Here is a 57,671-nt window from a genome sequence, read left to right on the forward strand (position 1 = left end):
CCGCTCCGCTCCCCTGTGGACAACGCGTAGCCGGCTGCTCGCTTACCATGTGCGGCAGCGACGTAGCGGCGAGTGATCGGCGGGAGGGGCGGTGACCGCGACCAGCACCGCCGAGCGGCACCGCCCGGGTCGGCCCGGCGTCGGCCGCGGATTCGCGCGGCTGTCGGCGTGGTCCAGCGCCTCGCTGCGGGTCCGGGCCGGTCAGGTCGTCGCCGCGCAGGTGGCGACGGCCCTGCTGGTCGCCGCCCTCGGCCGGGGCGCCGGGCCGCTGGCGGGCGCCCTGCTCGCCGCCGCGCTGCTGCTGCCGCTGGCCTGGCTGCGGATCCGGGACCGTTGGCTCTTCGAGTGGGCCGCGACGGGCCTCGGTCACCTGACCCGCCGCAGAGCACTACCGGCGCAGGCGGGCCCGGCGGCGCTGCTCGACCTCGTCGATCCGGGCGCCACCGTCCGCCCCGTGGAGCTGGTCGGCCGGCCCGCCGCAGTGCTGGACGACCCGGCCGGCATGGTGGCCCTGCTGGAGTTCGGCGATCCGGGCGAGCTGCTCGGCGCCGGCCCGCAGCCGCTACCCGCGCCGGCAACGCTGCTGCCGCCCGCCACGTCGGACGCCCCACCGCTGCGGATCCAACTGGTGCTCTCGACCACCCAGGCACCGGCGGTGGACGGCGCGGCGGGCACGTCGTACCGGCAGCTGACCGACGGGCGGTTGGCCGGGCGCGAGCGGGCGGTCATCGCCGTACGGGTGCTGCGTGTCGACGGCTGGTCGGCGGAGGAGCTGCGGGTCGCCCTCGCCGGCGCGGTACGGCGGATCGTCCGTCGACTACGGCCACTGGACGCGCGCCCGCTCGGCGTGGCCGCGACGCTGGAGACGCTCGCCGAACTCGCCAACCTCGACGGCGGGCCGGTGCGGGAACGCTGGACGGCGCTACGCACGGGCCGGCTGCACCAGGCCACCTTCCGGCTGGACCGGTGGCCGGAGCTGGACGGCGACGCCGCCGGACGGCTGGCCTCCCGGCTGTCGACGCTGCCGGCCACCGTCACGACCGTCGCGCTCTGCGCCGGCCCGGGCGACGCCGTAGGCGCGGTGAACGCCGCCCCGGCCGTACGCCTCGCCGCGACCTCGCCCGGGGCGCTCGCCCTCGCCGCACAGGCCCTGCACCGGCTGCTGACCGACCTGGGTGGGCAGCTCCACCGGCTCGACGGCGCACACGCGGGCGGGCTGGCCGGCACGCTGCCGTTGGCGCTGGCCGGGCCGTCCCGCACCGGGCCGGCGTCGCACCTGCCGGAGCTGACCCTCGGCGACGCCGGGCTGATGCTCGGCACCAACCGGCAGGGGCGGTCGGTGACCGTCCGGCTCTTCCGGCCGGAGAACACCCGGGTGCTGCTGGTCGGCGGGGTACGCGCGACCCAGCTCGTGCTGCTGCGCGCCCTGGCGCTCGGCGCGCAGGCGGTGGTGCAGACCAGCCGCCCACGGCTGTGGGAGCCGTTCGTCCGGGGCGTCGGCACGGCCGACACGACCGTCCCGCTGCTCCCACCCGGCGCGCCGCTCCCCGCCGGGGCGGGCACCCCACTGCGCCCGTTGCTGCTGGTGCTCGACGTCGGCCCGGTGCCGGCCGACCCGCAACCCGGTCCGCCGTGGCGGTCCACACTGGTCGTACGCGAAGAGCTGACCCCGGCGGACGTGGACCTGCTGGGCCGCGCCGACCTGGTGGTGCTGCAACCCCTCGACGCGGAGGAGGCGGCCCTGGCCGGCGCGACGCTGGGGCTCGGAGACTCCGCGCAGTGGCTGACCCACATGCGCGACGACATGGTCGCGGTCATCAACCGGCGCGCGTTGCGCTGGGCGCTGCTCTCCCTCACCCCCGTCGAGGCGCAGCTCGTCGGTCGCCCGTCCCGCCGCGAGGGCCACCGCCCGGGTCACGTCGACGGGCGGCATGCCGGCTCGCCGGAGGCACTCCGGTAACCGAAATCCGGACCGGCACGGGTTCCGCCGCTGGTCGGCGCGTGGCACCATCGCCGCCATGGATTTTCTGAAGGGGCTGCTGATCCGGCTGGTCACCACGGCGTTCGCCTTCTGGCTGGCCACCCTGTTCATCCCCGGCATCACCCTCGACTCGGACTCCGCCGTCACCACGGTCACCACGCTGGTCCTGGTGGCGGCGATCTTCGGCGTGGTCAACGCGGTGCTCCAGCCGGTCATCAAGACCGTCGGCTGCGGCTTCTACCTGCTGACCCTCGGGCTGATCGCGCTGGTGGTGAACGGCCTGCTCTTCCTCCTGACCAGTTGGATCGCCGGTGAGGCCGGGCTGCCGTTCCACGTGGACGGATTCTGGCCCTCGGCGGTGCTGGGCGCGCTGCTCGTCAGCGTCGTGACCTGGGTGCTGGGCGCCATCCTCGACCGCGACTGATCGGGCCGCCCGGCGGCGGGCCGGACAGTGACGCGCCGGACGGTGACGGGCCGGACGGTGACGGGCCGGACGGTGACGGGCCGGACGCGGCGGGCCGGACGGTGACGGGCCGGGTGGCCAGGGCGCGGGAATTGGCTGGCGCGGCGGGTGGGCGACGGGGTTAGCGTCGCAGGCGTGTTCACGCTGACTCGCGACGACGGTTACCTGCTCAGCACCGATCCCGGCCGGCTCGACCTGGACCTGGTGCACCACTGGCTCAGCACCGACGCGTACTGGGCGCTGGGCCGCGACCGCGAGACCGTGGGGCGCGCCTTCGCCGGCTCGCTGCCGTTCGGCGTCTACCGCCCGGGCGACGGCCGACAGGTGGCCGTGGCCCGGGTGGTCACCGACCGGGCCACCTTCGCGTGGCTCTGCGACGTCTACGTGGATCCCGGCGAGCGGGGGCGCGGGCTGGGCAGCTGGCTGGCCGGGGCGGTACGGGACCACCTCGACGAGATCGGCGTGCGGCGGATCCTGCTGGCCACGCTGGACGCGCACGGGGTGTACGCGAAGGTCGGCTTCACACCGGTCGACCCGACCCACTTCATGCAGCTCGACCGACGCGCCGAAGAGGCGACGCCGGACGGCGAAACGGCGGCGCGGGACGGCGACCGGGCGGCGACGCAGGACGACGGATCGGCGGCGGCCACGGGCGACGAGGCGGCGGCGACGCCGGTCGGCGAGGCTCGGGTGACCCAGGCCACTCGAAAGGAACCCGAGGGTCGACCACCCCTTACGGTTGACGCGTGACACCGCTGCGACTGGGATACCTCTACGGCTTCGGCGCGTACCTGCTCTGGGGTTTCTTCCCGCTCTACCTGAAGCTGCTGCGGCCGGCTGGGCCGCTGGAGATCCTGGCCCACCGGATCGTCTGGTCGGTGGCGTTCGTGGCGCTGCTGCTCGCCGCGCAGCGCAACATCGCCTTCCTGCGGGCGCTCGCCCGCCGCCCGCGCGTACTCGCGGGGATCACCGTCGCGGCGGCGCTGATCGCGGTGAACTGGGGTACCTACATCTACGGCGTGAACTCCGACCGGGTGGTGGAGACGGCGCTCGGATACTTCATCAATCCGCTGGTGGTCGTGCTGCTCGGGGTGACCGTGCTACGCGAGCGGCTCCGCCGGGCACAGTGGGTGGCGCTCGGCGTCGGCGGACTGGCCGTGGCGGTGTTGACCGTCGACTACGGCCACGTGCCGTACCTGGCGCTCACCCTCGCGCTCAGCTTCGGCGGGTACAGCCTGGTCAAGAAGCGGCTCGGGCTGCCGGCGGCGGAGGGGCTCTTCGTCGAGTCGGCGGTGCTGGCCCTGCCCGCGCTCGGCTACCTCGGCTGGCTCGCCTCGTCCGGCGGCGTGCAGTTCGGTCACGTCTCCGCGACGCACACCACGCTGCTGGTGCTCGCCGGCGCGGCCACCGCCGTCCCGCTGCTGCTCTTCGCGGGCGCGGCCAACCGGCTGCCGCTCACCAACCTCGGCATGATCCAGTACCTCGCGCCGATCCTCCAGCTCGCCTGCGGGGTGCTGATCTTCCACGAGCCGATGCCGCCCGCCCGGCTCGCCGGCTTCGCGCTGGTCTGGCTCGCGCTGATCGTCTTCACGGCCGACGCGGTACGCACCGCCCGGCGCACCCGGATCGCCGCGCGTACCAACGCCCCGACGCCCGCCACCACCGCCGCCCGCTGAGCGGGTGGCGGCCCGCACCGCTCGGTCAGCGGACGTCGTAGCCGAGCACCGGGGTGCCGTCGGCGCGCAGCAGCTCCAGGCGCACCAGCTCCGCGCCGGTGAACCGGGTGACCCCGGTGAACTGCACGTCGTCGCCGGGCGCGGCCAGCCAGGAGCCGACCTGCTCGGTCGCGCCGTCCGGGCCGTGCGCCACCAGCCGGAAGGTGTACGCCCTCGTCGTTCCGGGACGCGAGTCGTACCCGCAGCGCATGGTCACCTCGGTGCCCCACTCGGTGCCGGCCAACGCGATCTCGGCGTGCACCGGCACGCTGGTGGCCACCGGCTGCATCGCCACCAGCTGCGGCTGCTCGACGATCGGGGCGCTCTGCCGGGGCAGCACGAGGGCCGTGCCGACGCCGACCACCAGGGCCAGCGCCGCCGCGACGAGACCGGTCAACGCGTACCGCCGGCGGCCGGCCGCCCGTTCGCGGCGCCGCTGGTTCCGCGCCTCGTCGAGCAGCGCCGGCAGCGACGGGCCGGACCTGGGCTGCAGGAACTGCTCGAGTCCGGCCGGGTCGAGCCGGCCGAGCAGGCCGGGCAGCACGGCGATCTCGGCGACCGCCTCCCGGCACTCGGCGCACCCGCCCAGGTGCCGTTCGTACGCGGCCCGCTCGGCCGGGGCGAGAGCGCCCAGCACGTACGCGCCGTCGTCCTGCGTGAACTCGCAGCGGCTCATTCGGTCACCCCCATCTCGGCCAGGACCAACCGCAGTGAGCGCAGCGCGTAATGGGTCCGTGACTTCACCGTGCCCGGTGGCACCCCGAGCCGCGACGCCGCCTCCGCCACCGACCGTCCCTGGTAGAAGCACTCCACCAGCACCTCGCGATGGGTCGGGCTGAGCCGGTTCAACGCCTCGGCGACGGTCCACGCCTCCACCGCACGCTCGGTCTCGTCGACCGCCTCCGGCGGCTCGGGCAGCTCGTCGGTGAAGACCTCACCGACCCGGGTGGACCGTCGCCGCCAGGCGTCGATGGCCAGGTTGCGGGCGGTGGTGAAGAGCCAGGCCCGGACCGAACCGCGATGCGGGTCGAGCGCCTCGGGATGGCGCCAGGCCCGCAGCAGGGTCTCCTGCACCAGGTCCTCGGCGCGCTGCCGATCGCCGTTGACGAGCCGTAGCGCGTGCGCGTACAGCGCCTCGGCGTGCTCGTCGTGCAGCGCGCGAAGCAGTTGGGCGTCGTGGTCGCTGATGGCGGCCTCCTCGCTCTCGACGCGAGCCCGGCGATGCGTTCGCCCCGGAATACGTACGGTGACCCGGATCGGTTCAGCCCGAGGTCAGGCGGACCTCCCACCGATCGCTCCGATCGATGTGTTCACGTCTGGTTCATGTTCAGGCCGACGCTCGCTCACCACGTCCTCCTAGCGTCCGGCGCGTAGGCGCGCGCTGGACCGCCGGTCCCGCGAGCCACCATCCCCCATTCAGGAGGCCTCCCCCCATGAGCGACCGTCCTCGGCTGCTCCCGCTGCTGGGCGCCACCCGCCACGGCAGCCGTGATGCCATGACCTGTCTCTACCGCTGCGGCAACGCCTGTGACCACCCGGTCCCGAACACGTCGGAGAACGAGTACTTCGGAGACGTGGTGAACGCCGAGATCTCCCGCCGCGGCGTCGTCCGGGCCGGTGCGGTCGGTGCGCTGGTCCTCGGCTTCGGTGGCGCGGCTGCCGGCGCGCTGGCCGGCGCCGCCCCGGCCGCGGCCGCCGCCGCCACCGCTTCCCCCGCGGCGGCCGGCTTCGGCCGTCCCCGCCCCGGGGTCGGCAACGGCGCGCTGACCTTCAAGGCCATCCCGCCGAACAAGCTCGACACGCTGGTGGTGCCGAACGGGTACGACCACTCCGTGGTCATCAAGTGGGGCGACGAGGTCGTCCCGGACGCCCCGGAGTTCAACCTGCACCGGCAGACCGCCGCCGCCCAGTCGAAGCAGTTCGGCTACAACAACGACTTCGTCGGCGTGCTGCCCCTGGACAAGCAGGGCCGGCGGGCGCTGCTCGTGGTCAACCACGAGTACACCAACGAGGACCTCATGTTCCCCGGCTTCCCCGGGCTGGACAACCTGTCGGTGGAGCAGATCCGGGTCGCCATGGCCGCGCACGGCATGTCCGTGGTGGAGCTGGAGCGGGTCGACGATACCGGCCAGTGGCGGCCGGTGAAGAAGGGCCGCCGCCAGTACAACCGGCGGGTCACGGCGCTCGCCACCAAGTTCGACCTGACCGGCCCCGCCGCCGGCTCGGCGTGGCTGAAGACCGCGGCCGACCCGAAGGGCCGTACGGTCATCGGCACGCTGAACAACTGCGCCGGTGGGGTGACCCCGTGGGGCACGGTGCTCTCCGGTGAGGAGAACTTCAACCAGTACTTCGTCGGTGCCGACGGAGCCCCGGCCGAGCTGAAGCCGAAGCTGGAGCGGTACGGCATCCCCACCACCACCCGCTACCCGAGCGGCAGCCGCAAGTGGGAGCGCGCGGACGAGCGCTTCGACCTGGCCAAGCACCCCAACGAGGCGCACCGGTTCGGGTGGGTCGTCGAGATCGACCCGCTGGACCCGGAGGCCCGGCCGCGCAAGCACACCGCGCTGGGCCGGTTCAAGCACGAGGGCGCGAACGTCATCATCGCCAAGAGCGGCCACGCCGTGGCGTACATGGGCGACGACGAGCGCTTCGACTACCTCTACAAGTTCGTCTCGGACAAGAAGTTCATGAAGGGCGACTCCTGGACCGCCCGCAACCACAACCTCAGCCTCCTGGAGTCCGGCACGCTCTTCGTGGCGAAGCTGGAGCAGACCAGCGCCGGTGAGATCGACGGCTCGGGCAAGCTCCCGTCGGACGGCGCCTTCAACGGCCGGGGTCGCTGGATCAAGCTGGTCAGCGGCAACCGTTCGTTCGTCGCAGGGATGACCGCCGCCGACGTGCTCACCTTCACCCGGCTCGCCGGTGACAAGGTCGGCGCGACCAAGATGGACCGGCCGGAGGACGTCGAGCCGAGCCAGCTCACCGGCAAGGTGTACGTGGCGTTGACCAACAACACCAACCGGGGTGTGGGCGCCAACCCGAAGGCGGACGAGGCGAACCCGCGCAACGCCAACAAGCACGGGCAGATCCTGGAGCTGGTCGAGGACCGTGGCGACAGCAGCGCGGAGACGTTCGCCTGGTCGCTGCCGATCATCTGCGGCGACCCGACCGACGCGTCGACCTACTTCGCCGGGTACGACAAGACGAAGGTCTCCCCGATCTCCTGCCCGGACAACGTCGCCTTCGACGCCACCGGCAACCTCTGGATCTCCACCGACGGCAACGCGCTGGGCAGCAACGACGGCCTCTTCGCCACCGCTCTGGAGGGGCCGGAGCGGGGGCACCTCAAGCAGTTCCTGACCGTGCCGCTCGGCGCGGAGACCTGCGGGCCGTTCATCACGGACGACAACCGGTCGGTCTTCGTGGCGGTGCAGCACCCGGGTGAGATCACCGGTGCCTCGGTCGAGCAGCCCGCCTCCACCTGGCCGGACGGCGACTTCGCCAAGCCGGGCGTCGTGGTGACCTGGCGCCTCGACGGCGGCCCGATCGGCAGCTGATCTTCCTTCCGCGGTCCGCCGCCGGATCGCACCACACGGGGCCCTCTCCCAGCCGGGGAGAGGGCCCCGTCGCGTCGGCGGCGGGCAGACGTCAGTGCTGTTCGGCCGCGATGCCGTCGGCGACGGAGCGGGCGGTGGCGAGCATCTTCGCCCGGACCATCCGGGCGGAGGTCATCATCTCGTTCGCCGGCAGCGCGCAGGCGAGGACGACTCGACGTTCCATGTCCTTGTCGGGGCTGACCAGGACCGCGGCGCACGCCACCCCCTGGCGGAACTGCCCGAGCTCCAGCTGCATGCCGCGCCGGTCGCCGGCGGCCAGGTCGGCCTCGAACGTCTCCGAGCTGGTCAGGGTGGCGCTGGTGAACGGGCGCATGCCGTACTCGCGCAGGTAGCGGAACCGCTGCTCGGCGGTGAGCGTGGCGAGCAGGGACTTGCCGAGCGCGGTGGCGTGCGCCCCCTCGTCGAAGCCGGGAACCAGATCCTCCAGGTACGGGGAGCGCGGCCCCTCGGCGACCGCGGTGACCGCCACCTGGCCGCCGACGAACCGGCCGAGGTAGTGGCTGTAGCCGGTCTCCGAGGCGGCGCGGCGCAGGGTCTCACCGACGGCCGGCGGCCCGCGGAACGCCGCCACCAGCTCCCGGTAGCGGTCGGCGACCTCGAGCCCCACGATGTACGTGCCGTCCTCGCGACGGATGACGTACCCCTCGTAGGCCAGGGTGCGGACCAGGTGGTACGTGGTGGCGACGGTCAACTCGCACCGCCGGGCGATCTGCTTGACGGTCAGCCCTCTGGGGGCACGGCCGACCGATTCCAGCACTCGTAGCGCGCGGGAGACGCTACGGATCAGGTCCGAAGGTTCCGCCAGGGGGTCGCGCACAACCACCTCCGCCGCCGGGGACTTACACCATATGAAATTCGGAGCCGGTGCGAAACGACTGTTCGGGTCGAGGATGCCAGATCGTCATCAACGGAGTGTGTACTGGTGGCCACGATCCGTGGTTCACGGGCAGCTGGCGTAGGTTTGCCGGACGATGACCGAGATCGCCACCTCCCCCCTCACCGGCACCGCCCCCACCCGCCCCGTCCGGGCCAGCGCGAGTGCCATCGTCGTCACCATCGCCTGCGTCCTACCGGTCTTCCTGGTCGGCGGTCTCGCCGTACAGCTGGGCGAGGATCTGAGCTTCTCCCCGGCCGGGCTCGGTCTCGTGGTCTCCGTCTACTTCGGGGTGGGCGCGCTCGCGTCGGTGCCGTCCGGTGCCCTCGCCGAGCGGTACGGACCGGCGGTGGTGGCTCGCGCCGGCATCCTGCTCTCGACCGCCTGCCTGCTCGCCGTGGCGACGCTGGCCCGCTCGTACCCGGTCCTGCTCGGCCTGATGGCGGTCGGTGGTGTCGCCAACGCTCTCGGTCAGCTCGCCAGCAACGCCGCGCTCGCCCGGCACGTTCCGCCGCACCGGCAGGGGCTCTCGTTCGGGGTCAAGCAGGCGGCCATCCCGGTCTCCACGCTGCTGGCCGGGGCGGCCGTGCCGACGATCGCACTGACCGTCGGCTGGCGGTGGGCGTTCGTCGCCGCCGGCGGTGCCGCGCTGGCCACGTTGCTGGCCGTACCGGGGCGGGAGGGCCGCGGTTCGCGGCGGGCGGGCCGTACCCCTGCCGGTCGGGGCACCGGGGCCCTCGTGGTCATCGGGGTCGCCGCGACGCTCGCCGCGGGCGCGGCGAACGCGCTGGGCACCTTCGTGGTCGACTCCGCGGCCGGGCGCGGGCTGGCGCCGGCGCTGGCCGGGCTGACACTGACGCTCGGCAGCGCGGTCTGCGTCGTCGCTCGGATCGGCTCCGGGTGGCTGGCCGACCGCCGGTCCGGGGGGCACGTCGCCGTCATCGCGGCCATGTTGCTGGTGGGCGCGGGCGGGCTCGGTCTGCTCGCGGTGGGCGGTGTCGCGCCGCTGGTGGTGGGCGTGGTGCTCGGCTTCGGGCTCGGCTGGGCGTGGCCCGGGCTGCTGAACTTCGCGGTGGTCCGGCTGCACCCGCAGGCCCCGGCCGCCGCCACCTCGATCACCCAGACCGGGGTGTACGCGGGCGGCTGTCTCGGTCCGCTCGGCCTCGGTGCGATGGCCGCCCGGCTCGGCTACCCCGCGATGTGGGGCACGGCCGCCCTGTCGATGCTCGTCGCCGCCGCCCTCATGCTCACCGGCAGCCGCCTCCTGACCCGCCCCTGACCCGGCCGCCTCGAGAATCGTTGATCAAGAGGATCGCGTCATCGTCGGCCCGATCCCTGACGCAAATCTCTTGATCACCGTGACGAACCGGGGGGGTTAGCTGGTGCGGTCGGCTACGAAGTCGCAGAGGGATTCGAGAGCGCGGCGGGCCGGGTTCTCGGGCAGGGGCGCGAGCTTCGCGCGGGCGTCCTCCGCGTAGCTGCGTACCGTCTCCCGGGCCCGCTTCATCGCCGGGCTCTCCCGAAGCAGACCGAGCGCCTCGGCGTGCAGGTCGTCGTCGGTCACCGCGCCGGCGCCGAGGATCTCCCGCAGCCGGACGGAGGCGGCGTCGGAGTCGTCCCCCGCGCGGGCGTAGAGCACCGGCAGGGTCGGTACGCCCTCCCGCAGGTCGGTGCCGGGAGTCTTGCCGGACTGGACCGACTCGGACGCGATGTCGAGCAGGTCGTCGGAGAGCTGGAAGGCGACGCCGATCGTCTCGCCGTAGCCGGCCAGCGCCTCGGTGTGCTCAGGGGACGCACCGCCGAAGAGGCCGCCGAAGCGGGTCGAGGTGGCGATCAGCGAACCCGTCTTCCCGGCGATCACCTCGAGGTAGTGCGCCACCGGGTCCTCACCGGGGCGGGGCCCGACGGTCTCGGCGATCTGCCCGTGCACCAACTGCGAGAAGGTGCGCGCCTGCAGGCGTACCGCCTCGGTGCCCAGGTCGGCGGCGACGTCGGCGGCCCGCGCGAAGAGGTAGTCGCCGACCAGGATCGCCACCGAGTTGGTCCACCGGGAGTTGGCGCTCTGCGCGCCCCGGCGCACGGCCGCCTCGTCCATCACGTCGTCGTGGTAGAGCGTCGCCAGGTGGGTGAGTTCCATCACCACCGCCGCCGGTACGACCGGCGCGGCGGCCGGGTCACCGAACTGGGCCCCGAGCGCCACCAGCAGCGGCCGGAACCGTTTGCCGCCGGCCTCGACCAGATGCCGGGCGGCCTCCGTGACGAACGGGTCGGCGCTGGCGACGGTCGACCGCAGCTCGGTCTCGACGGCCTCCAGCACAGCCAGCACGGACTCCTCGAGGCGGGGATCGGCAAGGTAGAGGCCGAGTTCCCCGAACTGACCCGCGCCACGCCGGTTCCGGCGGACGCCGGAGCCGGTGGCACCTGTACCCTCGCCAGCCGGTTTCACCACGGTTCAACCATGCCACACGCGTTCGACCAGCCCCGGGCCGGGGATGCATGCGCCGAGGAGCAGCGACCAGGCCCGTCCAGCGGTGGGCACGGATGCACGAAGGCCGGTACGTCGTGGCGTACCGGCCTTCGGGTGGAGCTTTTCGTCATCTGACGAATTCGGCGGCTCCGGTGGCCAGGTCGAGCAGCGGCGCCGGGGCGACACCGAGGACCAGAGTGGCCACCACGCCGATCATCAGCGCCGCCGCGGTGAGCCCACCCGGCACCGCGACCGTCGGGGTGGACTCGCCGGGCTCGGAGAGCCACATCATCACCACGACCCGCAGGTACGGGAACGCCAGCACCATGCTGGTCAGCACACCGGCGATCACCAGCCAGGCCCGCCCCTCGGCCAGCGCCGGCCCGAAGATCGCGAACTTGCTGGTGAAGCCGCTCGTCAACGGGATGCCGGCGAAGGCGAGCAGGATGAACGTGAACACGCTCGCGAAGAACGGTGAGCGTCGTCCCAGCCCGGCCCAGCGGGACAGGTGGGTGGCCTCCCCGTCGCCGTCGCGAACCAGGGTCACCACGGCGAACGCGGCGAGCACCGAGAAGCCGTACGCGACGAGGTAGAACATCGTGCCGGAGAGCCCGTCCTTCGACGGCGCGAGCACGCCCACCAGCAGGTAGCCGGCGTTGGCGATGGAGGAGTACGCGAGCAGCCGCTTGATGTCGGTCTGGGTCACGGCGAGCACCGCGCCGACCAGCATGGTCAGCACCGCCACGACGCCGAGAACCGGGGCGAAGTCCCAGCTGGCGCTGGCGAACGCCACCTGGAAGACCCGGAGCAGGGCACCGAAGGCGGCGACCTTGGTGCAGGCGGCCATGAACCCGGTGACCGGGGTCGGCGCGCCCTGGTAGACGTCCGGCGTCCAGACGTGGAACGGCGCCGCGGCCGCCTTGAAGAGCAGCCCGATGGCGAGCAGCGCCATTCCGGCGAAGAGCAGCACCCGGCTGGCCGGCGACTCGTTCACCGCCGCGTTGATGGTGGCGAAGTCGACCCCGGCCGACCGGCCCGGGATGCCGGAGGTGAAGCCGTAGATCAGCGCGACGCCGAAGAGGAAGAACGCCGAGGCGTACGCGCCGAGCATGAAGTACTTCAGCGCCGCTTCCTGGCTGAGCAGCCGGCGGCGTCGGGCCAGCGCGCAGAGCAGGTAGAGCGGCAGCGAGAAGACCTCGAGGGCGATGAACATGGTGAGCAGGTCGTTCGCCGCCACGAAGATCAGCATGCCGCCGATGGCGAACGTGACGAGCGGGTACACCTCGGTGGCGCCGTCGGCGCCCTCGGCCTGCCGCCGGTCCTCGGGCGACTCGGCGGTGACCGCCGCGTGCGCCACGAAGGCGCCGCCGCGCTCCACCACCCGCTCACCGATGAGCAGCAGCGCCATCGCGGCGAGCACCAGGATCCCGCCCTGGAGGAAGAGCGCCGGCCCGTCCACGGCGATCGCCGAGCCGGCCGTGATCAGCCGGTCGTCGCTGTTGAGCACCACCATGGTCAGCGCGGCGAGCACCGCGAGCAGGGCCAGCGACAGCTGCACCAGGTGCCGCCTGTGCCGGGGCACGAACGCCTCGACCAGGACACCGAGCAGCGCGGCCCCCAACATGATCAGGATCGGGGCGAGCGCCGCGTAGTCGATCGACGGCAGCTTCAGTTCACTCACCGGGCCAACCTTCCGTTCGCGACTGGGTCGCCGTCTGCTCGCGCCTGCGGGGCTCGCACCGCCCGCGCCTCGCGCCCGTGCCTGGGCTCGCTCACGATCGCTCGTTCAGCCTTCCCGCTCACCGGCCGGCCTCCTGGACGGTGGTGACCACCGACGGGGCGGGGTCGGTCTTGCCGATGTCGTCCATGGTCGCCTGGACGGCGGGGTTGATCACGTCGGTGACCGGCTTCGGGTAGAAGCCCAGCACCACGATCAGCGCGATCAGTGGCGCGATCACCACCTTCTCGCGCAGGTTGAGGTCACGCCGCATCCCGTCGATCTGGGTCAGTGCCGGGTTGAGCGTGCCCTGCGTGGTGCGCTGCACCATCCACAGCACGTACGCCGCCGCCAGGATGATGCCGAGGGTGGCGATCACCGCGACCGGCTTGTTCACCGTGAACGAGCCGACCAGCACCAGGAACTCGGAGACGAAGGGCGCGGTGCCGGGCAGCGCCAGCGACGCCAGACCGGCGAAGAAGAGCACCCCGGCGAGCACCGGGACCAGCTTGCCGGCCCCACCGAAGTCGCTGATCAGCGACGAGCCCCGGCGCGCGATCAGCATGCCCACCACCAGGAAGAGCAGGCCGGTGGCGAGGCCGTGGTTGACCATGTAGAGCACCGCGCCGGTGCCGGCCTGGGTGGTGAAGGCGAAGATGCCCACGCCGATGAAGCCGAAGTGCGCGATCGAGGTGTACGACACCAACCGCTTCAGGTCGTTCTGCCCGACCGCGAGGAGCGCGGCGTAGATGATGCCGATCAGCGCCAACGCGAGCGCCCACGGCGCGAACCACTTGGCCGCGTCGGGGAAGAGCGGCAGGCAGTACCGCAGGATGCCGAAGGTGCCGACCTTGTCGAGCACGCCGACCAGCAGCGCCGCCGCGCCGGCCGGCGCTGCGCCACCGGCGTCCGGCAGCCAGGTGTGGAACGGGAAGAACGGCGCCTTGATCGCGAACGCGACGAAGAAGCCGAGGAAGAGCCAGCGCTCGGTGCCGGTGGAGATGTCCACCTGCGACAGCGCCTGCCAGTCGAAGGTCTTGCCGCCGACCACCCAGAGGCCGATCACCGCGGCGAGCATGAAGAGGCCGCCGACCAGCGAGTAGAGGAAGAACTTCACCGCCGCGTACTGCCGCTGGTGGCCGCCGTAGCTGCCGATGAGGAAGTACATCGGCACCAGCATGACCTCGAAGAACACGTAGAAGAGGAAGACGTCGGCGGCGGCGAAGACGCCGATCATCGTGCACTCGAGGACGAGCAGCAGCGCGAAGTAGGTGGGCACCGAGCGCTTCGACGACTCAGCGTCGTGCCAGGACGCGAGGATCACCAGCGGCACCAGCACCGCGATCAGCATCAGCATGACCAGCGCGATGCCGTCGGCGGCGAAGGTGAAGTGGACGCCCCAGTTCGGGATCCACGGGTACGACTCGCGGAACTGGAAGCGGTCACCGTCGACCTGGAAGGCGATCCACATCAGCACCGAGAGCACCAGCACCAGCAGCGACCAGCCGAACGCCACCTGCTTGGCCAGGTCCGGCCGCCGGCGTGGCAGCAGGGCGACCACGAGGGCACCCACCAGCGGCGCCACGGTCAGCACCGAGAGGAACGGGAAGTTGGACATTATGCGGCCTTACCTCCGTCGTCACTGCGTGGTCCGCCGGCGGGGGCGGCCGGGAAGAGGTCGATCACGCCAGCCACCCCGCCTGTACGGCCAGGAACGCCGCCACCACGAGCAGCGCGCCGGTCAGGATCGAGGTCGCGTACGACCGGACGAAGCCGGTCTGCAGCCGCCGGAGCCGGCCGGAACCACCGCCGACCGCGGCGGCGAGGCCGTTGACCAGCCCGTCCACGCCCCGGTTGTCCAGGAAGACCAGCGCCCGGGTGAGGAAGATGCCCGGCTTCTCGAAGACCGTCTCGTTGAAGGCGTCCGTGTAGAGGTTGCGGCGGGCGGCGGTGACCAGCACCCCGGCCGGCTGCGGTGCGGTGGCCGTACCGCGCCGGAAGAGGAACCAGGCCAGCCCGGCGCCGAGCACGGTCACCAGCAGCGAGAGGGTGGTGATCACGAGGTGCGGCAGGACCGTCTCGTGCTCCGCGTGCTCCCCGCCGAGGCCCGCGGTCGCGGTCAGCCAGTCCGGCACCGAGGTGGAGAGCAGGAAGCCCGCCCCGATCGAGCCGATCGCCAGCAGGATCAGCGGGACGGTCATCAGCTTCGGGGACTCGTGCGGGTGCTCGATCTCCTCGGTCCAGCGCTTGGGCCCGTGGAAGGTGAGCACGAAGAGCCGGGTCATGTAGAACGCGGTCAGCCCCGCGCCGAGCAGCGCGGCCCCACCGAAGAGCCAGGCCGTCCAGTCCTCCCGACCGAACGCGGCCGCGATGATCGGCTCCTTCGAGAAGTAGCCCGACAGCGGCGGGATGCCGATGATGGCCAGCCAGCCCATCATGAACGTGATCCAGGTGATCCTCATGTGCTTGGCGAGCCCGCCGAAGCGGCGGATGTCCACCTGGTCCTTCATCCCGTGCATGACCGAACCGGCGCCGAGGAACATGTTGGCCTTGAAGAAGCCGTGCGCCAGCAGGTGGATGATGGCCAGCGCGTACGCCCCACCGCCGAGGCCGACGCCGAGGAACATGTAGCCGATCTGGCTCACCGTCGACCAGGCGAGCACCCGCTTGATGTCGTCCTTGGCCGCGCCGATGATGCAGCCCATCAGCAGGGTCAGCGCGCCGACGCTCACCACCACGAGCTGGAGCGTCGTGTTCGCCGAGAAGACCGGGTTGGAGCGGGCGATCAGGTAGACGCCCGCGGTGACCATGGTGGCCGCGTGGATGAGCGCCGACACCGGGGTCGGGCCCTCCATCGCGTCCGGCAGCCACGCCTGGAGCGGGAACTGGCCGGACTTGCCGGCCGCGCCGAGCAGGAGCAGCAGGCCGAGCACGAGCACGGTGCCGCCGGTCAGCGCGCCGACGTTCGAGAAGACCTCGTCGTACTGGGTGGTGCCGAGGGTGGCGAACATGATGAAGATCGCGATGGCCAGACCGGCGTCACCGACCCGGTTCATCAGGAACGCCTTCTTGCCGGCGGTGGCCGCGCTCGGCCGGTCCTGCCAGAAGGAGATCAGCAGGTACGACGCCAGACCGACGCCCTCCCAGCCGACGTAGAGCATCACGTAGTTGTTGCCGAGCACCAGCAGCAGCATGGCGGCGACGAACAGGTTGAAGTAGCCGAAGAACCGCCGCCGGCCCCCGTCGTGCGACATGTACTCGACCGCGTAGAGGTGGATCAGGAAACCCACCCCGGTGATCAGCAGGACGAAGAGCGCGGAGAGCGGGTCGAAGAGCAGACCGAAGTCCACCCGGAGGTCGCCGACCGTGATGAAGTCCCAGAGGCTCAGCTCGACGGACTTGTTCTCCAGGCCGCGCAGCTGGAAGAACGACGCGAGGCCGAGCACGAACGACACACCGATCGCGCTCACCCCGAGCCAGTGCCCCCAGCGGTCGGCGCGCCGGCCGAGCAGCAGCAGGACCGCCGCGCTGACCAGCGGGATCGCCACCAGCAGCCAGACGCTGGTGAGCAGGCCGTCCGCCGTCGCGTACGTGACGGCCCCCGCCGGCTCCGCCGGGGCGTTCGTCAGTATCTCTCCCACCGCAGGCCCCTCTAGTACTTGAGCAGGTTGGCGTCGTCGACGCTCGCCGAGCGCCGGGTTCGGAAGATCGCCATGATGATCGCGAGGCCGACCACGACCTCGGCCGCGGCCACCACCATCACGAAGAACGCCATGATCTGGCCGTTGAGGTCACCGTTGATCCGGCTGAAGGTGACCAGCGTCAGGTTCGCCGCGTTGAGCATCAGCTCGACGCACATGAACAACACGATCGCGTTGCGGCGGATGAGCACCCCGGCCGCGCCGATGGTGAAGAGGATCGCCGCGAGCACGAGGTAGTAGTCGGGAGTCACTTTTCGGTGCCCTTCAGCGAGGTCTCCTGGGCGGTCAGCTCACGGACCGGCAGGATGTCCGGCGTGCTCCGCTCGCTGAGCCGGCCGTCCGGCAGCCGGGCCGGCGTGGCGACCGAGCTGCTGGTGGCGAAGACGCCCGGGCCGGGCTTCGGGCCGGGGTAGTTGCCGGGCCGGAAGCGCGCCTTCATGGTGGCGATCTGGTCCATCTTGTCCTGCTTGCGTCGCTCGACGTGCGCCAGCACCATCGCGCCGACGGCCGCCGTGATCAGCAGCGCCGAGGTCAGCTCGAAGGCGAAGACGTACTTGGTGAAGAGCAGCCGGGCGATGCCCTGGACGTTCCCCTCGGCGTTGGCCTGCGTCAGGCCGGCCGCCGTGGTGCCCTCCATCGCCCGGTAGACGCCGCCGCCGACCAGCCCGGCGAAGCCCAGGCCGAGCAGGATCGCTGCGGCCCGCTGCCCGCGCAGCGTCTCGATCAGCGAGTCGGACGCGTCCCGCCCGACCAGCATCAGCACGAAGAGGAAGAGCATCATGATCGCGCCGGTGTAGACGATGATCTGCACCATGCCGATGAACGGCCCGGCCTGGAGCACGTAGAAGACGCCCAGGCAGAGCATGGTCAGCACCAGCCAGAGCGCGGAGTGCACCGCGTTGCGGGCGGCCACCATCCCGATCGCGCCGATCAGCGCGAGCGGGGCGAGGATCCAGAAGGTGACCTGCTCGCCGCCGGACACCCCGCCCGCGGCGGCGAGCACCGTCTGCGTGGTCATGCCTTGTCCCCCTTGCCCGCGGCGGCCCGCTGGGCGTGCTGCTCCGCGCCAGGGAAGGTCACCCCGGGGTGCTCCTCCACCTGGTACCGGCCCGGGCTGTTGGCGGCGCGCTCCGCGCCGGCCGAGGTGCCCGGGTTGGTCAGGCTGCCGACGTAGTAGTCCTTCTCGCTCTCGCCGAGCCGCATCGCGTGCGGCGGCTGCTCCATGCCCGGCAGCAGCGGCGCGAGCAGCTGCTCCTTCGTGAAGATCAGATCCTGCCGGCTGTCCCGGGCCAGCTCGTACTCGTTGCTCATGGTCAACGAGCGGGTCGGGCAGGCCTCGATGCAGAGTCCGCAGAAGATGCACCGCGCGTAGTTGATCTGGTAGATGCTGGCGTACCGCTCACCCGGGGAGAAGCGCTGCTCCTCGGTGTTGTCGCCACCCTCCACGTAGATCGCGTCGGCCGGGCAGGCCCAGGCGCACAGCTCGCACCCGATGCACTTCTCCAACCCGTCCGGGTGCCGGTTCAGAATGTGCCGCCCGTGGTAGCGCGGCGCCGAGACCGGCGGCTTGAACGGGTAGTCGGTGGTGACCACCTTCCTGAACATGTGCGAGAAGGTGACCCCGAAGCCCTTGAACGTTCCGGTGATCGCGCCCACGTCACACCTCCCCTGACTCCGAGCCGGCGGTGACGTTCGCCGGCTCCCGCTCGGCGACCACGCGCCTGGTGCGCGGGCTCGGTGGGATCTGAAGGTCCAGCGGCGGCAGCGGGAAGCTGCCGTGCGGACGGTTGTTGACCTGCTCCTGGACGCTAACCTTCGGCCGCGGCTTCCGGCCGGGCCAGAGCAGCGTGACGAGCAGCAGTACGCCGGCCGGAATGCCGACCGCGATCAGCTTGCCCCGGGTGTCCCAGTCCTCGATCGACCGCAGGCCGCTGAGGACCAGGATCCAGACCAGGTTGATCGGCAGCAGCACCTTCCAGCCGAAGCGCATGAACTGGTCGTAGCGCAGCCGGGGCAGCGTGCCGCGGAGCCAGACGAAGACGAAGACCAGCGCGATGACCTTGCCGAAGAACCAGAGCATCGGCCACCAACCGGAGTTGGCGCCCTCCCAGAGCGTGATCGGCCAGGGTGCCCGCCAGCCGCCGAGGAAGAGCGTCGTGGTGACCGCGGACATGGTCACCATCGAGACGTACTCGGAGAGCATGAAGAGCGCGAACTTCAGCGAGCTGTACTCGGTCATGAAGCCCGCCACCAGCTCGGACTCCGCCTCGGGCAGGTCGAACGGTGCGCGGTTGGTCTCGCCGACGGTGGCGATGAAGAAGATGACGAAGCTCGGCAGCAGCAGGATCGCGTACCAGCCCGGCGCGGGGATGTCGGTGCCGAACAGGGTCAGCTGCGTGGCGTCGCCCTGCGCGGCGACGATCCCGCTGGTGCTCATGGTGCCGGCCGTCATGAAGACCGCCACGATGCTCAGCCCCATCGCGACCTCGTACGAGATCATCTGGGCGCTGGAGCGCAGACCGCCGAGCAGCGGGTAGGTGGATCCGGAGGCCCAGCCGCCAAGCACGATGCCGTAGATGCCCATGGACGAGCAGGCCAGCAGCACCAGCACCGCCACCGAGACGTCGGTGACCTGCAGCGGCGTCCAGTGGCCGAAGATGCTCACCATCGGGCCGAACGGCACCACCGAGAGCGCGGTGACCGCGCAGATCACCGAGATCGTCGGGGCGAAGAAGAAGACGACCTTGTCGGCGGCGCGCGGGAGGATGTCCTCCTTGAAGGCCATCTTCAGGCCGTCGGCCAGGGTCTGCAGCAGGCCGAGCGGGCCGACCTGGTTGGGGCCGGGCCGCACCTGCATGTAGCCGACCACGCGCCGCTCGAACCAGACGCCGAGCAGGGTGGCCAGCACCGCGAAGACGAAGGCGAAGACGATCTTGATGAGGACCAGCCACCACGGATCCCGGCCGAAGTCGGCCAGGGTCGGGTCCTGGGCCAGGTAGACCGCGTTCATCGTGCCCACCTTTCGTTCGCGACTGCGGGGCTCACTCGCGCGCTCCTCGCGCTCACTGGGCACCCCCGGAGTTGAGCAGCGGGCCCGGGACGCCGGCCTCGTCCGCCGCCGACCGGCCGGCCGGCACGGCCGCCGTCGGGGCCGGAACGGAGATCCGGACCACCCGGCCGGAGAGCGCGCCGAGGCTGCGCCGGACGGTCGCGCCGGGCGAGTTCGTGGGCACCCAGACCACCCCGTCCGGCATCTCGGTGATGGCGGCCGGCAGCGTCACCGCGCCCCGGTCCGTCCCGACCGTCACCGCGTCGCCGTCCGCGACCCCCAGCGCCTCGGCGGTGCCCTTGCCCAGCCGCACCAGCGGCGGGCGGGCGGTGCCGACGAGGTGCTCGTCGCCGTCGAGGAGGCTGCCCAGGTCGATCAGCTGGTGCCAGGTGGCGAGCACCGCCTCGCCGGCGCCCGGCTGCGGCACGGCCGCCGGCTCCACCGACGGGGCGGCGGGGCGGGCCGTCCGGGTGGGCGGCAGCGAGCCCAGCTCGCGGCGGATGCTGAGCACGTCTCCGGTGCCGAGCCGCACGTCGAGCTGCGCGGCGAGCGCATCCAGCACCCGGCCATCGGTCATCGCGGCGGTCTGCAGCACCGCCTCGAAGGTGCGCAGCCGCCCCTCCCAGTCGACGAAGCTGCCCGCCTTCTCATCCACCGGGGCGACCGGGAAGACCACGTCGGCCCGGCGGGTCACCGCGCTGCCGCGCAGCTCCAGGCTCACCAGGAACGGCACCTGCTCCAGGGCCTGCTCGGCGAGGCGCGGATCGGCCAGGTCGGCCGGGTCGACCCCGGCGACCACCAGGGCGCCGAGCCGACCGTTCGCGGCCGCCGTGAGGATGCCGTCGGTGTCCCGACCGGCCTGGCTCGGGATGACCCCGGCCGCGATGTCCCACGCCTCACCCAGCTCGGCACGGGCCGCCGGCTCGGTGACCAGGCGACCACCGGGGAGCAGGTTCGGCAGGCAGCCGGCGTCGACCGCGCCGCGGTCACCCGCGCGCCGCGGCACCCAGGCCAGCTTGGCACCCGTACGCCGGGCGACGTCCGCGGCGGCGGAGAGGCCGCCCGGCACCTCGGCGAGCCGCTCACCCACGATCAGGATCGCGCCCTCGGCGCTCAGCGCCTCGGCGACAGTGGCGTGCTCGGCGAGCACGCTCGCCTCCTCGCCCGGCACCACCCGGGCCAGCTTGGCGCCGAGCTTCTCCAGGCCGCGGGTGGCGAACGGGGCGATCGCGTACACCCGGAGGCCGCCCTTGGTGTAGGCCTTGCGCAGCCGCAGGAAGAGAACCGGGCACTCCTCCTCCGGCTCGATGCCGACCAGCACCACCGCCGGCGCCTTCTCCACGTCGGCGTAGGTCACGTCGGTGACCCCGGCGACCGAGCTGGCCAGGAAGTCGGCCTCCTCGCGGGAGACCGGCCGGGCCCGGAAGTCGACGTCGTTGGTGTTGAGCGCGACCCGGGCGAACTTCGCGTACGCGTAGGCGTCCTCGACGGTCAACCGGCCGCCGGTGAGCACCGCGGCGCCCTGCCCGGAGTCCCGGGCGGCCCGCAGCCCCTCGGCGGCGACGGTGAGCGCCTCGCTCCAGGACGCCTCGCGCAGCTCACCGGTACGTGCGTCGCGGACCAGCGGCGTGCTGAGCCGGTCGTGCGCCCGGGTGTACTGGAAGCCCCACCGGCCCTTGTCGCAGTTCCACTCCTCGTTCACCGCCGGGTCGTCGCCGGCCAGCCGGCGCAGCACCTTGCCCCGCCGCCAGTCGGTGCGCTGGGCGCACCCGGCCGAGCAGTGCTCGCAGACGCTCGGGCTGGAGACCAGGTCGAACGGGCGGGCCCGGAACCGGTACTGGGCGCCGGTCAGCGCGCCGACCGGGCAGATCTGCACGGTGTTGCCGGAGAAGTAGGAGTTGAAGGGGACGTCACCGGCGTCGCCCTCCTCGCCGTACGCCTCGTCCCGGTAGATGTTGATCTCCTCGGCGGAGGACCGGTTCATCAGGTCGATGAACTTGTCCCCGGCGATCTCCTCGGAGAAGCGGGTGCACCGCTGGCAGAGCACGCAGCGCTCCCGGTCGAGCAGCACCTGGCTGCTGATCGGCAGCGGCTTCGGGTACTCCCGCTTGTGCTCGTGGAACCGGGAGTCGCTCCGCCCGGTGGACATCGCCTGGTTCTGCAGGGGGCACTCGCCGCCCTTGTCGCACATCGGGCAGTCGAGCGGGTGGTTGAGCAGCAGCAGCTCCATGACCCCCTCCTGCGCCTTCTTGGCGACCGGGGAGCTGAGCTGGGTGCGGACCACCATGCCGTCGGCGACGGTCTGGGTGCAGGAGGCGACCGGCTTGCGCTGCCCCTCCACCTCCACCAGGCACTGCCGGCACGCGCCGGCCGGGGCCAGCAGCGGGTGGTCGCAGAACCGGGGGATCTCGGTGCCCATCTGCTCGGCGACCCGGATCAGCAGCGCTCCCTTCGGAGCGGTGACCTCGACGCCGTCGATGGTGAGCGTGACGGTTTCCGGGGCCTTGACGACGTCAGTCATGTGCCGGCCTTTCACTCGCGACTGCGGGGCTCGCTCCGCTCGCTCCTCGCGCTCGCATCAGTGGGCTCCCACTAGCTGCTTGTCGGACAGCTTCGGCGCGGTGCGCCCCTCGATGTAGTCGAGGTAGTCCTGCTTGAAGTACTGCAGCGAGGAGGTCACCGAGCTGGTCGCGCCGTCACCCAGGCCGCAGAACGACCGGCCGAGGATGTTGTCGCAGGTGTCGAGCAGGGTGTCCAGGTCCTCGTGGGTGCCCTGGCCGGAGAGGATCCGCCGGTACACCCGGACCATCCAGTAGTTGCCCTCCCGGCACGGGGTGCACTTGCCGCACGACTCGTGGTGGTAGAACTCCAGCCACCGGTACGTCGCGTAGACCGGGCAGTCCTGGTCCGAGAAGATCTGGGTGGCCGTGGTGCCGAGGATCGAGCCCGCCGCCGCCACCGACTCGAAGTCCAGCGGCACGTCCAGGTGCTCGGCGGTGAGCAGCGGGGTCGAGGACCCGCCCGGGGTCCAGAACCTCAGATTGTGGCCGGGCTGCATCCCGCCGGCGAGTTCGAGCAGCTCCCGCAGCGTGACGCCCAACGAGCACTCGAACTGGCCCGGGTTGGCGACCCGGCCGGAGAGCGAGTAGATCATCGGGCCGGCGGACTTCTCCGTGCCCATCGTCTTCCACCAGGCGGCACCGCCCAGCACGATGTAGGGCACGCTCGCGATGGTGCCGACGTTGTTGACGACGGTCGGGCTCGCGTACAGGCCGTGGGTCGCCGGGAACGGCGGGCGGAGCCGAGGCTGGCCGCGGAAGCCCTCCAGCGAGTCCAGCAACGCGGTCTCCTCACCGCAGATGTACGCCCCGGCGCCCGAGTGCACCACCAACTCCAGGTCGAATCCGGAGCCGAGGATGTTCCGGCCGAGGTAGCCCTTGGCCTGTGCCTCCCGCACCGCGTTGCGCAGTCGCCGGGCGGCGTGCACCGCCTCACCCCGGATGTAGATGTACGCGCGGTTGGCCCGGATCGCGTACGAGGCGATGATGACGCCCTCGACCAGCGAGTGCGGATCGTGCGTCATCAACGGCAGGTCCTTGCAGGTGCCCGGCTCACCCTCGTCGGCGTTGACCACGAGGTAGTGCGGCTTGCCGTCCCCCTGCGGGATGAAGCCCCACTTGAGACCCGTGGGGAACCCGGCCCCGCCGCGACCCCGCAGCCCGGAGTCCTTGACCAACTGGATCAGGTCGTCCGGGTGGGACTTGAGCGCCTTGCGCAGCGCCGCGTAGCCGTCCAGCTTCTCGTAGGTGCCGATCCGCCAGGCGTCCGGCGAGAGCCAGCGCTTGGTCAGGACCGGGGTGAGCTTGGCCAGCGTCTCCGGCCGAGGAGTGGTCACTTCTGGACCCCCGTTTCGCTCGCGACCGCCGGGTCCGCGCCGTTCCCGCCGGCCCCGGCCTCCGCTTCCTTGAGATTGCGCTCCTGCGCCCCGGCGTCGTCGCCGGCGGGCTTGCCGTCACTGGCCGGCGGGTTGGCCGCCACCCCGGCAACCTCCGCCTCCTGCGCGTCACGCGGTGCCGGCGGCACCGAGTCGGCGGGCACCTTGGTGCCGGGCGCGTCCGGCACGGCCGTGGCCGCGTCGGGCTGCCGCGTCTCGGCGGTACGCACCTGCGGCGACTTGTCGTCCGGCGCTTTCACGTCCGGCGTGGTGCTGCCGGTCGCCCGCTCCGGCTGCGCCGGCTCGACCCCGGTGGGGGCCGAGGCGCCGTCGCCGCCCTTGACCGGGGCGTCGGGGGCCGACTTCGCGGCCGCGTCGGCCTTGGCCTTCTCCGCCGCCTCCGCCTTGGCCTTCGCCTCCGCGGCGACCCGGTCGGCTTCGGCCTTGCTCCGGATCGGCGTGTTCGGGTCGAAGCCCGGAGCCGAGATGCCGTGCTGCTGGGCGAGGCGGAGCCCGCGCAGGCTCGACTCGCCCGGGCCGCCGTCGGCGACCGCGCCCTCCCGCTCGTCGGCGAACCCGGCGAGCTGGACGGCCATCTCCTTGAGCGTGCAGAGCCGGGCGCCCCGCGTCGGCATCGGCCGGCCGCCGGCCCGCAGCTCGTCCACCACACCGACCGCGCCCCGCGGGTCGACGTTGTCGAAGAAGTCGTAGTTGACCGTCATGACCGGGCCGTAGTCGCAGGCCGCCAGGCACTCGGCGTGCTCCAGGGTGATCTTCCCGTCGGCGGTGGTCTCGTCGTGCCCGACGCCGAGGTGCTCGGCGAGGGTGTCGTAGACGTCCTGGCCGCCGAGCACGTTGCACATCGTGTTGGTGCAGACGCTGACCAGGTAGTCACCGGTCGGCTTGCGCTTGTACATCGTGTAGAAGGTGGCCACCGCGCCGACCTGGGCCTTGTTGAGGCCCAGCACCTCGGCGCAGAACTCCACGCCGGCCGGGGAGACGTAACCCTCCTCGGCCTGCACCAGATGCAGCAGCGGCAGCAGCGCCGAGCGGGACCGGTCAGCCGGATAGCGGGAGACGATCTCCCTCGCCCGCTCGCGGGTCTGTTCGGTGAAGACAGTCATCAGCGCCGCCCTTCGTTCGCGACTGCGTGATCCTCTGCCCGCGACTGCGGGGCTCGCTCCGCTCGCTCCTCGCGCGGGCGGCTGGGGCTCGCAAGCTCACTCCTCGCGCTCACCGGTCACAACCTCCCATTACCGGGTCCAGCGAGGCGCCACCGGCGATCACGTCGGCGATCAGGCCGCCCTCGGCCATCGCCGGGAGCGCCTGGAGGTTGACGAAGCTCGGCTCCCGGTAGTGCACCCGGTAGGGCCGGGTCCCACCGTCGGAGACCGCGTGCACGCCCAGCTCGCCGCGGGGTGACTCGATGCCCACGTACACCTGGCCGGGCGGGACGCGGAAGCCCTCGGTGACCAGCTTGAAGTGGTGGATCAGCGACTCCATCGACTGACCCATGATCTTCGCGACGTGCTCGAGCGAGTTGCCCATCCCGTCGACGCCGATGGCCAGCTGGGCCGGCCAGGCGATCTTCCGGTCGGCGACCATCACCGGTCCCGGCTTGGCCAGCCGGTCCACCGCCTGCTCGACGATCTTCATCGACTCGCGGATCTCGGCGAGGCGCACCTGGTAGCGGCCCCACACGTCGCCGCCGGTGTGCGTCGGGACGTCGAACTCGTACGTCTCGTAGCCGCAGTACGGCATGGTCTTGCGCAGGTCCCAGGCGAGACCGGCGGAGCGCAGCACCGGGCCGGTCACGCCGAGCGCCAGGCAGGCGGTCACGTCGAGCACCGCCACGTTCTTCGTACGCTCGGTCCAGATCGGCTGGCCGGAGAGGAGGTCCTCGTACTCCTTGAGCCGCTTGGGCAGCAGTGCGAGAAGCTCGCGGATCTTGATGATCGCGTCGTCCGGCACGTCCTGCGCCACGCCGCCGGGGCGGACGTACGCGTGGTTCATCCGCAGGCCGGTGATGAGCTCGAAGATCTCGAGGATGTACTCCCGCTCGCGGAAGCCGTACAGCATGATCGAGATGGCGCCGAGCTCCATGCCCGTGGTGGCCAGCCAGACCAGGTGCGAGGAGATCCGGTTGAGCTCCATCATGAGCACGCGGATGGTGTTGGCCCGCTCGGTGATGTCGTCCGTGATGCCGAGCAGCTTCTCCACCGCGAGCGAGTACGCCGTCTCGTTGAACAGCGGCGCGAGGTAGTCCATCCGGGTCACGAAGGTGCTGCCCTGGACCCACGTGCGGTACTCGAGGTTCTTCTCGATCCCGGTGTGCAGGTAGCCGATGACGGAACGGGCCTCCCGGACCGTCTCGCCCTCCAGCTCCAGGACCAGCCGCAGCACGCCGTGCGTGGACGGGTGCTGCGGACCCATGTTGACGACGATCCGCTCGTCGTTGATCGGGTCGGTGCCGGAGACTACCGAGTCCCAGTCTCCACCGGTGACGGTGAAGACCTTGCCCTCGGTGGTCTCCCGCTCGGTCGCGTAGTTGGAAGTGGTCACTGGTACGACCTCCACTTGTCCGGGCCGCTGGCGGTACTGCGAATCTCGGCGCCCGTCACTGGTACGACCTCCGCTTGTCCGGCGGTGGAATCTCGGCGCCCTTGTACTCGACCGGCACACCGCCGAGCGGGTAGTCCTTGCGCTGCGGGTGCCCCTCCCAGTCGTCCGGCATGAGGATCCGGGTCAGGTTGGGGTGACCGTCGAAGACGATCCCGAACATGTCGTAGGCCTCGCGCTCCTGCCAGTCCGCCGTCGGGTAGGTCGCGGTGACGCTGGGCAGGTGCGGGTTCTCGGCGGGTACGGCGGCCTCCAGCCGGACCCGGCGGCGGTACGTCATCGAGGTGAGCTGGTAGACCACGTGCAGCCGGCGCTCGTCCGCGCCGAGGTAGTCCACGCCCGACACCGAGGAGCAGAGCTCGAAGCGGAGCGCCAGGTCGTCGCGCATCACCTGGCAGACCTCGGCGATCCGCTCGGGGCGGACGTGCAGGGTCAGCTCGCCCCGGTCGACCACGACCTTCTCGATCGCGTCGGCGAAGCCCGGGTACGCCTCCTCCAGCGCGTCGTGGACCTCGTCGAAGTAGCTCCCGAACGGCCGCGACGCGCCCGTGATCGGCTGGCGCGGGCGGACCAGGCCGCCGAAGCCGGAGACGTCGCCGGAGCCCTGGTTGCCGAACATGCCGCGCCCGGCCGGGCTGGACGGCGGGTGCTCGGCGGGGGCGCCGCTGGTGGCCCCGGCGGGGGTCACCGGCACGGGCACACCGCCGCCGTTCGGCTTGTCGTGAGGTGAGGTCACTTCTTCATGCCCCCGTACTGCTGAAGATGGTTCTGGGTCTGCATCCAGTTCTCGATCCGCAGCTGCTCCTCGCGGCCCTCACGGACGGCCTTCGTCCACTCGGCACGGCGGGTCTTGTCGCTGCGGTACGACGACGGCATCGAGCCGTAGGGGACGACCGGGACGTCGCCGCGCTCCTTGCGCGCCTCGAGCATCCGGCGGCCGTTCGGACCCAGCGGCTCGTGCATGATCTTCTCGCGGAGCTTGAGGATCGCGTCGATGAGCATCTCCGGCCGAGGCGGGCAGCCGGGAAGGTACATGTCCACCGGCACCACGTGGTCGACGCCCTGCACGATCGCGTAGTTGTTGAACATGCCGCCGCTGCTGGCGCAGACGCCCATGGAGAGCACCCAGCGCGGCTCCGCCATCTGGTCGTAGATCTGGCGCAGCACCGGGGCCATCTTCTGACTGACCCGACCGGCCACGATCATCAGGTCCGCCTGGCGGGGCGAGGCGCGGAAGACCTCCATGCCCCAGCGGCCCATGTCGTAGTGCGGGCCGCCGGCCGCCATCATCTCGATGGCGCAGCAGGCGAGGCCGAACGTGGCGCCCCAGACGGACGACTTGCGGGACCAGTTGACGAGCTTCTCCACCGAGGTCAGCAGGATGCCGGCGGGGAGCTTCTCCTCGATGCCCATCTGACGTTCCTTCCTCAGTCCCAGTCCAGGCCGCCGCGCCGCCACACGTAGGCGTACGCGACGAAGACCGCGACGATGAACAGGACCATCTCCACGAAGCCGAAGATCGGCAGGGCGTCGAACGAGACCGCCCAGGGGTAGAGGAAGATGATCTCGATGTCGAAGACGATGAAGAGCATCGCCGTCAGGTAGAACTTGATCGGGAAACGCCCGCCGCCCACCGGCTGCGGACTGGGCTCGATGCCGCACTCGTACGCCTCGAGTTTGGCCTTGTTGTAACGCCGGGGGCCGGCGAAGCGGGCGGCGGCCACGGAGAACAGCGCGAACGCCGCGGCGAGGGCGAACAGCCCGATGATGGGTGCGTAAGGCGAGAGCGACATCTTCTTCTCCTGCTCGTCCTTCCCTGCCCTCGTTGACGAGAATCACACTATTCACGTCCCCCGAAGCCTTCGCCGCCGGGGGGCGGGTCCGTCCATCCCGTCCGGTCCCTTCGCAGGTCACCGGCCGTCGATGTCACACCGCTGGGGCCACCTTCGTCATCGCATTGATGACCCGGTCCATCGCGTCCCCGCCGCGCGGGTCGGTCAGGTTGGCCAGCAGCTTGAGTACGAAGCGCATCAGCGTCGGATGCGGCATGCCGTGCTTCGTCGCCAGCCGCATGATCTCGGGGCGACCGATGAGCTTCACGAAGACGCCACCGAGCCGGTAGTAGCCGCCGAAGCGCGCCTTCAGCTCGGCCGGGTACGCCTGCAACGCCCGCTCGCGTTCGACGCCGGCCGGCCGGGCCAGCGCCTGCACGACGACCTCCGCGGCGAGTTCGCCGGACTCCATGGCGTACGCGATGCCCTCGCCGTTGAACGGGTTGACCATGCCGCCGGAGTCACCGACCAGCAGCACCCCACGGCTGTAGTGCGGCACCCGGTTGAAGCCCATCGGCAGCGCGGCGCCGAGGATCGGACCGTCCGCATTGGCCTCGTCGGTCATCCCCCAGTCGTCCGGGGTGTTCGCCAGCCAGTCGGTGAGCAGGCGACGGTAGTTGGTCTTCCCGAACGCGGAGGACGAGTTGAGCACGCCGAGGCCCACGTTCACCCGGCCGTCGCCGAGACCGAAGATCCAGCCGTAGCCGGGGAGCAGGTTCTCCCCGCTCTCCTTGCTCCGCAGTTCGAGCCAGGACTCCAGGTAGTCGTCGTCGTGCTTGGCCGGCGAGCGGTAGTAGCGCCGCACGGCCACCCCGATCGGCCGGTCCTCGCGCTTGGCCAGCCCGAGCGCGAGCGGGAAGCGGCCGGAGACGCCGTCGGCCGCGACCACGAGCGGGGCGTGGAAGGTGGCGGGGGCCTTCTCCGGGCCCACCTCGGCCTGGACGCCGATCACGCGGTCGTCGGCGTCGAGCACCGGGCCGATGACGTTGGTGCCCGTGCGCAGCGTGGCGCCGGCGGCGATGGCCCGCTCGGCGAGCAGCTGGTCGAAGTCCATCCGGGTGCGGACCAGGCCGTAGTTGGGGAAGCTCGCGAGATCGGGCCAGTCCAGCTCCAGCCGGATGCCGCCGCCGATCACCCGCAGGCCCCGGTTGTGCAGCCAACCCGCCTCGGGCGACGTGTCGACGCCCATCCTGAGCAGCTGGCGCACGGCGCGCGGGGTCAACCCGTCGCCGCAGACCTTCTCCCGGGGAAACTCGGTCTTCTCCAGCAGCAACACCCGCACCCCGTGCTGGGCCAGGTGGTACGCCGTGGCCGAGCCACCGGGACCGGCGCCCACGACGATCACGTCGGCGTCATGCTCCACCGCGGACATCCGCGCCTCCTCCCGCCTGCTCGTGAAATGCTTCACAAGCCAACCGCTGGGAGTCTATGACCGACGTCTCATCCGCGCTTGACCAGGGGTGCCTAAGTTGCGGATGTGACACCTGGGAGCGCATCGAGCGCGCTCGGTGTCAGGGCGGCTCGACGTGGATCCCGTCGAACCGGGGCGCGCACCCGGCGGCGATCCGGCCACCGGACCTAGGCGCGGCTGGGGGCGTCGAGGCCCGCGTCGACACGGATCGTTTCGGGGAGGTGGTCGCGCAGCGCGCCGCCCGCGGCGCGGTCGAGCGCGGCGAGGACCTCGGCCACCACCTGACGGACGTCCGCCGGATCGGCGCCGGCCAACTCCCGCAGCTGCGCGATGAGTTCGGCCGCGTCGTCGTCGGTGGCCTGCACCCGGTCCGCCGGCTCTGGTCCCGTCATGGGGGCGAGCTTACGGCGCAAAGTGGACTAAAAACGGATGTTCACGAAAATCTGCCGAGGCGTGCGACGCGGCGAGTTACTCGCGGACCGCCCGGTGCAGGGCGACGATGCCGCCGGTCAGATTGCGCCAGGCCACCTTCTGCCAACCCGCCGCACCGACCTTCGCGGCGAGCGCCGCCTGATCCGGCCAGGCCCGGATCGACTCGGCCAGGTAGACGTACGCGTCGGGGTTGCTGGAGACCGTGCGCGCCACCGCCGGCAGCGAGCGCATCAGGTAGGAGAGGTAGACGGTGCGGAACGCCGGGTTGACCGGGGTGCTGAACTCGCAGACCACCAGCCGACCGCCCGGCCGGGTGACCCGGGCCAGCTCACGCAGCGCGGCATCAGGGTCGGTGACGTTGCGCAGCGCGAAGGAGATGGTCACCGCGTCGAAGCTCCCGTCGGCGAACGGCAGCCGCAGCGCGTCCCCGGCCAGCAGCGGCACGCTGGGCCGGCTGCGCTTGCCGGCGTAGAGCATGCCGAGCGAGAGATCAGCACCGACCGCGTACGCCCCGGACTGGGCCAGCTCCTCGGTGGAGACCCCCGTGCCGGCGCCCACGTCGAGCACCCGCTCGCCGGGGCGCAGCCCGAGCGCGGCCCGGGTGGCCCGCCGCCAGGGCCGGTCCTGCCCGAAGGAGAGGACCGTGTTCGTCAGGTCGTAGCGCGCCGCCACGCCGTCGAACATCGCGGCGACCTCGTGCGGCTGCTTGTCCAGGCTGGCGCGCCGGCCGTGTGGGGTGCTCACCCCTCCACTCTGCCAGCCACCCTCGGCCCGGCGGCCGGTGGGTTCGGCGTACGCGAAGGGGCGGGGTGGCCTGCGCCACCCCGCCCCGTTCAGTGGTACGCGTCAGTCGGTCGACTTCTCGTCGCCCGGCGCCACCAGCACGACCCGGCGCCGCCGCGCCGCGAAGAGCAGCGCGCCACCGGCCAGCAGGATCGCCCCGCCGATGCCGCCGATCAGGCTGACCTGCACACCGGTCACCGGCAGACCGCCGTCACCGCCACCGCCACCGCCCGGCGACGGGGTCGCGGTGGCGCCCGGCGTGGGGGTCCCGGTCGGCGTGACCGTGGGCGTCGGGGTCGGGGTCGGGGTGGGCTGCCCCGGCAGCTCCACGAACGCCTCGAAGATGGCCTGGTTGTCGCCGAGGTCCACCTCGGTGAAGGTCCTGCGCTGCTGCGCGGTGGCGAGCCGCGGCTGCTCCGCCGCCGGGCCCTCGGCCGCGTCCAGCCCCTGCGCGAAGAGCTCACCCTCCTTGAGCACCGGCTCGGTGACGTCCTCGCCGACCTTCACCCGGACGTCCGCGGTGTAGTACTCGCCCGGCTTGAGCACCGCACCGGTGTCCTCGCAGAGCAGCTGGGCCTTGCCGACGACCTGCTGTTCGAGGCAGCCCTCCGGCTTCTGCACGAAGCTCACGCCCGCCGGCACGGTCAGGACGTACGAGATGCCCGTCGCCTTGCGGCTGCCGTCGTTGTAGACGGCCCAGTCCAGCGGCACCGTCTCGCCGCGCGGCACCGGCTTCAGATTCGGCTCGTCCTGGACCGCGCCATTCACCACGACGTTCGCCTGCACGTCCTGCACCCAGGAGGTCAGGTCGTAGCCGGGCTTCGTCACGGTGAGGTCGTGCTCGACCTTGTCACCGGTCGCGTTGGCGGCGATGACCTCGACCGTCAACGTTCCGGCAGCGCCCTTGCCGCCCTTGGAGAAGAGCGGGATGCCGAAGTCCTCGGTGGTCCCGCCGCGCAGGTCGCCGAGGACGCAGGTGAAGGCGGTACCGGTCAGGTCGCAGCCCTCCGGCACGACGAAACCGACCTTCTTCGGCTTCAGCCCCGCCGTCTCGACCTTGACCGTGACACTCTTCGCGTCGACCGCGCTCGAATTGGCCACCTGGAACTTCATCGGCTTGGCCTTGGCCTCCTTGACGCCCTTGGCCAGGTCGTAGCTGAGCGGGACGAGGGCGAGCTCTGCCTGGTCGTCGGCGTGGGCCGGGGCGGCCACGGCGGCCAGGCCGCCGACCACGATCAGGGCCACGGCCCCGGCGCGCGCCAGGGCGGAGCGGTGGAACGGTCTCATTGGTCCCCCGGGGGTGAGGAGAAAGGAAGAGCGTAAATAGAGGTGGCTTCACGAACCCGAGCGGACGTTATCGAACGCCGATGTGCCGCGCCAGCATCGCCGCTGCGAATTCATCCGTCCGTCCGGGGTGGGACGAACGGTGCGGCGGGGATGATCACCCATCCCGCCGCGCCACCCGCATCCGCCGAGCCGTCCCCGCGGCTGCGGGTGCCGGGCCTCAGGCCGCTGGCTGCTCGTCCTGCGGCGCGACCAGCACCACCCGGCGCCGGCGTGCGACCAGGATCAGCACGACACCGGCGAACAGCACGGACACCCCGATCCCCCCGATGAGTCGGGCCTGCGGACCGGTCACCGGCAGACCGCCGACGTCGCCACCGCCGCCACCCTCGCCGGGTCCGCCGCCGGCGGCGGCCGTGACCACCGCCGCGAACTCGTCGGTGTTGTCACTGGCATCGACATCGTCCGGGATCGGCGGCAGGTTGGACACCTTGCGCACGTACGAGGGCAGGGCGGCAGCCCGACGCGCCGCCTCCTCATCCGGGGGGCGGGTGAAGTTGGTTCCCGACACCGTCACCGTGCCACCGGAGTAGGTCGCCGGCGCGTCCAGATCGGAGGCGACCCGGACCGGGAAGAGGATCTGCACACCCTCCCGCGACGTCAGGTTGCCGGGCTCGATCAGGCAGGTCATCGTCCGCAGATCGGCGCTGGTCCCGCAGTCACCGTCGCGCTCCTCGAAGGTGAGGCCCGCCGGCACCGTCATGCGCAGCGACAGCGTCATCGCGAACCAGTCGCCCTGGTTGACGACGTACGCGGAGGCCACCGTCCGATCGCCCGGATTGAGCGGGGCGGACTGCGGGTCGTCGTCGAACGCGTCGGCGGGATCGATCTCGCGGGTGATGTCCGGCGCCACGACCGTCAGGTCGCCGCCGCTCACCGTGGCGAGTTCGATCACGTGCTCGGCACCGTTGTTCGCCGGATCGGCGTCGGTCAACGGCTTCCCGTCGCTCCACGGCGTGACGGAGACCGCCAGCGTCGCCCGGTACGCCTCGGTGAGCTGGTCGGTGGTCTTGATGACCAGCAGCGGCAGCTCGACCGTCTCCCCCGGCCCGGGGATCTGCTCCCCGCGCAGCGGGCAGCTCCAGCGCTCGTCCTGCTCGTCACCGTCGACATCGCACTCGTCGAGCAGCGGGTCGATCCGCACCTTGCCGGAGTCGACGTCCCCGGCGTCGTAGTCGAGCGCGAGGAGGTCGGGCGTCACCGTGCCGTGATTGCTGACCTTCACCACGGCGATCTTGTCGGTGCGGTTCGCGGCGAGCCGGGTGCCGACGACGGTGACCCCAACGTCGACGACCGGCTCCTCGGCGTACGCGGGCAGCGCCGGAACGACGAGACCGGCGGCGGCCAGCAGGACGACGACGCCTGCCACGGGTGAACGGCGGAAGGGTGTCATCGGTCCCCCTGGGCCGGGAAGGAGAGGAGCAGCCTGCGGACCGAGCGGACGTTATCGAACGTCGATGCGTTACGCCAGCGCGAGGCGGGGAATTCGTCCGTCCGTACCGGTCGCCTCGGGCGGTGTGGGCGCAACTGTCACCCGCACCGCCCACTGCACCCCGGCCGATCTGAACGACCCCAGAAGCGGGACCTGCCCTCCCGGCCACGCCTCGCCGTACCGGCGTGGCGGACCGCGGAACGCGTCAGTTCGCCTGGACCAGCGGCAGGGACTTGCCGACGCCCCCACCGGGCAGGGCGATCGAGGAGAAGTGCGAGACCACCCGGTCGTCGGTCGGGTCGTCCTCCGGCGTCCAGTGCACGGCGAGCCGGTGGTAGAGGGTGTCCCGCTGGGCCGGGATCCGGCCGGCCGTACGGATCATCTCGATCAGCTCGTGCAGGTTGGACCGGTGCCGGGCGCCGGCCGAGGAGATGACGTTCTCCTCCAGCATGATCGAGCCGAGGTCGTCGACCCCCATGTGCAGCGCGAGCTGGCCGACGTCCTTGCCGGTGGTCAGCCAGGAGGCCTGCAGGTGCGGCACGGTCTCGAAGAAGAGCCGGGCCACCGCGATCAGGCGCAGGTACTCCAGCCGGGTCGCCTGGGTACGCCCCTTCAGGTGGTTGTTCTCCGGCTGGTACGTCCACGGGATGAAGGCGCGGAAGCCGCCGGTGCGGTCCTGCACGTCACGGATCATCCGCAGGTGCTCGATCCGCTCGGCGTTCGTCTCGCCGGTGCCCATCATCATCGTCGCGGTCGACTCGAGACCCTGCCGGTGCGCCAGCTCCATGACCTCCAGCCAGCGGTCGCCGGACTCCTTCAGCGGAGCGATGGCCTTACGCGGCCGCTCGGGCAGCATCTCCGCGCCCGCGCCGGCGATGGAGTCGAGACCGGCCGCCTTGATCCGGGCGATCGCCTCGTCCAGGCTCACCCCGGAGACCTTCGCCATGTGCAGGATCTCGCTCGGGCCGATCGAGTGGATCGCCAGCTGCGGGTAGGCCTGCTTGACCGCGGAGAAGAGCTCCTCGTAGTACTCCACGCCGTACTCCGGGTGGTGCCCACCCTGGAGCATCACCTGGGTGGCGCCCAGGTCGACCGCCTCGCCGCAGCGACGCAGGATCTCCTCCGTCGAGTGGCTCCAGCCCTCGCTGTGCTTCGGCGCGCGGAAGAAGGCGCAGAACTTGCACGCCGTCACGCAGACGTTCGTGTAGTTGATGTTGCGGTCGATCAGGTACGTGACGATGTTGTCCGGATAGCGGCGACGGCGCACGGCGTCGGCCGCCTCACCGAGGGCGTGGAAGGGCGCGTCGGTGTAGAGGAGCAGAGCCTCCTCGGGCGTGATCCGCCCGCCGTCCGCACCGCGCTGCAGGATGTCGTCGATCTCCCGGCTCACCATCACCCCCCGAGCCTACGCCGACCGGCGGATACGGCCTTGGACGGGCGTTCCGGCCGATGAGTGCCCCGAGCCCGGCGGCCAGCAAATCAATTTCAAGATCAGAAACAAGATGTACTCGCCTCGTTGACAAACTTAGGCGACATTCATCTCTATCATATTTACAAACTCCGCTCATCTCCCGGAGGCAGCAATGGGCGACGACGAGCTGGCCCTGAGCATCACGACTCGGTGCCGGGAGGCTGGAGGCCTCACTGAGGCAACTCTCGGCGAACTGCGAGACGAACTCGGTTACAAGAAGCTGGGCCGTTGGGTACTCGCCGAGATCGCGGACGCGCTCAAAGCAGCGGGGCTCGGATTCTTTCCTCCCGACCGGCTCAACGCCGAACTGAACGCCGAGCCACGCCAGTGGCAGACGGTCTGGATCTACCAACGTGATGGCGGGGCACGAGCGAGGGTGATCGACGCCGTTCTTCAGCCCGACGAATGTGATGTGCGAGGCGTACTGGACGGGCTCGGAGCTGGCAACCTGACAGCGCTCAGCCCCGCAGAACGCCTCAGGCGCATTCGCGAGATCGTCAACGCCTGAGCGACCGACAGCCAAGACCTGACGAAAGGAGGTGGATGATGAGCGCTCACATATTCGTGGACGAGACCAAGGAGCGGGGACTTCTCGTCGCCGCCGCCGTCGTCCTCACACGAGATCTCGCACCCGCCCGCAAGGTGATGCGCAGCCTCATCCTGCCCAACCAGCGCCGAATTCACTTTCACAAGAACGTGACGACAGACGCCGGCAGACCGTCGGTGCGATCAACGGGATCGGTGTACAAGCGGTGATCTTGGATGCAAGTGACCACCCGAACATGAAAGCCGCTCGCGACGCGAGCCTGGTGCGACTTGTCGCCTACGCCGGCAAGATTGGCGCAGCACGGCTGGTCATTGAGCAGGACGACTCGACTATCAAGGCCGATCGCCGACTCTTGTTCGATGAGGTTCAGAAGGCTGGGCTGTCCGACACGGTCCGGTACGACCACCTACGCGCCCACGAGGAGTGTCTGCTCGCGATCCCCGACGCGCTGGCGTGGTGCTGGGCCAAGCGTGGACGCTGGAGGGCGGCCGTTCAGCGGACGGTCGTCGAGTCATATCGGCTGTGAAACGCGAAACCCGGCCCACCCACCGTCCGGAAGGCTGCCGGGTCCACTTCCAAGGGCTACTGCTCCTGGCGGTTAAAGCCTACCTGCACTCATCGTGGCCTACAACCTGCGCGAGACATCGTCCTCACGCGTCGTAGTCGACCACGAGCCTGTCGGTGACCGGGCTCGACTGACACGTCAGCACGTAGCCGGCCGCGATCTCGTCCGGCTCCAGGGCGTAGTTGCGGGCCATCTCGACCTCGCCCTCCACCACCTTCGCCCGGCAGGTCGAGCAGACGCCGCCCTTGCAGGCGTACGGCAGCTCGCCGCGAACCTTCAACGCGGCGTCCAGCACCCGTTCGTCGCGGCGCATGGTGAGGCTCGACGAGCGCCCCTCCAGCACGATCGTCACCTCCGTGCCCGCGCCCGCCTCGTCGGCGGGGCGGCGCGGCGGCTCCGGCGGCGCGTCGACGTGGAACAGCTCCGTGTGTACCGCCGACTCCGGCACGCCACGCGCGCCGAGCGTCTCCCGGACGTCGAGCACCATGCCGTACGGGCCGCAGAGGAACCACTCCTCGATGTGGCCACCCGGCACGATCGTCTCCAGCAACCGGCCCATCCGGTCGGCGTCGATCCGGCCGGAGAGCAGCGGCGACTCGCCCTGCTCCCGGGAGAGCACGTGCACCAGGTGCAGCCGGCTGGGGTACCGGTCCTTCAGGTCGGCCAGCTCCTCGGCGAACATCACGGTGTTCGTCCGCCGGTTGCCGTACACCAGGGTGAAGGTGCTGGCCGGCTCGACGGCGAGCGCCGTCGCGACCAGCGCCAGCACCGGGGTGATGCCGGAGCCGGCGACCACCGCGCCGTAGTGGCGGGCGCGACCCGGGTCGAACGCCGACGTGAAGTGACCGAGCGGGGGCAGCACCTCGACGGTCTCGCCGAGCCGCAGCTCCCCGCAGGCAAAGGTGGAGAAGGCCCCACCGGGGACCTCCCGCACGCCGATCCGCAGCCGGCCGTGCCGGGCCAGGTCGTCCGGGGTGGAGCAGATGGAGTACGACCGGCGCACGTCGGTGTCGTCCTCGGCGATCCGCCGGACGGTCAGGTGCTGCCCGGCCCGGAACGCGAAGGTGTCCCGCAACTCCTCGGGCACGGCGAAGGTGATCGCCACGGCGTCGTCGCTGAGCCGGTCGACCGCGGCGACCGGGAGCGGGTGGAAGACGGGCCGGCGACGGACCGGTCGGGTGATGGTGACAGTCACAGCGCCTTCAGGTGGTCGAAGGGTTCGGAGCAGGAGCGGCATCGCCAGAGCGCCTTGCACGCGGTGGAGCCGAAGCGGCTGAGCTGCTCGGTCTCCGGCGAGCCACAGCGGGGGCAGCGCAGGGTGAGGGTGAGGGGTACGACCCCGGGCCGACGCACCGGCTGCGGCGGCGCGATCCCGGCGGCGGCCAGCTTCGACCGGCCGGACTCGGAGATCCAGTCGGTGCTCCACGCCGGGGAGTGGACGGTGCGGACCTCGGCGTCCGGGTGCCCGGCCACGTTCAGCGCGCGGCGGATGTCGGCGCGGATCACGTCCATCGCCGGGCAGCCCGTGTACGTGGGGGTGATGGTGACGACCACCCGGCCGGTCGCCGGATCCTCCTCGACCGACCGCAGGATGCCCAGCTCGTCGATGGTGAGCACCCGGATCTCCGGATCCACCACCGCGGCCGCCGCCTCCCTCGGATTCACCGGTGCCCCGCACGGCGGGTGAGGGCGGCGCCGCGCGTCGCCGTGGTCACCACTTCGCTCCGGGGTGGGCGCGGTGCAGCACCTGCATCTCGGCGAGCAGGTACGACAGGTGCTCGGTGTGCAGGCCGTCCCGCCCGCCGGCCGGCGCCCAGCCGGACTCGGGCCGGGCAAGCGTGGCCTCGGTCAGCACCGCCGTCACGGTGGCGTCGAACTCCGCCCGCAGGGTGGCCGGGTCGACGGGCGCGCCCGGGTCGGGGGTGAAGAGCTCCGCCACGTACGGCCACACCTGGTCGGCGGCCGCCTGCATCCGGCGGTGCGACTCCTCGGTGCCGTCACCGAGCCGCTTCACCCAGAGCGAGGCGTGGTCCAAGTGGTACGCCGACTCCTTGCGCGCCTTGGACCCGATGGCGGTGAGCCGCTCGTCGGCGCACTCCGCGAGCGCGGTGTAGAGCGGCAGCTGGTACGCCGACAGGAAGAGCAGCTTCGCCATGGTGACCGCGAAGTCGTCGTTCGGGAGCTCGACCAGGAGACAGTTGCGGAACTCCCGGTCGTCGCGCAGGTAGGCGAGGGCGTCCTCGTCCCGACCGGCGCCCTCCAGCTCGCCCGCGTACGTCAGCAGGAGCCGGGCCGCGCCGAGCTGGTCGAGGGCGATGTTCGCCAGCGCGATGTCCTCCTCCATCTCCGGGGCGCGGGTGGTCCACTCGGCCAGCCGCTGCGCGGCGATCAACGCGTCGTCGCCGAGCCGGAGCGCGAACTCGAACGGCCCGTTCACGCTGCCACCTCGCTTCGCTCGGCGCCGGCGTGAAGGGCTCCGCTGCTGAGCCGACCGGTTCGCTCGCTCCGCTCGTTCACAGGTGAGCCACCCCGTCCGGTACGTCGTAGAAGGTCGGGTGGCGGTAGACCTTGTCGGCCGCCGGGTCGAAGAAGGCGTCCTTCTCGTCCGGGCTCGACGCGGTGATCGCGCTCGCCGGCACCACCCAGATCGACACGCCCTCCTGCCGCCGGGTGTAGAGGTCCCGGGCGTTGCGCAGGGCCAGCTCCGCGTCGGGGGCGTGCAGGCTGCCGACGTGGGTGTGCGACAACCCCCGCCGGGCCCGGACGAAGACCTCCCACAGAGGCGACGGATCGGTCACGCTGCCACCTTCTCCTTCTTCTCCGCGGCCCGCTTGCCGGCGTACGCCGCGGCGGCCTCACGTACCCAGGCGCCGTCGGCGTGGGCTCGCCGACGGTGCGCCATCCGCTCCCGGTTGCACGGGCCGTCGCCCTTGATGACCCGCATCAGCTCGTCGTAGTCGGGCTGGGTGAAGTCGTACGCCTGCCGCTCGTCGTTCCAGCGCAGGCCGGGGTCGGGGATGGTCAGGCCGAGGATCTCGGCCTGCTGCACGCACATGTCGACGAAGCGCTGCCGCAGCTCGTCGTTCGAGAAGCGCTTGATCTTCCAGGCCATCGACTGCGTGGAGTGCGTCGACTCACCGTCGGGCGGGCCGAACATCGCCAGCGACGGGTACCACCAGCGGTCCAGCGCGTCCTGGGCCATCGCCTTCTGCTCGGGGGTGCCGTGCGCCAGCGTGTGCAGGATCTCGTAGCCCTGCCGCTGGTGGAACGACTCCTCCTTGCAGATGCGGATCATCGCCCGGGCGTACGGCCCGTAGGAGCACCGGCACAGCGGCACCTGGTTGACGATCGCCGCGCCGTCGACAAGCCAGCCGATGGCGCCGACGTCGGCCCAGGTGAGCGTCGGGTAGTTGAAGATGGAGCTGTACTTCTGCCGGCCGTCGAGGAGCAGGTCGACCAGCTCGTCGCGGCTGATTCCGAGGGTCTCGGCGGCGGCGTAGAGGTAGAGCCCGTGCCCGGCCTCGTCCTGGACCTTGGCGAGCAGGATCGCCTTGCGCTTGAGCGACGGTGCCCGGCTGATCCAGTTTCCTTCGGGCTGCATGCCGATGATCTCGGAGTGGGCGTGCTGGGCGATCTGCCGGATCAGCGTCTTGCGGTACGCCTCCGGCATCCAGTCGCGGGGCTCGATCTTCTGGTCGGCCTCGACGATCTCGGCGAAGAACCCCGCCAGGTCGTCGTCGGACGCGGGCAGGCCCCGCCGCTGCCGGGCCGCCGCCTCCCGCAGCGCGGCCTCGGCCGCCTCGACCTCTCCGAGCAGGCCGCCGCCGGATGCCTCCTCCGGGGCGCCGAAGTCGTTGCCATACATGACGACAAGTGTTACAGCTCGCGCCCGAAGACACCAGGGGGTGTAACAGGAATCCGAGGACGACTTCCGAATCGAATCGCCTCCTCCGCCGGGACGCGCTTACGGAACTTTTACGGACAGTCGGGATAACCTGCGTGTCGAAACAAACATGAACATTCGCAGAAGCCGCATAACCGTTCGATATCCCGTCTTCACCGCAACTTGCCAGGCGCCAGCACTGGCATATCGCATTTGCGGACGTAGACTTTCGACGTCACACCGATCGGCCGGCGACGATCACCGTCCCCAACAGGTCGTGGGCCTTCCCGACCTGGGCGATCAGCCGGTCCGTGCGGACAGCAAGCCGGTCCCCCCGGCCCTGACACCTGGAGTTCACCGACTCATGCGTTCCCGCGTGACCATGGTGCTCGCCGTCGCAGCAGTAGTCCTCGGTAGCGCCCTGCTCGTTCCGACCGCGTACGCCCGCCTCTCCGGCGGAGACGGCGGCGGCAGCAGTGGCGGCAGTGGCGGGGCCGACGTCGCCGCGCCCGCGCCCAGCCCACCACCGCCGCCAACCCTGGCCGCCGGCCCGGTCTCGGTGGACTTCGACGGTGACTTCTTCTCGTGGGCCCTGATGGACCGGAAGACCGGCAACATCTCCGGCGCGAAGAACATGACCTCGACCAGCTCGACCGAGTCGATGATCAAGGCGTGGATCGTCAGCGACTACCTGCGCCAGTTCGGCGACAAGAAGAAGCCGTCGGCCGGCATGTTGGCGATGGCGAGCGCCGCCATCCGGAAGAGCGACGACGGCGCGGCCGACAAGATCTACTTCGCCGCCGGCGGCTCGTACCGAGTCAGTGCCGGCGGCGCGCCGAACCCGGTGATCCAGCGGGCGATCAAGATCTGCGGCCTCACCGACACCGAGCGCGGCGCCGTGAAGAAGTACGAGGGCTACTGGAGCTTCACCCAAATGTCCCCCCGGGACGCCGTCCGGCTCGGTGACTGCATCGCCGACGGCAAGGCGGCCGGGCCCAAGTGGACCAAGTGGGTGCTCGACGAGATGAGCAAGGTCAGCGGCAGCGTCTCCGACCAGCACGAGACGTACGGCGGCGGCAAGTGGGGGATCGTCGACGGCCTGCCGGCGTCGATCAAGGCACAGGGGCCGGTCAGCATCAAGAACGGCTGGACCCGGCTCGGCTACGACGGCAACTGGCACGTGAACTGCCTCGCCGTCACCGACAAGTGGAGCCTCGCCGTCATGATGCGCTACCCGGCCGGTCGCAGCCTCTCCTACGGAGCGAGGACCTGCGCCAGCGTCGCCACCCAGCTGGTGACCCCGCAGCCCGGCGCGGTGCTGAAGGTGCCGCAGCAACCGGCCGGAAAGCTCTGATGGCCGGCGACCAGCAGAGGCGCGAGCCGTCCCCGCTACGACTGCTCGCCATCGCGGTGATCCTCATCGGGCTGGTGCTCGCCGGGCTGCGCCTGGTGCCCGGCTCGCCGTTCGGGGACCAGGCCGCCGCGACGTGGGACGTGGGCGCGGGCACGGCCGACGGCACCCGAGTGGACGACGCAGCCGGCCGTAGCAACCGGCCCTCGGCGGAGCCGAGCCCGTCCCTGCCGCCGCTGCCGTTCGAGGCCAAGGATCTCGACCTCGACATCGAGGGCTGGTACGGCTGGGCCGTCCTGGACCGACGGACCGGCGAGATCATCGGCTCGAAGGACATGAACAAGACGAGCACCACCGCGTCGCTCATCAAGTCCTGGATCATCGCCGACTACCTGCGCCGGGCCGACGAGAAGGGGCAGACGCCGAGCGACGCCAAGCTGGCCGACGCCACGCTGGTCATCCGGGACAGCGACAACACCCGCGCCGAGCAGTTCTACAACAACGTCGGACGCTCCGCCTCGATCAAGCGGGCGATCTCGATGTGCGGCCTCACGGACAGCGGCGTCGCCCCCGACGGCGGCTGGAGCCGCACGGCCCTCTCCCCTCGGGACGTCGCCCGCCTCGGCAACTGCATCGCCGAGGGCAAGGCCGCGGGGCCCGAGTGGACGGACTGGCTGCTCAACGAGATGCGCCAGGTGCGTGGTGCGGGTGACTTCGGCATCCGGAAGGCGTTCCCGGCCGCCGAGCGGAAGCAGATCGCCATCAAGAACGGGTGGATCGACCGGACCCAGGAGCAGGAGATGCACATCAACTGCCTGGCCATCGGGGACACCTGGACGATGGGCGTGATGGTGCAGTACCCGATCGAGCTGGGCTACGACTACGGCATGAAGAACTGCCAGAAGATCACCGAGGCGCTGCTCCGCCCCGGCGTCTGACGCCGCTCGCACCGTCCGGCCGGCACCCGGTCGGCTCGCTCCGCTCCGGAGGGTCGGGGTCTCCGGCTCCGCGGCTGCCCCGACCTCCGAAAACTCGAGTCGCTCAGCCGGCGAAGAACGCGGGGCCGTTCGGCGGCAGGGCGGGTGCCTCGCCGAGCGCGGCGGCCCGCCGGGCGAACTCCCGCAGGCCGGCGACCTGCCGCTCACCCAGGGAGAAGTCGAGGGTGCGGAAGTACGTGGCCAGGGTCTCCGCGTCGAACGGCTCCCACCGGGCACCGGCCTCGGCGACCTGATCGAGCTCGGTGAGGCTGAGGTCGCGGGAGCGCAGGAACGCCTCGTGCACCTCCTTCACCCGGCCCGGGTGGGCGGCCGCGAAGTCCCGGCGTACCGCCCAGACGGCGAAGACCATCGGCAGGCCGGTCCACTCCCGCCACGCCTGCCCGAGGTCGGTCACCTCCAGGCCCCGGCGCGGCGCCTCGTAGAGCGCGCGCAGCGCCACATCGCCGATGACCACGGCGGCGTCCGCCTCCAGCAGCATCTGCGTCAGATCCGGCGGGCAGCGGAAGTACTCGGGGCGCACCCCGTACCGCTCGCCGAGCAGCAGCTGCGCGAGCAGTACGCCGGTCCGCGAGGTCGAGCCGAGCGCGACCCGGGCGCCGTCCAGCTCGGTGAGCGGCCGGGTGGAGACGATGTTCACCGAGAGCACCGGCCCGTCGCTGCCGACGGCGAGGCCCGGCAGGAGCAGCAGCTCGTCGGCGTGCCGCAGGTATTCGAGCTGAGAGATCGGCCCGATGTCCAGGTCACCGGCGACCAGCGCCTCGTTCAGCCGGTCCGGAGTGTCCTTCTGCAGGTCCACGTCGATCAGCGCACCGGAGCGCATCAGCCCCCAGTAGATCGGCAGGCAGTTGAGGAACTGGATGTGTCCAACCCGCGGACGGGCGATGCGCTCAGCCATGGCTCGACCGTATCGCTGCCGGTGGGGTGCGGCTCAGCGACCCGGCACCGGAGTGACGGCGGTCCCCGCCTCCACCTTCGGTGCGGCGACCGGCTCCGCGGGGTCCGCCGTGCGGGGCGCCTGCCGCGGCGTTCCCGCCGCTCGATCCCTGCGGGCCGCCCGGGACAGGGGTACGGCCAGCACGCCGACCGCGGCCAGCCCGGCGACCCCGGCGGCGGCCACCAGCGGTCGGGGGTCGAGCAGTTCGAGCAGGACGCCGCCGGCCAGGTAGCCCACCATGGACGCGCCCTGGACCGCTCCGACGTAGCTCGCGAAGGCCCGTCCCCGGACCGCCTCCGGCACCCGGCGGGCCATCAGCACGGTGCCGAAGACGTTGTTGCCGCCGTTGAAGATCCCGCCGACCAGCCAGATCGGCACGATCAGCAGCGCGGTCGGCACGGCCGCCGAGATCAGCACCATCAGGCAGCACCCGCCGAGCAGGGCGAGCCCGGCACCGGCCAGCGCCCCGTCGCGGTGGAGCCGCCCGACCGCCCGCGCGAAGATCCACGAACCGGCCAGCGCGCCCAGCGTCCAGGCGCCGGTGACCAGCCCGTACATGGTCGTGCTGCTGTGCAGGGTCTCCCGGATGAAGAAGACCTCCACCACGTTGATGGCACCGACCGAGCCGACCACTCCGGCCACGCCGATCACGGTGGCGAGCAGCAGCGGGTCGCGGCGCAGCCGCCAGGTGCGTGGCTCGATCCCACCGTCGGCCAACACCTTCTCCGGTACCCGACGACCGCCCCGCCGGGTACGGATGAGCAGCCCGGCCGCCACCAGGGCGAGGTAGCTGGCCGCGTCGAGGAGCAGCGGGAGGCGGGTGCCGAAGCCGCCCACCAGGACCCCGGCGAGCGCGGGACCGGCGAGCACGCCGAGCGTCCCCGCCGACTGCTGAAGTGCGCTGGCGCGGGGCAGGTCCGCCGGTCGCACCATGGCGGGGACCAGGGCGGCCAGCACCGGTTGGGTCACGGCCAGACCGACCGCGAGCAGCCCGGCCAGGGCGATCATCATGGCCGGTCGCTCGGCGTACGCCAGGGCGAGACAGATGCCTGCCTGGGCCAGCCCGGCGATGACCAGCAGTGTGCGGCTGTCCACCCGGTCGGCGAGCCGCCCGGTCAGCGGGGCGAGCACCACGAGCGGCAGGGTGGCGGCGAGCAGCAGACCGGAGACGGCGAGGCCGCCGGCACCGGCGCTCTGCAGGGCGAGGGTGAGGGCGCTCGCGGCGAGGAAGTCTCCGCAGCTGGAGATGCCGCGGGCGGCGGTGGCGAGCCAGACGTCCGACCAGCGCGAGGAAGCAGTTGTGAAGGACATACTTCGAAAATAATCCTTCACAACTGCTTCGGGCAACCCCCATTCACTCCAGCGGCAGCGCCTTGTAGTAGATCGAGACGGTCCGGGCGTCAGACGGCGGATCGGTACGCGTCCGCTTGCGATACGGCTCCAACAGCCGATCCACCGCATCGGTCAGTTCGGCGAGCTCCGCCGCGGTAATCAGGAGCTGGCTCTCGAAGAGCCGGGCGACGTCGTACCACTCGGGCGGCTCGGCCGACGCGCGCCGCAACCAGTCGCGGCTGCGCTTCAGCTCGACGGCGAGGAACGCCTCAACGACCGCGGTCTGGGCCGCCACCGCCTCCGGCCCGGCGTCCCGACCGGCGTCCACCGTCCAGCTGGGGCTGACGGTCCGCCAGATCCGCTCCCGCGCGTCACCACGGCTCGGTGCCGGCTCGACGAGGCCGGCCTTGGCCAGCTCCCGCAGGTGGTAGCTGGTGGCACTCGGCGACAGGCCGGCGATCTCAGCGCTCTCGGTGGCGGTCGCGCCTTCCGGGAGCGCACTCAGCTGTTCCATGATCGCGAGTCGGGCCGGATGAGCCAGCGCCCGCATCACCTGCGGGTCGCTGATCCTCAGCCCACGTCGCTCGACAGGCGGCTCGGTCATACCCCCATGATCCCGGCCGCTCCCCCACCTCGTCGCCCGCCCCGCCCGGCGCGGCAAGGCGTGCTCGACGGCCTCACCCAACGCCGGCGACGCGCCTCGTGGACGACCCGGGTAGGAAGGGACGATGCGAATCACCGCGACCATCGGTCAGATCCCGACGCCGTGGGACATCCGTACAAATCTCGCGTCCATCGAAGCGGTCGTGGCCCAGAGCGAACCGGACGACCTCGTGCTGCTGCCCGAAGGCGCCATCTCGGGGTACGCCCCGGACCTGTCTCCGCTCGCCACGCTCGACCGGGCACACCTCGCCGACGCGATCGAGCGGATCGCCGAACTGGCACGACGTCGAGGGGTCCACATCTTCTGCGGCTCACTCCTGCCCGAGGAGGGCGCATGGTGGAACGTCGCGCTGCACTTCCCGCCGTCCGACGGGCGATGGATCTACCGGAAGATCAACCTGGCGGTGAACGAACAGTCGGCGGCGCTCCGGGCCGGTGCCGAACTGCCCACGCGGCGGGTACGTCAGCCCGACGGAGAGCTCGTCGTCGGCGTGCAGCTGTGCCGGGAGATCCGCTACCCCGAACAGTGGCAGTACCTGGCGCGTTCCGGCGCGCAGGCGTTCGTCTACCTCACCAACGCCGCCAGCCACGAGGCGACGCCGGGTGTCTGGCGCAGCCACCTGATCAGCCGAGCGGCCGAGAACCAGCGGTTCGTGTTCGCGGTGAACCTCGCCGATCCCCGCCAGCACTGCCCGAGCATGGTCGTGTCGCCACGGGGCGAGGTGCTCGCCGAGTTGCCGCCCGGCGAAGCGGGCACGCTCCGCGTCACCGTCGACCTGGCCCAGGTCTCGGACTGGACTCTCGACCAGCAGCGACGGGACGTGGTCGACCTGCAGTACCGCCCCGACGCCTGCGAGCCGGCCTGACGGTCGCCCCGAGCAGCAACAGACATCGCCACGAGCCGCGGATCCGCCCGGAAATTCCGTCGCCGCCGGTCGGCTCGGAGGCGTAGGGTGGACGACCGCGCGCATCGACGCGCGACTCCTGCCTGCGGGCACAGCCGACACCGCCTCGACGGAGCGCCGGGCGGCCCAGGTCACCGATCACACGAACGCACCGGAAGGTCGCCTCGGATGACCCTTGCTGCCCACACCTCCCACGAACCCACCGATCTCGACGAGGAACTGACCTCCGAGCGAGCCCACCTGGAGAGCTCCCGAGCCGCGCTGCGCCGGATGCGGGAACGGGCGGAGGCCCTCTTCGCCACCGGCGACACGGTCGCCGGCGACTCGTACACCGCCGAGCAGCTGGGCCGCCACATGGCCCGGCGGGTGAAGGAGCTGGCCGACGACCCGACCACCCCGCTCTTCTTCGGCCGGCTCGATTTCGGCGCGGCCACCGAACGCCGCCACGGCGGCGACGTCGAGGCCGACGACGAGGTCGTCGGCGTGTACCACGTCGGACGGCGGCACGTCACCGACGAGCTGGGCGAACCGATGGTGCTCGACTGGCGCGCCCCGGTGTCGCGAGCCTTCTACCGGGCCAGCGCCCGCGACCCGCAGGGCGTCGCCGTCCGCCGCCGGTTCGGCTTCAGCACCGGCGTGCTCACCAGCTTCGAGGACGAGCACCTGGACCGGGGCGAGGAGCTCGGCACCACGAGCCGGATCCTCACCGCCGAGATCGAGCGCCCCCGCGTCGGACCGATGCGGGACATCGTCGCCACCATCCAGCCCGAACAGGACGAGCTGGTCCGGGCCGACCTCGCCGACTCGATCTGCGTGCAGGGCGCACCCGGCACCGGGAAGACCGCCGTCGGGCTGCACCGCGCCGCCTTCCTGCTCTACCTGCACCGGGAGCGGCTGAACCGGTCCGGTGTGCTGATCGTCGGGCCGAACCGGGCGTTCCTGTCCTACATCGCGGCGGTGCTTCCGGCCCTCGGCGAGGTGGAGGTCGAACAGTCCACGGTCGAGGACCTGGTCACCCGCGTGCCGGTACGCGCGGTCGAGGACCCCGCCACGGCGACGCTCAAGCACGACGTACGCATGGCGGAGCTGCTGCGCCGCGCGCTCGAGGCCCACATCGGCGAGCCGACCGAACCGATCATGGTGTCCGACGGCTCGTTCCGCTGGCGGATCGGGCTGGAGCCGCTGCACCGGGTGATCGAGGAGACGCGCCGGGAGGGGCTGCCGTACGGTGTCGGCCGCGAGCGGGTCCGGGCACGGGTGGTGAGCCTGCTGCAACGGCAGTCCGAGGCGCGGCGCGCGGAGTCACCGAGCGACGCCTGGCTGCGCCGGATGGCGAAGTCACGACCGGTGACCGAGTTCCTCGACACCGCCTGGCCGGCGGTCACCCCCGAAGGCCTGGTACACACCCTCCTCGCCGACCCGGCGGCGCTCGCCTCCGCCGCGGACGGTCTGCTCACCGAGGCCGAGCAGGCGCAGCTGCTCTGGCGAAAGCCGGCGCGCACCGCCAAGGCGACCAAGTGGACGGCGGCCGACGCGGTCCTCGTCGACGAGGCGGCGGGGCTGATCGAACGGCCCGCCGGCTTCGGCCACGTCGTCATCGACGAGGCGCAGGACCTCTCCCCCATGCAGTGCCGGGCCATCGCGCGACGCAGCGAGCACGGATCGATCACCCTCCTCGGCGACCTGGCCCAGGGCACCGCCCCCTGGGCCGCCACCGACTGGCGGGAGACCCTCGCCCACCTGGGCAAGCCCGACGCGGTCGCGGTCCCGCTGACCATCGGTTTCCGGGTGCCGGCCGCCGTGGTCGCCCTCGCGAACCGGTTGCTTCCGGCGCTCGCCGTGAACGTGCCCCCTGCCGAGTCGCTGCGCCGGGACGGCGGTCTCGACGTGCGTACGGTGCCGGATCTGACCGAGGCGACGGTGGCCGAGGTGCGGGCGGCCCTGGCGCACGACGGCTCGGTCGGCGTCATCGCGGCGGACGACACGGTGGCGGGACTGCGCTCGGCTCTCGCCGAGGCGGGCATCGAGACCACCACCGCCGACGACGTGGCGGCCACCGTGCGGGTCACCGTGGTGCCCGCGACCCTGGTCAAGGGCCTGGAGTACGACCACGTGGTGGTCGTCGAGCCAGCCGCGATCGTGGCCGCCGAACCACGCGGCCTGCACCGGCTCTACGTGGTGCTGACCCGGGCGGTGTCCCGGCTGGCCGTGCTGCACCACGACCCGCTGCCGGCCGCCTTGGCCGACTGAGACGACCCCGGCCGCTCGGCACCGGCACGCTGCCCCGGCGAGCCACGGTCGACGGGGCAGCGGCGGTGGCGCCGGGCGAGTAGACAGAGAGCCGGCAGGTTAACGGGACCCCGCGAAGGAGCACCGCATGTTGCTGGCGCGCGCCGACCAGGTCACCCGCCGCTACGGTGACGTGCTGGCCCTCGACCGGGTCGACCTGACCGTCCGGGCCGGCGAGATGGTCGGCCTGCTCGGGCCGAACGGGGCCGGCAAGAGCACCCTGATGAACCTGATCGTCGGCCTGCGCCGCCCCACCTCGGGCCGGATCGAACTCTTCGGCGGCGATCCGCGCGACCCGGCGTCCCGCCGGCAGCTCGGCATGACGCCGCAGGAGACCGGCCTGCCCGGCACCCTGCGCGTCGGCGAGGTGGTGGACTTCGTGGCCGCCCACTACCCCGATCCGGTGCCCCGCGGCGAGCTGCTCGACCGCTTCGGGCTGACCGACCAGGTCCGGCGGCAGACCGGTGGTCTCTCCGGCGGCCAGCGCCGACGGCTCGCGGTGGCGCTGGCCTTCGTCGGCCGTCCCCGGCTGGTGCTGCTCGACGAGCCGACCACCGGCCTCGACGTCGAGGCGCGCCGCACCCTCTGGGACGCCATCCGCGCGTTCCACGCCGACGGCGGGACGGTGCTGTTGAGCAGCCACTACCTGGAGGAGGTGGAGGCGCTGGCCGAGCGGGTGGTGGTGATCGGGCACGGTCGGGTGCTCGCCGACGACAGCGTGGACGCGATCCGCTCCGTGGTCGGTGTACGCCGGGTCGGCTTCGTCGCCGACGAGCTGCCGGCGCTGCCCGGCGTGGTGCGCAGCGAGCTGATCGACGGCCGGCACCACCTGCTCACCACCGACGCCGACCAGCTGGTGCGGGACCTGGTCGTCGCCGGGGTCGCCTTCAGCGAGCTGGAGGTCCGCCCCACCTCCTTGGAGGAGGCGTTCCTCGCCATCACGGCCGAGGAACGACCGCGCGACGAGCCACCCGTCACCGCCACCGCGGGCCGCTGAGCCGCCGCCGACGCAGGAGAGGGAAGCCGTGCAACTCACCCTGGTCCACACCCGCTACCAGCTGCTGGAGATCGTCCGGATCCCGATCGCCCTCATCGGCAGCGCGTTCTTCCCTGCCGCCGCGATGCTCTTCTTCGTGGTGCCGTTCGCCGGGAAGGATCCGGTCGGCGCGACCTACGCCACCGCGTCGATGGTCACCTTCTCGGTGATGAGCGCCAACATCTTCCAGTACGGAATCGGCGTGGCCGAGGACCGCGACCAGCCCTGGAATCCGTACACCCGGACCCTGCCCGCGGGGCCGGGGCCACGGCTCGCCGGCCGGGTGCTGGCCGGGCTGGCGCTCACCTACCTCTCGCTGCTCCCGGTGCTGGTGATCAGCGCGACGCTGACCGCCGCAAGGATCACGCCGCTGGCGTTCCTGCTGGCCATCGGCACCGTCGCCGTGGTGTCGGTGCCGTTCACGCTGATGGGGCTCGCCATCGGCTACTCGCTGCCGAGCAAGGCGGCCATCGTGGTCGCGCAGATCGTCTTCTTCCCGCTCGCCTTCGGCGGGGGCCTGCTCTCCGCCCCGGGCGAGGCGCCGGGGTTCATCGAGGTGATCGCGCCCTACCTGCCGACCCGAGGGGCGGCCGAGCTGATGTGGGCGACCGTCGGTGACTACCCGATGCGTCCGCTGTCGCTGAGCATGCTGGGCGTCTGGGTGGTGGTGCTGGCGTCGCTGGCCGTCTGGGCGTACCGGCGGGACGAGGGTCGCCGGTTCAGCTGACGATTCGTCCGTTTTCGCCCCGTACGTCGGCGGGACGGTGCCAGGATTCCGGCAAGGGGGCGGTCGTGCCGCCCCGAGCCGAGAGGGGTCACCGTGAACACCGTCCCGCCGGGTACGCCCTGCTGGGCCGACCTGGCCACCCCGGACCTCGCCGACGCCCGGCGGTTCTATCCCGAGCTGTTCGGCTGGACCGGGCGGGTGGCGACGGAGCCGGAGGCGGGCGGTTACACGGTCTTCCAGCTGCGCGGGCAGGCCGTCGCCGGGGCCGGCCCACCGGCCATCCCCGACCAGGTGCCGATCTGGTCGACGTACCTGGCCACCGACGACGCCGAGCTGGTCGCCGGCCGGGTCGAACGGGCCGGCGGGCAGGTGGTGGTGCCGCCGTTCGAGGTCTTCGACCGGGGGCGGATGGCGGTCTTCGCCGACCCGGCCGGCGCGTCGTTCAGCGTCTGGCAGCCGATGTCGATGCCCGGTGGCGAGGTCTTCAACGTGCCGGGCGCGATGGCCTGGAACGAACTGGTCACCCCCGACCCGGAGGGAGCGAAGGTCTTCTACGAGCTGGTCTTCGGCTGGCAGCCGGACGACCAGGTGGTCGGCGCGATGACCTACACCGGGTGGCGGCTCGGCGCGCAGATCGTGGCCGGGATGATGCCTCCGCTCGCCGACGACTTCCCGGCGGACCTGCCGGCGTACTGGACGGTCTACTTCGCGGTCGCCGACGCCGACGCCGCGGCGGCCCGCGCCGCCGCGCTGGGCGGAACGATCCTGGTGCCGCCGAGGGACATTCCGACGGGCCGGTTCGCGGCGCTCCGCGATCCCCAGGGCGCCCTCTTCTCGATCATCGACATCGGCACCCCCTGACCCGCCCACCCCACCCCACACCCGCCCAACCCGCCCGCCCTCCCGCCGCACCGGGAGCGTCGACACTTTCACTGAACGAGTGGCCATTCCGGGTGGAATGACCACTCGTTCAGTGAAAGAGGCCCGTCGAGGGAAGGGGGTCAGCGGCGGCGGACGGGGACGATCAGTGGACCGTGCTCGCCGTCGAGGACCCGGACGCTGGCCTTGTAGTGCTCGGCGAGCAGGCTCTCGGTGAGCACCTCACGGGGCGTTCCGGCCGCGGCCACCCGCCCCTCGGCCAGCAGCACCATCCGGTCGGCGTACTCACCGGCGATCGAGAGGTCGTGCATGGTGGCGACCACGGTCAGCTCGTGCTCGCGGCGCAGCTGGTCGACGAGGTCCAGCACCTCCTGCTGGTGGCCGATGTCGAGCGCGCTGGTCGGCTCGTCGAGCAGCAGCAGCGTGGCGCCCTGGGCGAGCGCCCGGGCCAGGAAGACGCGCTGCCGCTCCCCGCCGGAGAGGGTCGCCAGTTCGCGCCGGACGAAGCCGGTCAGGTCCAGCCGGGCGAGCACCTCATGCACGGCGGCCAGGTCGGCGGCCGACTCCCGCCCCAGCGGGGGGATGTACGGGGTGCGGCCGAGCAGCACGTAGTCGAGCACCGGCATGCCCGGCGGCACCACCGGGGACTGCGCCACCGTGGCCACCACCCGGGCCCGGTTCCGCCGGGGCAGCGACTCGATGGGCGTACCGAAGAGGCTCACGGCGCCCGGCGCGGCCAGCAGGCCGCCGACGGCGCGCAACAGGGTCGACTTGCCGGCGCCGTTCGGGCCGATCACCGTGACCCACTCGCCGACGGCGACGGTCAGGTCGATGCCGGCGAGGATCGGCGTGCGGTCCATGGTGACGTGCAGGTCACGCACCTCGACCGCGGGTGCGGCGCTCACGTCAGCACCCGTCGGGCGGTGCGCAGGATCAGGACGAAGAACGGGCCACCGAGCAGGGCGGTGACCACGCCGATCGGGATCTCGGCGGGAGCGGCGACGGTGCGCGCCGCCACGTCGGTGAGCGCCAGGAACGCGGCGCCGAAGAGCAGCGAGAGCGGCAGGATCACCCGGTAGCTCGACCCGGCGAGCAGTCGGATGGTGTGCGGCACGATGATGCCGACGAAGCCGATCAGGCCGGTCGCGGAGACCGCCGCCGCGGTGCCGAGCGAGGCTGCGGCGATCAGCAGGTAGCGGGAGCGCTGCGGGTGCAGGCCGAGGCTGCTCGCCTCGTCGTCACCGACCGACAGGACGTCCAGCTCGCGGCCGTGCAGCAGCACCACGACGGCGGTGAGCACGGCGTACGGCAGGACCAGCAGGACGTCGTGCCAGCCGGCGGTGGCGAGCCGACCGAGCAGCCAGGAGTAGACCGCCTGGATGCTGTCGGCGTTGCGCTGGAGCAGGTAGGTCTGCCCGGCGGAGAGGAACGCGGAGACCGCCACCCCGGCCAGGATCAGCATCGCCGGGGAGCGGCTGCGGCCGCCCGCCGCACCGAGCAGGTAGGTCAGCGCCACCGCTCCCAGCGAGCCGACGAACGCGGCGAGCGGGATGGTCAGCGGCAGGCCGGTGAGCGCGCCCTCCGAGCCGGCGCCGCCGAGGGCGATCACCGCGGTCACCGCCAGGCCGGCCCCGGCGGCCACGCCGAGCAGGTACGGGTCGGCCAGCGGGTTGCGGAACACGCCCTGGTAGCAGCCGCCGGCGAGGGCGAGCATCCCGCCGACGAGCAGGCCGAGCACCACCCGGGGCAGCCGCAGCTCGGTGACGATGGCGATCTCCCGCTCGTTGAGCCCGCTCTCCAGGTGCACCCCGGGCAGCAGGTTGAGCAGTTCGGCGGCGACGCTGCCCGGTGGGATGGTGACCGGGCCGAGCGACACTCCGGCGACCAGCGCGACGAGGACCGCGACGAGCCCGGCGGCGAGCCAGCGCGGTCGCAGGCCGGCCGGCCGGGACGGGGTTGGCGTCTCGGCCGGCCGGATGGGCGACGAATCGCGGGCCACGGGTGCGACCCTGGTCACGGTCGACCCTCGGTCACGCGGGCACCTTGGCGACCGCGTCGACGATCGCCCGCAGCAGGTCGACGACCCGCGGCCCCCAGCGGGAGGCGACGCTGTCGTCCAGGGCGACCACCTGGTTGTTCTTCACGGCGGTGAGCCCGGACCAGCCGGCGCGCGCCTTGACCGTGTCGGCGCTCTGCTGGCAGCACTTCGTGTCGGCGAGGAAGATGAAGTCCGGGTCCGCCTTGACGATGATCTCCTGGGAGAGCTGCGGGTACCCGCCGTTCTTGTTGTCGGCGTCGGCGGGGTCGGCGATGTTCTCCAGACCGGCCATCGCGTAGAGCGAACCGATGAAGGTCTTGCTGGTCGCGCTGTAGAGCTCGGTGCCCAGCTCGTGGTAGAGGGTGAGCTTCTCCGACCGCTGCGGCAGGTCCTTCACCAGCGTGGCGATGTCGTCCCGCATCCGGCGGGTCAGGTCGGCCGCCTCGGTGGGGTGCCCGGTGAGCGTGCCCAGGTCGGTGATCTGCTGGTAGGTGTCGTCCAGAGTGGTCGCCGACGGGGTCACCAGCACCGGGATCTTGAGCTTGCCGAGCTGGTCGACGATCTTGTTGCGGTCGTCGGAGATCACCACCAGGTCGGGGTTGCGGCCGGCGATCGCCTCCGCGTTCGGCTGGAAGCCGGAGAGGTCGCTCTTCGGCACCCCGGCCGGGTAGTCCGAGTTGTCGTCGACCGCGGTCACCTGCGGACCGGCGCCGATGGCGAAGAGCATCTCGGTCACGCTCGGCGAGAGCGAGACGATCTTCTCGGGACGCTCGTCGAGGGTGATGTTGCCGACCGTGGCCGGGAAGGCGGCGGCCGACTGGCTGCTGCTGCCGGCGCCGGGGGCGTCGTCGGCCTTCTCGGCGCAGGCGCCGAGGGCGAGCGCGGCGACCGCGAGGGTCGCGGCGAGCAGCCGAGGGGTACGTCTGGACATCGGTCCTCCTGTCGGTCGAGGAGCGTGGTGCTTCGCCGACAGGGGCCGAGCGCCCGTCCGCGAGCGCCCTTCCTCGAGAGCGCGGGTCGCGACCGGTCCGCAGGCGACCTGGCTCGTCCCCGCCGTGGCGGGGTATCACAGTTGCGGGACAGCACCGGGTTCTCACCGGCTTCGCTGTGGAACGGTCGGTAAGACGGTAGCGCACGGGTCGAGCGGGCCCGATCGATGAACGAACCCATCCAGCGTGGCCGATCACCCGACCGGTCGGGGTCCGGGTCGATCGGGCGGTGGTTACCGATATGCCCCGATCCGTGGCGGGCAGGGTGGGGCCCCGTCGGGGGCGGGACGGGGCCCCACCGATTCAGGAGGCGGTGATGGTGACGTTGTCCACAGCCGCCTCGACCAGGCTCGCGCCCGAGGCGTCCGCCGCCTGGACCAGGATCCGTACGCTCTGGCCCGCGTACGGGGTGAGGTTCAGGTTCGCCACCGCCCAGGAGCCGTTGCGGTTGGTCGCCGCCCCGGCCTGGTTCAGCAGGGTGGTGGTGCCGCCGCCGTGCACCACGCTGACCCGGAGGTAGTCGGCCGACGAGGAGTTCGAGCCGTGCGCCAGGTACCAGGCGAGCGAGAGGGTGAGTGTGCCGCCGGCGGGCAGCGTCACCGCCGGCGACTGGGCGCTGGTCACCCCGCCGTCGAGGTCGTAGTCACCGGCCCCGGCGCCGGCCAGCCGGCCGGTGACCAGGTCGTTGCCGCCCGCGTACGGGGTGAGCTGCTTGGCGCCGCTGGACGTGGTCGCCTGGGCGGCGCCCCGCTCCCAGGCCCCGAGGGTCGCGGTGTCCGTGCCGTTCGGGTTCACCGTCCAGCCGGTGGCGGTCTCGAAGGTGTCCGACCAGACAGTGGTGCCGCCACCGCCACCGCAGTACTGGGTCTGCTTGCCGATCGCCCGGTACGGGCAGTCGGCGTACTCGCTGAGCATCAGCACCGCCTCCCGGTTGCGGGAGGTCTGCGCCGGGATCACCTCGTCGGGCGGGTAGAAGCCGCCGCCACCGGCCGAGCCCGGGTACATCTCGAAGGTGTAGGCCCAGATGCCGTGCGCCGCCCACATCCAGTCGATGCTGGTGCCGTCGGCGATGTAGAGGTCGCTGGACTGCTCCGGCGTGTAGCCGTTGGTGGCGGCCATCTGCTGGCCGATGGTGGCGAAGGTGTTGTACTGGTCGGCCGTCATCCCGCTGGGCGTGTTGGCGGTCGTGTAGCCGAACGGCCAGAGCACGAGCTGCGAGTAGGTGTGGAAGTCGATGTTGGCCTTGATCTGCTGCACACCGCCGACCACCCGGCTGTTGACGAAGTTCCGCAGCGCCTGGGTCTCCGGCGCGGAGAACGCCGACGGGCCCCGGTAGGTCTCCGACGAGGTCGAGCCCGACGAGCCGCCGCAGCAGCCCCACTGGTAGGACCAGTTCCGGTTCAGGTCGGTGCCGATCGCCGACGAGCCGCTGTTCGGCTGCCGGTTCTTCCGCCAGGACCGGTAGGACCCGGTGGCGATGTCGTACTCGCTGCCGTCCGGGTTGACCGTCGGCACGATCCAGATCTCCCGCCCGTTGACGAGGTTGGTGATCCGGGAGTCGCTGCCGTACCCGTCGGTGAAGAGGTTCAGCAGGTAGATCGCCATCTCCACGGTCAGGTGCTCGCGGGCGTGCTGCTGGGCGTTGAAGAGGAGCTCCGGCTCGTTCTCGTCGGTGGCGACGTTGTCGGAGATCTTCACGGCCATCAGGTCGCGGCCCTCGTAGGAGCTGCCGATGCTGAGCTTGCGGGCGATCGTCGGGTGGCTCGCCACGACCTGGTTCACCACCGCGGTCAGCTCGGCGTAGTCGTGGTAGTTCGAGTCGGCGGGCGGGAAGGCGAGGGTGCCGACGTCGCCGTGGGTGTGCGGGGTGGACGGTGGTGCGGGGACCGCTTCCAGCCGGAAGCCGAGGCGGCCGATCGCCGCGGCCTCGGCCGGCGTGGCCGAGACGTGCAGCACGCCGTGCTCGCTGTAGTCGATCGCCGCGCCGGTGCGGGCCACCGCGTTGCGGTCGGCGAGCGTACGGGGGCCGAGCACCCGGTACTCGGCGGCGGCCGATCCGCCGGGTCCGGTGCCCGGTCGGGCGGCGGCCGGGCCGGTGGTGACGGTGACGAACGCCAGGCCGGAGGCGACGGCGAGCGCCAGGGCGCGACGGAGGGGGAGGGAGGTACGGAAGGCCATGGACAACCTCCTCGGAGGGCGGGAGATCCCGCTCGGTGGAGCACACTCCACCACCCGTCACATGGTCATATCAATATGAATCACTGCCTCTTCCATGCCAAGCGGATCATCATCCCGGCAATGATTTTCCATCCATCCAGATATGGCGAAACTTCCCTGCAAGCGGGACACTGACCGGCGACGATGCCCGACCACACCCCCGCGGAGCACCCATGGCCAGATCACGTCTGAGCGTGGCCGCCCTCGCCGGCGTCACCGCGCTCACCCTCCTCGGCACCGCCGTACCGGCGTACGCGGCCACCCCCGCCGCGGCGGCCCACCAGGCCACCCGGCCGGTCAACCACGACGAACAGGTCACCTTCCACGACTGGTCCCGCTACCCCGACTGGCGGCGGGGCAGCCACTCCGGCACCCGGGCGGTACCCGGTCCCCGCCCCGGCCTGACCCTGGCCCGACCCGCCGGCACCACCGAATACACCGATCCGCACACCGGGGTCACCCGCAGCTGGGAGTACGGCACCTGGACCTCCCCGGTCACCGCGGTCGGCTTCGACGCGACCGAGCTGGTCGCCTCCTGGAACGCGAAGACCCCGGCCGGCACCTGGGTCCAGGTCGAGCTCCAGGGCAGGTACAACACCGGCGACAAGACGCCGTGGTACGTGATGGGCCGGTGGGCCTCCGGGGACGCGGACGTCAAGCGGACCACGGTCAACAGCCAGGGCGACCCGTGGTCGACGATCTGGACCGACACGTTCAGCATCGACGACGCCTCCGCCGGGGTGCTGCTGCGCTCGTACCAGCTGCGGCTGACCCTCTACCGGGCGCCCGGGCAGGCCGCCGCACCGGTGGTGCACATGCTCGGCGCGATGAGCTCGAACGTGCCGGACCGGTTCACCGTCACGCCGAGCGCCGGGCACATCGCCTGGGGCGTCGAGCTGCCGGTGCCCCGCTACTCGCAGAACGTGCACTCCGGGCACTACCCCGAGTACGACGGCGGCGGCGAGGCCTGGTGCTCCCCCACCTCGACCGAGATGGTGGTCGAGTACTGGGGACGGCAGCCCTCCGCGGCGGACACCGCCTGGGTGGACCCGACCTACCCGGATCCGACGGTCAACCACGCGGCCCGGATGACCTACGACTACGCGTACGACGGCGCGGGCAACTGGCCGTTCAACACCGCGTACGCCGCCAGCTTCCCGGGCCTGGAGGGTCGGGTCACCCGACTGCACTCCCTGGACGAGGTGGAGCGCTTCATCGCCGCCGGCATCCCGGTCGTGACCAGCCAGTCCTTCCTCGCCAGCGAGCTGGACGGGGCGAACTACGGCACCTCCGGTCACCTCTTCGTGGTGGTCGGCTTCACCGCGGACGGGGACGTGATCGTCAACGACCCCGCCTCGTCGAGCAACGACGTGGTGCGCAACGTCTACCAGCGGGAGCAGTTCGAGCAGATCTGGCTGCGCACCAAGCGGATCAACGCGAGCGGCGGCGTCTCCGGCGGCTCCGGCGGCGTCGCGT

At 71.6% G+C, this 57,671-nt stretch carries 52 protein-coding genes, 1 pseudogene and 1 riboswitch (1 of these 54 only partly in view); of the genes and pseudogenes, 17 read left to right on the forward strand and 36 right to left on the reverse strand.

Features of this window, described 5'->3' with window-relative positions; genetic code table 11:
• The first annotated feature begins 91 nt into the window (after positions 1–91).
• The 4 genes and pseudogenes from eccE to rarD all read left to right on the forward strand — a co-directional run bounded on the left by eccE (position 92) and on the right by rarD (position 4,120).
• Positions 92–1,960 (forward strand): type VII secretion protein EccE, encoded by a 1,869-nt coding sequence (gene eccE, locus D7147_RS03185; RefSeq protein WP_120673701.1) that lies wholly within the window; start codon positions 92–94, stop codon positions 1,958–1,960.
• 58 nt (positions 1,961–2,018) lie between these two features.
• Entirely contained in the window at positions 2,019–2,405 is a 387-nt protein-coding gene (locus D7147_RS03190; RefSeq protein ID WP_120673983.1) for a phage holin family protein, read from the forward strand.
• Between the two features lie 174 nt (positions 2,406–2,579).
• Positions 2,580–3,008: pseudogene (locus tag D7147_RS03200) on the forward strand (GNAT family N-acetyltransferase); the annotation flags it as partial.
• Between the two features lie 182 nt (positions 3,009–3,190).
• Positions 3,191–4,120 (forward strand): EamA family transporter RarD, encoded by a 930-nt coding sequence (gene rarD / locus D7147_RS03205; protein WP_120673702.1) that lies wholly within the window; start codon positions 3,191–3,193, stop codon positions 4,118–4,120.
• A gap of 25 nt (positions 4,121–4,145) precedes the next feature.
• Here rarD and D7147_RS03210 read toward each other — a convergent pair whose 3' ends face one another.
• Both D7147_RS03210 and D7147_RS03215 read right to left on the reverse strand, forming a co-directional pair.
• Positions 4,146–4,835, reverse strand: coding sequence for an anti-sigma factor family protein (locus D7147_RS03210; protein WP_120673703.1), 690 nt, complete (start codon positions 4,833–4,835; stop codon positions 4,146–4,148).
• The gene (locus D7147_RS03215) at positions 4,832–5,326 is read right to left on the reverse strand and encodes a sigma-70 family RNA polymerase sigma factor (protein WP_233562920.1); all 495 of its coding nucleotides are present in this window, start codon (positions 5,324–5,326) and stop codon (positions 4,832–4,834) included. The genes D7147_RS03210 and D7147_RS03215 overlap by 4 nt, the downstream gene beginning before the upstream one ends.
• 266 nt (positions 5,327–5,592) lie before the next feature.
• Between D7147_RS03215 and D7147_RS03225 the strand changes: the two genes are divergently transcribed.
• The gene (locus tag D7147_RS03225) at positions 5,593–7,716 is read left to right on the forward strand and encodes a PhoX family protein (RefSeq protein WP_120673706.1); all 2,124 of its coding nucleotides are present in this window, start codon (positions 5,593–5,595) and stop codon (positions 7,714–7,716) included.
• Between the two features lie 91 nt (positions 7,717–7,807).
• On the opposite strand, the gene D7147_RS03230 is transcribed toward D7147_RS03225, so the two are convergent.
• Positions 7,808–8,593 (reverse strand): IclR family transcriptional regulator, encoded by a 786-nt coding sequence (locus tag D7147_RS03230; protein WP_120673707.1) that lies wholly within the window; start codon positions 8,591–8,593, stop codon positions 7,808–7,810.
• A gap of 154 nt (positions 8,594–8,747) precedes the next feature.
• On the opposite strand from D7147_RS03230, the gene D7147_RS03235 reads away from it, so the two are divergent.
• On the forward strand, positions 8,748–9,929 hold the full coding sequence (locus tag D7147_RS03235; protein WP_120673708.1) for an MFS transporter: 1,182 nt from the start codon (positions 8,748–8,750) through the stop codon (positions 9,927–9,929).
• Positions 9,930–10,025: 96 nt separating this feature from the next.
• Here D7147_RS03235 and D7147_RS03240 read toward each other — a convergent pair whose 3' ends face one another.
• From D7147_RS03240 to mqnC, 21 genes are all read right to left on the reverse strand, one after another.
• Positions 10,026–11,099 carry a polyprenyl synthetase family protein gene (locus D7147_RS03240; RefSeq protein WP_120673709.1) on the reverse strand — a complete coding sequence of 358 codons (1,074 nt, stop codon included), beginning with the start codon at positions 11,097–11,099 and terminating at the stop codon, positions 10,026–10,028.
• A 145-nt stretch (positions 11,100–11,244) separates the two neighbouring features.
• Positions 11,245–12,798 (reverse strand): NADH-quinone oxidoreductase subunit NuoN, encoded by a 1,554-nt coding sequence (gene nuoN, locus D7147_RS03245; protein WP_120673710.1) that lies wholly within the window; start codon positions 12,796–12,798, stop codon positions 11,245–11,247.
• Between the two features lie 118 nt (positions 12,799–12,916).
• Complete coding sequence (locus D7147_RS03250; protein WP_120673711.1) at positions 12,917–14,452, reverse strand: NADH-quinone oxidoreductase subunit M; 1,536 nt, start codon at positions 14,450–14,452, stop codon at positions 12,917–12,919.
• A gap of 64 nt (positions 14,453–14,516) precedes the next feature.
• Positions 14,517–16,475, reverse strand: coding sequence for an NADH-quinone oxidoreductase subunit L (gene nuoL / locus D7147_RS03255; RefSeq protein WP_120673712.1), 1,959 nt, complete (start codon positions 16,473–16,475; stop codon positions 14,517–14,519).
• Between the two features lie 11 nt (positions 16,476–16,486).
• Positions 16,487–16,786 (reverse strand): NADH-quinone oxidoreductase subunit NuoK, encoded by a 300-nt coding sequence (gene nuoK, locus D7147_RS03260; RefSeq protein ID WP_076469149.1) that lies wholly within the window; start codon positions 16,784–16,786, stop codon positions 16,487–16,489.
• The gene (locus D7147_RS03265) at positions 16,783–17,553 is read right to left on the reverse strand and encodes an NADH-quinone oxidoreductase subunit J (RefSeq protein ID WP_120673713.1); all 771 of its coding nucleotides are present in this window, start codon (positions 17,551–17,553) and stop codon (positions 16,783–16,785) included. Before D7147_RS03265 ends, nuoK begins: the two co-directional genes overlap by 4 nt.
• Positions 17,550–18,191, reverse strand: coding sequence for an NADH-quinone oxidoreductase subunit NuoI (gene nuoI, locus D7147_RS03270; RefSeq protein ID WP_120673714.1), 642 nt, complete (start codon positions 18,189–18,191; stop codon positions 17,550–17,552). The genes D7147_RS03265 and nuoI overlap by 4 nt, the downstream gene beginning before the upstream one ends.
• 1 nt (position 18,192) lies before the next feature.
• Positions 18,193–19,545, reverse strand: a complete 1,353-nt coding sequence (gene nuoH, locus D7147_RS03275; protein ID WP_120673715.1) for an NADH-quinone oxidoreductase subunit NuoH — start codon at positions 19,543–19,545, stop codon at positions 18,193–18,195.
• Positions 19,546–19,597: 52 nt separating this feature from the next.
• Positions 19,598–22,105, reverse strand: coding sequence for an NADH-quinone oxidoreductase subunit G (locus D7147_RS03280; protein ID WP_120673716.1), 2,508 nt, complete (start codon positions 22,103–22,105; stop codon positions 19,598–19,600).
• Between the two features lie 57 nt (positions 22,106–22,162).
• Positions 22,163–23,479, reverse strand: a complete 1,317-nt coding sequence (gene nuoF / locus D7147_RS03285) for an NADH-quinone oxidoreductase subunit NuoF (RefSeq protein WP_120673717.1) — start codon at positions 23,477–23,479, stop codon at positions 22,163–22,165.
• Positions 23,476–24,642 (reverse strand): NADH-quinone oxidoreductase subunit NuoE, encoded by a 1,167-nt coding sequence (nuoE, locus tag D7147_RS03290; RefSeq protein ID WP_120673718.1) that lies wholly within the window; start codon positions 24,640–24,642, stop codon positions 23,476–23,478. Before nuoE ends, nuoF begins: the two co-directional genes overlap by 4 nt.
• Positions 24,643–24,751: 109 nt before the next feature.
• Positions 24,752–26,080, reverse strand: a complete 1,329-nt coding sequence (locus D7147_RS03295) for an NADH-quinone oxidoreductase subunit D (protein WP_120673719.1) — start codon at positions 26,078–26,080, stop codon at positions 24,752–24,754.
• Positions 26,081–26,135: 55 nt separating this feature from the next.
• A complete protein-coding gene (locus tag D7147_RS03300; protein WP_120673720.1) occupies positions 26,136–26,873 on the reverse strand; it encodes an NADH-quinone oxidoreductase subunit C in 738 nt (245 codons plus the stop codon).
• Complete coding sequence (locus D7147_RS03305; protein ID WP_120673721.1) at positions 26,870–27,550, reverse strand: NuoB/complex I 20 kDa subunit family protein; 681 nt, start codon at positions 27,548–27,550, stop codon at positions 26,870–26,872. Before D7147_RS03305 ends, D7147_RS03300 begins: the two co-directional genes overlap by 4 nt.
• Before the next feature lie 14 nt (positions 27,551–27,564).
• Complete coding sequence (locus tag D7147_RS03310; protein WP_076469129.1) at positions 27,565–27,930, reverse strand: NADH-quinone oxidoreductase subunit A; 366 nt, start codon at positions 27,928–27,930, stop codon at positions 27,565–27,567.
• A 133-nt stretch (positions 27,931–28,063) separates the two neighbouring features.
• Positions 28,064–29,341: a geranylgeranyl reductase family protein gene (locus D7147_RS03315; protein WP_120673722.1), complete on the reverse strand. Its 1,278-nt coding sequence runs from the start codon at positions 29,339–29,341 to the stop codon at positions 28,064–28,066.
• Positions 29,342–29,547: 206 nt separating this feature from the next.
• On the reverse strand, positions 29,548–29,772 hold the full coding sequence (locus D7147_RS03320) for a hypothetical protein (protein WP_120673723.1): 225 nt from the start codon (positions 29,770–29,772) through the stop codon (positions 29,548–29,550).
• A 76-nt stretch (positions 29,773–29,848) separates the two neighbouring features.
• The gene (locus tag D7147_RS03325) at positions 29,849–30,556 is read right to left on the reverse strand and encodes a demethylmenaquinone methyltransferase (protein ID WP_120673724.1); all 708 of its coding nucleotides are present in this window, start codon (positions 30,554–30,556) and stop codon (positions 29,849–29,851) included.
• Positions 30,557–30,658: 102 nt separating this feature from the next.
• Positions 30,659–31,882, reverse strand: a complete 1,224-nt coding sequence (locus tag D7147_RS03330) for an LPXTG cell wall anchor domain-containing protein (RefSeq protein WP_120673725.1) — start codon at positions 31,880–31,882, stop codon at positions 30,659–30,661.
• Positions 31,883–32,099: 217 nt separating this feature from the next.
• On the reverse strand, positions 32,100–33,332 hold the full coding sequence (locus D7147_RS03335) for a hypothetical protein (protein WP_147437322.1): 1,233 nt from the start codon (positions 33,330–33,332) through the stop codon (positions 32,100–32,102).
• 244 nt (positions 33,333–33,576) lie between these two features.
• A complete protein-coding gene (gene mqnC / locus D7147_RS03340) occupies positions 33,577–34,767 on the reverse strand; it encodes a cyclic dehypoxanthinyl futalosine synthase (RefSeq protein WP_120673727.1) in 1,191 nt (396 codons plus the stop codon).
• Between the two features lie 187 nt (positions 34,768–34,954).
• Between mqnC and D7147_RS03345 the strand changes: the two genes are divergently transcribed.
• Genes D7147_RS03345 through D7147_RS03355 form a run of 3 tightly spaced genes read left to right on the forward strand, consistent with a single transcriptional unit; the run spans position 34,955 to position 35,915 of the window.
• The gene (locus D7147_RS03345; protein ID WP_120673728.1) at positions 34,955–35,350 is read left to right on the forward strand and encodes a hypothetical protein; all 396 of its coding nucleotides are present in this window, start codon (positions 34,955–34,957) and stop codon (positions 35,348–35,350) included.
• A gap of 38 nt (positions 35,351–35,388) precedes the next feature.
• A complete protein-coding gene (locus tag D7147_RS03350) occupies positions 35,389–35,598 on the forward strand; it encodes a hypothetical protein (RefSeq protein WP_158609264.1) in 210 nt (69 codons plus the stop codon).
• A gap of 2 nt (positions 35,599–35,600) precedes the next feature.
• Positions 35,601–35,915 (forward strand): hypothetical protein, encoded by a 315-nt coding sequence (locus D7147_RS03355; RefSeq protein ID WP_147437323.1) that lies wholly within the window; start codon positions 35,601–35,603, stop codon positions 35,913–35,915.
• A gap of 124 nt (positions 35,916–36,039) precedes the next feature.
• On the opposite strand, the gene paaE is transcribed toward D7147_RS03355, so the two are convergent.
• From paaE to paaA, 5 genes are all read right to left on the reverse strand, one after another.
• Positions 36,040–37,149, reverse strand: coding sequence for a 1,2-phenylacetyl-CoA epoxidase subunit PaaE (gene paaE, locus D7147_RS03360; RefSeq protein WP_120673731.1), 1,110 nt, complete (start codon positions 37,147–37,149; stop codon positions 36,040–36,042).
• Positions 37,146–37,619, reverse strand: coding sequence for a 1,2-phenylacetyl-CoA epoxidase subunit PaaD (gene paaD, locus D7147_RS03365; protein ID WP_120673732.1), 474 nt, complete (start codon positions 37,617–37,619; stop codon positions 37,146–37,148). Before paaD ends, paaE begins: the two co-directional genes overlap by 4 nt.
• 46 nt (positions 37,620–37,665) lie before the next feature.
• Entirely contained in the window at positions 37,666–38,391 is a 726-nt protein-coding gene (gene paaC / locus D7147_RS03370) for a 1,2-phenylacetyl-CoA epoxidase subunit PaaC (RefSeq protein ID WP_120673733.1), read from the reverse strand.
• Positions 38,392–38,467: 76 nt separating this feature from the next.
• Positions 38,468–38,752: a 1,2-phenylacetyl-CoA epoxidase subunit PaaB gene (paaB, locus tag D7147_RS03375; protein ID WP_120673734.1), complete on the reverse strand. Its 285-nt coding sequence runs from the start codon at positions 38,750–38,752 to the stop codon at positions 38,468–38,470.
• The gene (gene paaA / locus D7147_RS03380; RefSeq protein WP_120673735.1) at positions 38,749–39,819 is read right to left on the reverse strand and encodes a 1,2-phenylacetyl-CoA epoxidase subunit PaaA; all 1,071 of its coding nucleotides are present in this window, start codon (positions 39,817–39,819) and stop codon (positions 38,749–38,751) included. Before paaA ends, paaB begins: the two co-directional genes overlap by 4 nt.
• Positions 39,820–40,201: 382 nt before the next feature.
• Between paaA and D7147_RS03385 the strand changes: the two genes are divergently transcribed.
• Positions 40,202–41,191 (forward strand): hypothetical protein, encoded by a 990-nt coding sequence (locus tag D7147_RS03385; RefSeq protein WP_120673736.1) that lies wholly within the window; start codon positions 40,202–40,204, stop codon positions 41,189–41,191.
• Complete coding sequence (locus D7147_RS03390; RefSeq protein WP_120673737.1) at positions 41,191–42,126, forward strand: serine hydrolase; 936 nt, start codon at positions 41,191–41,193, stop codon at positions 42,124–42,126. Before D7147_RS03385 ends, D7147_RS03390 begins: the two co-directional genes overlap by 1 nt.
• Positions 42,127–42,229: 103 nt before the next feature.
• On the opposite strand, the gene D7147_RS03395 is transcribed toward D7147_RS03390, so the two are convergent.
• The 3 genes from D7147_RS03395 to D7147_RS03405 are packed head-to-tail and all read right to left on the reverse strand — an operon-like array spanning position 42,230 to position 45,056.
• A complete protein-coding gene (locus D7147_RS03395; protein WP_120673738.1) occupies positions 42,230–43,081 on the reverse strand; it encodes a menaquinone biosynthetic enzyme MqnA/MqnD family protein in 852 nt (283 codons plus the stop codon).
• 33 nt (positions 43,082–43,114) lie between these two features.
• The gene (locus tag D7147_RS03400; protein ID WP_120673739.1) at positions 43,115–44,431 is read right to left on the reverse strand and encodes an MFS transporter; all 1,317 of its coding nucleotides are present in this window, start codon (positions 44,429–44,431) and stop codon (positions 43,115–43,117) included.
• Positions 44,432–44,474: 43 nt separating this feature from the next.
• The gene (locus D7147_RS03405) at positions 44,475–45,056 is read right to left on the reverse strand and encodes an ArsR/SmtB family transcription factor (RefSeq protein WP_120673740.1); all 582 of its coding nucleotides are present in this window, start codon (positions 45,054–45,056) and stop codon (positions 44,475–44,477) included.
• A gap of 124 nt (positions 45,057–45,180) precedes the next feature.
• On the opposite strand from D7147_RS03405, the gene D7147_RS03410 reads away from it, so the two are divergent.
• The 5 genes from D7147_RS03410 (at position 45,181) to D7147_RS03430 (ending at position 50,933) form a co-directional block, all read left to right on the forward strand.
• Positions 45,181–45,981 carry a carbon-nitrogen hydrolase family protein gene (locus D7147_RS03410; protein WP_120673741.1) on the forward strand — a complete coding sequence of 267 codons (801 nt, stop codon included), beginning with the start codon at positions 45,181–45,183 and terminating at the stop codon, positions 45,979–45,981.
• A gap of 207 nt (positions 45,982–46,188) precedes the next feature.
• On the forward strand, positions 46,189–48,270 hold the full coding sequence (locus tag D7147_RS03415; RefSeq protein WP_120673742.1) for a HelD family protein: 2,082 nt from the start codon (positions 46,189–46,191) through the stop codon (positions 48,268–48,270).
• Between the two features lie 127 nt (positions 48,271–48,397).
• The gene (locus D7147_RS03420) at positions 48,398–49,306 is read left to right on the forward strand and encodes an ABC transporter ATP-binding protein (RefSeq protein WP_120673743.1); all 909 of its coding nucleotides are present in this window, start codon (positions 48,398–48,400) and stop codon (positions 49,304–49,306) included.
• A gap of 28 nt (positions 49,307–49,334) precedes the next feature.
• Positions 49,335–50,072, forward strand: a complete 738-nt coding sequence (locus D7147_RS03425) for an ABC transporter permease (RefSeq protein ID WP_120673744.1) — start codon at positions 49,335–49,337, stop codon at positions 50,070–50,072.
• A gap of 93 nt (positions 50,073–50,165) precedes the next feature.
• Entirely contained in the window at positions 50,166–50,933 is a 768-nt protein-coding gene (locus tag D7147_RS03430; RefSeq protein WP_120673745.1) for a VOC family protein, read from the forward strand.
• Between the two features lie 140 nt (positions 50,934–51,073).
• Here D7147_RS03430 and D7147_RS03435 read toward each other — a convergent pair whose 3' ends face one another.
• The 4 genes from D7147_RS03435 to D7147_RS03450 form a co-directional block, all read right to left on the reverse strand.
• Positions 51,074–51,811 (reverse strand): ABC transporter ATP-binding protein, encoded by a 738-nt coding sequence (locus D7147_RS03435; RefSeq protein ID WP_120673984.1) that lies wholly within the window; start codon positions 51,809–51,811, stop codon positions 51,074–51,076.
• Between the two features lie 41 nt (positions 51,812–51,852).
• On the reverse strand, positions 51,853–52,929 hold the full coding sequence (locus D7147_RS03440) for a FecCD family ABC transporter permease (RefSeq protein ID WP_120673985.1): 1,077 nt from the start codon (positions 52,927–52,929) through the stop codon (positions 51,853–51,855).
• 52 nt (positions 52,930–52,981) lie between these two features.
• Positions 52,982–53,920 (reverse strand): ABC transporter substrate-binding protein, encoded by a 939-nt coding sequence (locus D7147_RS03445; RefSeq protein WP_120673746.1) that lies wholly within the window; start codon positions 53,918–53,920, stop codon positions 52,982–52,984.
• 81 nt (positions 53,921–54,001) lie between these two features.
• Positions 54,002–54,140, reverse strand: a riboswitch (cobalamin riboswitch).
• Positions 54,141–54,281: 141 nt separating this feature from the next.
• The gene (locus D7147_RS03450; protein ID WP_120673747.1) at positions 54,282–56,156 is read right to left on the reverse strand and encodes a M14 family zinc carboxypeptidase; all 1,875 of its coding nucleotides are present in this window, start codon (positions 56,154–56,156) and stop codon (positions 54,282–54,284) included.
• 212 nt (positions 56,157–56,368) lie between these two features.
• Here D7147_RS03450 and D7147_RS03455 point away from each other — a divergent pair, with 212 nt between their 5' ends.
• Positions 56,369–57,671, forward strand: partial view of a C39 family peptidase gene (locus D7147_RS03455; protein WP_120673748.1) — the 5' portion only. 59 nt of this gene lie beyond the right edge of the window; only the first 1,303 of its 1,362 coding nucleotides appear in the window; it begins with the start codon at positions 56,369–56,371; the stop codon falls past the right edge of the window.

This window comes from Micromonospora musae, assembly GCF_003626545.1.
GTDB lineage: Bacteria > Actinomycetota > Actinomycetes > Mycobacteriales > Micromonosporaceae > Micromonospora > Micromonospora musae.

Coding starts and splice junctions, on each gene's coding strand:
- D7147_RS03390 (WP_120673737.1), top strand. CDS start 41,191: ATGGCCGGCGACCAGCAGAGGCGCGAGCCGTCCCCGCTACGACTGCTC.
- D7147_RS03345 (WP_120673728.1), top strand. CDS start 34,955: ATGGGCGACGACGAGCTGGCCCTGAGCATCACGACTCGGTGCCGGGAG.
- D7147_RS03410 (WP_120673741.1), top strand. CDS start 45,181: ATGCGAATCACCGCGACCATCGGTCAGATCCCGACGCCGTGGGACATC.
- D7147_RS03320 (WP_120673723.1), bottom strand. CDS start 29,772: ATGACGGGACCAGAGCCGGCGGACCGGGTGCAGGCCACCGACGACGAC.
- D7147_RS03405 (WP_120673740.1), bottom strand. CDS start 45,056: ATGACCGAGCCGCCTGTCGAGCGACGTGGGCTGAGGATCAGCGACCCG.
- D7147_RS03235 (WP_120673708.1), top strand. CDS start 8,748: ATGACCGAGATCGCCACCTCCCCCCTCACCGGCACCGCCCCCACCCGC.
- D7147_RS03450 (WP_120673747.1), bottom strand. CDS start 56,156: ATGGCCTTCCGTACCTCCCTCCCCCTCCGTCGCGCCCTGGCGCTCGCC.
- D7147_RS03330 (WP_120673725.1), bottom strand. CDS start 31,882: ATGAGACCGTTCCACCGCTCCGCCCTGGCGCGCGCCGGGGCCGTGGCC.
- nuoH (WP_120673715.1), bottom strand. CDS start 19,545: ATGAACGCGGTCTACCTGGCCCAGGACCCGACCCTGGCCGACTTCGGC.
- D7147_RS03305 (WP_120673721.1), bottom strand. CDS start 27,550: ATGGGCATCGAGGAGAAGCTCCCCGCCGGCATCCTGCTGACCTCGGTG.
- D7147_RS03225 (WP_120673706.1), top strand. CDS start 5,593: ATGAGCGACCGTCCTCGGCTGCTCCCGCTGCTGGGCGCCACCCGCCAC.
- paaA (WP_120673735.1), bottom strand. CDS start 39,819: ATGTATGGCAACGACTTCGGCGCCCCGGAGGAGGCATCCGGCGGCGGC.
- D7147_RS03335 (WP_147437322.1), bottom strand. CDS start 33,332: ATGACACCCTTCCGCCGTTCACCCGTGGCAGGCGTCGTCGTCCTGCTG.
- D7147_RS03350 (WP_158609264.1), top strand. CDS start 35,389: ATGAGCGCTCACATATTCGTGGACGAGACCAAGGAGCGGGGACTTCTC.
- D7147_RS03250 (WP_120673711.1), bottom strand. CDS start 14,452: ATGTCCAACTTCCCGTTCCTCTCGGTGCTGACCGTGGCGCCGCTGGTG.
- D7147_RS03435 (WP_120673984.1), bottom strand. CDS start 51,811: ATGGACCGCACGCCGATCCTCGCCGGCATCGACCTGACCGTCGCCGTC.
- D7147_RS03310 (WP_076469129.1), bottom strand. CDS start 27,930: ATGTCGCTCTCGCCTTACGCACCCATCATCGGGCTGTTCGCCCTCGCC.
- D7147_RS03210 (WP_120673703.1), bottom strand. CDS start 4,835: ATGAGCCGCTGCGAGTTCACGCAGGACGACGGCGCGTACGTGCTGGGC.
- D7147_RS03415 (WP_120673742.1), top strand. CDS start 46,189: ATGACCCTTGCTGCCCACACCTCCCACGAACCCACCGATCTCGACGAG.
- D7147_RS03420 (WP_120673743.1), top strand. CDS start 48,398: ATGTTGCTGGCGCGCGCCGACCAGGTCACCCGCCGCTACGGTGACGTG.
- D7147_RS03385 (WP_120673736.1), top strand. CDS start 40,202: ATGCGTTCCCGCGTGACCATGGTGCTCGCCGTCGCAGCAGTAGTCCTC.
- D7147_RS03445 (WP_120673746.1), bottom strand. CDS start 53,920: ATGTCCAGACGTACCCCTCGGCTGCTCGCCGCGACCCTCGCGGTCGCC.
- D7147_RS03395 (WP_120673738.1), bottom strand. CDS start 43,081: ATGGCTGAGCGCATCGCCCGTCCGCGGGTTGGACACATCCAGTTCCTC.
- nuoE (WP_120673718.1), bottom strand. CDS start 24,642: ATGACTGTCTTCACCGAACAGACCCGCGAGCGGGCGAGGGAGATCGTC.
- D7147_RS03315 (WP_120673722.1), bottom strand. CDS start 29,341: ATGTCCGCGGTGGAGCATGACGCCGACGTGATCGTCGTGGGCGCCGGT.
- D7147_RS03400 (WP_120673739.1), bottom strand. CDS start 44,431: ATGTCCTTCACAACTGCTTCCTCGCGCTGGTCGGACGTCTGGCTCGCC.
- D7147_RS03265 (WP_120673713.1), bottom strand. CDS start 17,553: ATGACCACGCAGACGGTGCTCGCCGCCGCGGGCGGGGTGTCCGGCGGC.
- D7147_RS03280 (WP_120673716.1), bottom strand. CDS start 22,105: ATGACTGACGTCGTCAAGGCCCCGGAAACCGTCACGCTCACCATCGAC.
- D7147_RS03190 (WP_120673983.1), top strand. CDS start 2,019: ATGGATTTTCTGAAGGGGCTGCTGATCCGGCTGGTCACCACGGCGTTC.